General features: G+C 55.6%; 55 protein-coding genes (2 of these 55 running past the window's edge). 29 read left to right on the forward strand and 26 right to left on the reverse strand.

Translation table 11 applies throughout. The features are described 5' to 3' along the window. Both GGE09_RS17030 and GGE09_RS17035 read left to right on the forward strand, forming a co-directional pair. Positions 1–69, forward strand: the final stretch of a protein-coding gene (locus tag GGE09_RS17030; RefSeq protein ID WP_309747370.1) for an ABC transporter permease. The gene continues 897 nt to the left of window position 1, outside the view; 69 of the gene's 966 nt are visible here — the last part of the coding sequence; the start codon falls outside the window, past its left edge; it ends in the stop codon at positions 67–69. Positions 70–312: 243 nt separating this feature from the next. Then, on the forward strand, positions 313–507 hold the full coding sequence (locus GGE09_RS17035) for a hypothetical protein (protein ID WP_309747371.1): 195 nt from the start codon (positions 313–315) through the stop codon (positions 505–507). Between the two features lie 77 nt (positions 508–584). Here GGE09_RS17035 and GGE09_RS17040 read toward each other — a convergent pair whose 3' ends face one another. Beyond that, positions 585–1,520 carry a DMT family transporter gene (locus tag GGE09_RS17040; protein ID WP_309747372.1) on the reverse strand — a complete coding sequence of 312 codons (936 nt, stop codon included), beginning with the start codon at positions 1,518–1,520 and terminating at the stop codon, positions 585–587. A 175-nt stretch (positions 1,521–1,695) separates the two neighbouring features. On the opposite strand from GGE09_RS17040, the gene hemF reads away from it, so the two are divergent. The 8 genes from hemF (at position 1,696) to GGE09_RS17080 (ending at position 8,151) form a co-directional block, all read left to right on the forward strand. After that, positions 1,696–2,574 (forward strand): oxygen-dependent coproporphyrinogen oxidase, encoded by an 879-nt coding sequence (hemF, locus tag GGE09_RS17045; RefSeq protein ID WP_309747373.1) that lies wholly within the window; start codon positions 1,696–1,698, stop codon positions 2,572–2,574. 144 nt (positions 2,575–2,718) lie between these two features. Further along, positions 2,719–3,528, forward strand: coding sequence for a S49 family peptidase (locus GGE09_RS17050; RefSeq protein ID WP_309747374.1), 810 nt, complete (start codon positions 2,719–2,721; stop codon positions 3,526–3,528). Then, positions 3,528–3,716, forward strand: coding sequence for a hypothetical protein (locus tag GGE09_RS17055; protein ID WP_309747375.1), 189 nt, complete (start codon positions 3,528–3,530; stop codon positions 3,714–3,716). Before GGE09_RS17050 ends, GGE09_RS17055 begins: the two co-directional genes overlap by 1 nt. Then, on the forward strand, positions 3,713–4,495 hold the full coding sequence (locus GGE09_RS17060) for an SDR family oxidoreductase (protein ID WP_309747376.1): 783 nt from the start codon (positions 3,713–3,715) through the stop codon (positions 4,493–4,495). The genes GGE09_RS17055 and GGE09_RS17060 overlap by 4 nt, the downstream gene beginning before the upstream one ends. Positions 4,496–4,807: 312 nt before the next feature. Beyond that, complete coding sequence (gene uvrC, locus GGE09_RS17065; protein WP_309747377.1) at positions 4,808–6,721, forward strand: excinuclease ABC subunit UvrC; 1,914 nt, start codon at positions 4,808–4,810, stop codon at positions 6,719–6,721. Positions 6,722–6,775: 54 nt separating this feature from the next. Then, positions 6,776–7,459 carry a CDP-diacylglycerol--glycerol-3-phosphate 3-phosphatidyltransferase gene (gene pgsA, locus GGE09_RS17070; protein ID WP_309747378.1) on the forward strand — a complete coding sequence of 228 codons (684 nt, stop codon included), beginning with the start codon at positions 6,776–6,778 and terminating at the stop codon, positions 7,457–7,459. Further along, a complete protein-coding gene (moaD, locus tag GGE09_RS17075) occupies positions 7,456–7,707 on the forward strand; it encodes a molybdopterin converting factor subunit 1 (protein ID WP_309747379.1) in 252 nt (83 codons plus the stop codon). Before pgsA ends, moaD begins: the two co-directional genes overlap by 4 nt. A gap of 3 nt (positions 7,708–7,710) precedes the next feature. Further along, the gene (locus GGE09_RS17080; RefSeq protein ID WP_309747380.1) at positions 7,711–8,151 is read left to right on the forward strand and encodes a molybdenum cofactor biosynthesis protein MoaE; all 441 of its coding nucleotides are present in this window, start codon (positions 7,711–7,713) and stop codon (positions 8,149–8,151) included. Positions 8,152–8,210: 59 nt separating this feature from the next. Here GGE09_RS17080 and GGE09_RS17085 read toward each other — a convergent pair whose 3' ends face one another. From GGE09_RS17085 to ubiA, 3 genes are all read right to left on the reverse strand, one after another. Beyond that, complete coding sequence (locus GGE09_RS17085) at positions 8,211–8,549, reverse strand: hypothetical protein (protein WP_309747381.1); 339 nt, start codon at positions 8,547–8,549, stop codon at positions 8,211–8,213. Further along, a complete protein-coding gene (locus tag GGE09_RS17090) occupies positions 8,542–10,395 on the reverse strand; it encodes an OmpA family protein (RefSeq protein ID WP_309747382.1) in 1,854 nt (617 codons plus the stop codon). The genes GGE09_RS17085 and GGE09_RS17090 overlap by 8 nt, the downstream gene beginning before the upstream one ends. A gap of 65 nt (positions 10,396–10,460) precedes the next feature. Continuing rightward, positions 10,461–11,468 (reverse strand): 4-hydroxybenzoate octaprenyltransferase, encoded by a 1,008-nt coding sequence (gene ubiA, locus GGE09_RS17095; protein ID WP_309747383.1) that lies wholly within the window; start codon positions 11,466–11,468, stop codon positions 10,461–10,463. An 11-nt stretch (positions 11,469–11,479) separates the two neighbouring features. On the opposite strand from ubiA, the gene GGE09_RS17100 reads away from it, so the two are divergent. The 4 genes from GGE09_RS17100 to GGE09_RS17115 all read left to right on the forward strand — a co-directional run bounded on the left by GGE09_RS17100 (position 11,480) and on the right by GGE09_RS17115 (position 15,891). Beyond that, positions 11,480–12,211 (forward strand): 16S rRNA (uracil(1498)-N(3))-methyltransferase, encoded by a 732-nt coding sequence (locus GGE09_RS17100; RefSeq protein WP_309747384.1) that lies wholly within the window; start codon positions 11,480–11,482, stop codon positions 12,209–12,211. Further along, positions 12,208–12,741 carry a hypothetical protein gene (locus GGE09_RS17105; RefSeq protein ID WP_309747385.1) on the forward strand — a complete coding sequence of 178 codons (534 nt, stop codon included), beginning with the start codon at positions 12,208–12,210 and terminating at the stop codon, positions 12,739–12,741. The genes GGE09_RS17100 and GGE09_RS17105 overlap by 4 nt, the downstream gene beginning before the upstream one ends. Before the next feature lie 109 nt (positions 12,742–12,850). Next, entirely contained in the window at positions 12,851–14,221 is a 1,371-nt protein-coding gene (locus GGE09_RS17110; protein WP_309747386.1) for a glutamate--cysteine ligase, read from the forward strand. Positions 14,222–14,409: 188 nt separating this feature from the next. Next, positions 14,410–15,891, forward strand: coding sequence for a M12 family metallo-peptidase (locus GGE09_RS17115; protein WP_309747387.1), 1,482 nt, complete (start codon positions 14,410–14,412; stop codon positions 15,889–15,891). Positions 15,892–15,930: 39 nt separating this feature from the next. On the opposite strand, the gene GGE09_RS17120 is transcribed toward GGE09_RS17115, so the two are convergent. Next, positions 15,931–16,143 carry a hypothetical protein gene (locus GGE09_RS17120; RefSeq protein WP_309747388.1) on the reverse strand — a complete coding sequence of 71 codons (213 nt, stop codon included), beginning with the start codon at positions 16,141–16,143 and terminating at the stop codon, positions 15,931–15,933. A gap of 148 nt (positions 16,144–16,291) precedes the next feature. Between GGE09_RS17120 and GGE09_RS17125 the strand changes: the two genes are divergently transcribed. After that, on the forward strand, positions 16,292–17,758 hold the full coding sequence (locus tag GGE09_RS17125; RefSeq protein WP_309747389.1) for a M20 family peptidase: 1,467 nt from the start codon (positions 16,292–16,294) through the stop codon (positions 17,756–17,758). Between the two features lie 88 nt (positions 17,759–17,846). Beyond that, complete coding sequence (locus tag GGE09_RS17130) at positions 17,847–18,140, forward strand: DUF2312 domain-containing protein (RefSeq protein WP_309747390.1); 294 nt, start codon at positions 17,847–17,849, stop codon at positions 18,138–18,140. Between the two features lie 65 nt (positions 18,141–18,205). On the opposite strand, the gene GGE09_RS17135 is transcribed toward GGE09_RS17130, so the two are convergent. The 5 genes from GGE09_RS17135 to GGE09_RS17155 are packed head-to-tail and all read right to left on the reverse strand — an operon-like array spanning position 18,206 to position 24,141. After that, the gene (locus GGE09_RS17135; protein WP_309747391.1) at positions 18,206–19,711 is read right to left on the reverse strand and encodes an AMP-binding protein; all 1,506 of its coding nucleotides are present in this window, start codon (positions 19,709–19,711) and stop codon (positions 18,206–18,208) included. Then, positions 19,708–21,111: an acylating sulfoacetaldehyde dehydrogenase gene (sauS, locus tag GGE09_RS17140; protein ID WP_309747392.1), complete on the reverse strand. Its 1,404-nt coding sequence runs from the start codon at positions 21,109–21,111 to the stop codon at positions 19,708–19,710. Before sauS ends, GGE09_RS17135 begins: the two co-directional genes overlap by 4 nt. Positions 21,112–21,165: 54 nt before the next feature. Then, positions 21,166–22,125 (reverse strand): tripartite tricarboxylate transporter substrate binding protein, encoded by a 960-nt coding sequence (locus tag GGE09_RS17145; RefSeq protein ID WP_309747393.1) that lies wholly within the window; start codon positions 22,123–22,125, stop codon positions 21,166–21,168. A 40-nt stretch (positions 22,126–22,165) separates the two neighbouring features. After that, positions 22,166–22,633 carry a tripartite tricarboxylate transporter TctB family protein gene (locus GGE09_RS17150; protein ID WP_309747394.1) on the reverse strand — a complete coding sequence of 156 codons (468 nt, stop codon included), beginning with the start codon at positions 22,631–22,633 and terminating at the stop codon, positions 22,166–22,168. Then, positions 22,630–24,141: a tripartite tricarboxylate transporter permease gene (locus GGE09_RS17155; RefSeq protein WP_309747395.1), complete on the reverse strand. Its 1,512-nt coding sequence runs from the start codon at positions 24,139–24,141 to the stop codon at positions 22,630–22,632. The genes GGE09_RS17150 and GGE09_RS17155 overlap by 4 nt, the downstream gene beginning before the upstream one ends. A 98-nt stretch (positions 24,142–24,239) precedes the next feature. On the opposite strand from GGE09_RS17155, the gene GGE09_RS17160 reads away from it, so the two are divergent. Continuing rightward, positions 24,240–25,271, forward strand: a complete 1,032-nt coding sequence (locus GGE09_RS17160; RefSeq protein WP_309747396.1) for a LacI family DNA-binding transcriptional regulator — start codon at positions 24,240–24,242, stop codon at positions 25,269–25,271. 21 nt (positions 25,272–25,292) lie between these two features. Here the strand turns inward: GGE09_RS17160 and GGE09_RS17165 are convergent, their stop codons facing one another. The 6 genes from GGE09_RS17165 to GGE09_RS17190 form a co-directional block, all read right to left on the reverse strand. Beyond that, positions 25,293–26,297, reverse strand: a complete 1,005-nt coding sequence (locus tag GGE09_RS17165) for an ABC transporter ATP-binding protein (RefSeq protein WP_309747397.1) — start codon at positions 26,295–26,297, stop codon at positions 25,293–25,295. Between the two features lie 2 nt (positions 26,298–26,299). After that, positions 26,300–27,286, reverse strand: a complete 987-nt coding sequence (locus tag GGE09_RS17170) for an ABC transporter ATP-binding protein (protein ID WP_309747398.1) — start codon at positions 27,284–27,286, stop codon at positions 26,300–26,302. Then, positions 27,286–28,170 carry an ABC transporter permease gene (locus GGE09_RS17175; RefSeq protein ID WP_309747399.1) on the reverse strand — a complete coding sequence of 295 codons (885 nt, stop codon included), beginning with the start codon at positions 28,168–28,170 and terminating at the stop codon, positions 27,286–27,288. Before GGE09_RS17175 ends, GGE09_RS17170 begins: the two co-directional genes overlap by 1 nt. After that, positions 28,167–29,144, reverse strand: coding sequence for an ABC transporter permease (locus GGE09_RS17180; RefSeq protein WP_309747400.1), 978 nt, complete (start codon positions 29,142–29,144; stop codon positions 28,167–28,169). The genes GGE09_RS17175 and GGE09_RS17180 overlap by 4 nt, the downstream gene beginning before the upstream one ends. A gap of 64 nt (positions 29,145–29,208) precedes the next feature. After that, positions 29,209–30,759, reverse strand: coding sequence for an ABC transporter substrate-binding protein (locus GGE09_RS17185; protein WP_309747401.1), 1,551 nt, complete (start codon positions 30,757–30,759; stop codon positions 29,209–29,211). Positions 30,760–30,960: 201 nt separating this feature from the next. Next, entirely contained in the window at positions 30,961–31,884 is a 924-nt protein-coding gene (locus tag GGE09_RS17190) for a LysR substrate-binding domain-containing protein (RefSeq protein WP_309747402.1), read from the reverse strand. Positions 31,885–32,102: 218 nt separating this feature from the next. Here GGE09_RS17190 and GGE09_RS17195 point away from each other — a divergent pair, with 218 nt between their 5' ends. After that, on the forward strand, positions 32,103–32,798 hold the full coding sequence (locus tag GGE09_RS17195) for a type 1 glutamine amidotransferase (RefSeq protein ID WP_309747403.1): 696 nt from the start codon (positions 32,103–32,105) through the stop codon (positions 32,796–32,798). A 36-nt stretch (positions 32,799–32,834) separates the two neighbouring features. Here GGE09_RS17195 and GGE09_RS17200 read toward each other — a convergent pair whose 3' ends face one another. From GGE09_RS17200 to GGE09_RS17210, 3 genes are all read right to left on the reverse strand, one after another. Then, complete coding sequence (locus tag GGE09_RS17200; RefSeq protein ID WP_309747405.1) at positions 32,835–34,157, reverse strand: TRAP transporter large permease; 1,323 nt, start codon at positions 34,155–34,157, stop codon at positions 32,835–32,837. Further along, complete coding sequence (locus GGE09_RS17205; protein WP_309747406.1) at positions 34,154–34,660, reverse strand: TRAP transporter small permease; 507 nt, start codon at positions 34,658–34,660, stop codon at positions 34,154–34,156. The genes GGE09_RS17200 and GGE09_RS17205 overlap by 4 nt, the downstream gene beginning before the upstream one ends. 83 nt (positions 34,661–34,743) lie before the next feature. Further along, positions 34,744–35,793, reverse strand: a complete 1,050-nt coding sequence (locus GGE09_RS17210) for a TRAP transporter substrate-binding protein (RefSeq protein ID WP_309747407.1) — start codon at positions 35,791–35,793, stop codon at positions 34,744–34,746. Positions 35,794–36,058: 265 nt separating this feature from the next. Between GGE09_RS17210 and GGE09_RS17215 the strand changes: the two genes are divergently transcribed. Both GGE09_RS17215 and GGE09_RS17220 read left to right on the forward strand, forming a co-directional pair. Further along, positions 36,059–37,768, forward strand: coding sequence for an OmpA family protein (locus GGE09_RS17215; RefSeq protein ID WP_309747408.1), 1,710 nt, complete (start codon positions 36,059–36,061; stop codon positions 37,766–37,768). Between the two features lie 208 nt (positions 37,769–37,976). Then, positions 37,977–38,798 carry a bifunctional allantoicase/(S)-ureidoglycine aminohydrolase gene (locus tag GGE09_RS17220; protein ID WP_309747409.1) on the forward strand — a complete coding sequence of 274 codons (822 nt, stop codon included), beginning with the start codon at positions 37,977–37,979 and terminating at the stop codon, positions 38,796–38,798. Here the strand turns inward: GGE09_RS17220 and bhcR are convergent. Further along, entirely contained in the window at positions 38,795–39,640 is an 846-nt protein-coding gene (bhcR, locus tag GGE09_RS17225; RefSeq protein WP_309747410.1) for an HTH-type transcriptional regulator BhcR, read from the reverse strand. The genes GGE09_RS17220 and bhcR overlap by 4 nt on opposite strands. Before the next feature lie 170 nt (positions 39,641–39,810). On the opposite strand from bhcR, the gene bhcA reads away from it, so the two are divergent. The 6 genes from bhcA (at position 39,811) to GGE09_RS17255 (ending at position 47,622) form a co-directional block, all read left to right on the forward strand. Next, complete coding sequence (gene bhcA / locus GGE09_RS17230; protein ID WP_309747411.1) at positions 39,811–41,001, forward strand: L-aspartate--glyoxylate aminotransferase BhcA; 1,191 nt, start codon at positions 39,811–39,813, stop codon at positions 40,999–41,001. A 15-nt stretch (positions 41,002–41,016) separates the two neighbouring features. Then, complete coding sequence (gene bhcB, locus GGE09_RS17235; protein ID WP_309747412.1) at positions 41,017–41,976, forward strand: beta-hydroxyaspartate dehydratase BhcB; 960 nt, start codon at positions 41,017–41,019, stop codon at positions 41,974–41,976. A gap of 17 nt (positions 41,977–41,993) precedes the next feature. Then, positions 41,994–43,154 (forward strand): 3-hydroxy-D-aspartate aldolase BhcC, encoded by a 1,161-nt coding sequence (bhcC, locus tag GGE09_RS17240; RefSeq protein WP_309747413.1) that lies wholly within the window; start codon positions 41,994–41,996, stop codon positions 43,152–43,154. 73 nt (positions 43,155–43,227) lie between these two features. Continuing rightward, entirely contained in the window at positions 43,228–44,193 is a 966-nt protein-coding gene (gene bhcD, locus GGE09_RS17245) for an iminosuccinate reductase BhcD (RefSeq protein ID WP_309747414.1), read from the forward strand. A gap of 146 nt (positions 44,194–44,339) precedes the next feature. Continuing rightward, positions 44,340–45,353, forward strand: coding sequence for a glyceraldehyde 3-phosphate dehydrogenase NAD-binding domain-containing protein (locus GGE09_RS17250; protein WP_309747415.1), 1,014 nt, complete (start codon positions 44,340–44,342; stop codon positions 45,351–45,353). Continuing rightward, a complete protein-coding gene (locus GGE09_RS17255; protein WP_309747416.1) occupies positions 45,346–47,622 on the forward strand; it encodes an NADP-dependent malic enzyme in 2,277 nt (758 codons plus the stop codon). The genes GGE09_RS17250 and GGE09_RS17255 overlap by 8 nt, the downstream gene beginning before the upstream one ends. Positions 47,623–47,769: 147 nt before the next feature. Here GGE09_RS17255 and GGE09_RS17260 read toward each other — a convergent pair whose 3' ends face one another. From GGE09_RS17260 to GGE09_RS17275, 4 genes are all read right to left on the reverse strand, one after another. Further along, complete coding sequence (locus GGE09_RS17260) at positions 47,770–48,186, reverse strand: hypothetical protein (RefSeq protein WP_309747417.1); 417 nt, start codon at positions 48,184–48,186, stop codon at positions 47,770–47,772. Between the two features lie 246 nt (positions 48,187–48,432). Beyond that, positions 48,433–49,863 carry a nucleobase:cation symporter-2 family protein gene (locus GGE09_RS17265; RefSeq protein ID WP_309747418.1) on the reverse strand — a complete coding sequence of 477 codons (1,431 nt, stop codon included), beginning with the start codon at positions 49,861–49,863 and terminating at the stop codon, positions 48,433–48,435. A 57-nt stretch (positions 49,864–49,920) separates the two neighbouring features. Further along, positions 49,921–50,412 carry an ureidoglycolate lyase gene (locus GGE09_RS17270; protein WP_309747419.1) on the reverse strand — a complete coding sequence of 164 codons (492 nt, stop codon included), beginning with the start codon at positions 50,410–50,412 and terminating at the stop codon, positions 49,921–49,923. A 248-nt stretch (positions 50,413–50,660) separates the two neighbouring features. Next, entirely contained in the window at positions 50,661–51,578 is a 918-nt protein-coding gene (locus GGE09_RS17275; protein WP_309747420.1) for a LysR family transcriptional regulator, read from the reverse strand. A 97-nt stretch (positions 51,579–51,675) separates the two neighbouring features. Between GGE09_RS17275 and GGE09_RS17280 the strand changes: the two genes are divergently transcribed. After that, on the forward strand, positions 51,676–52,932 hold the full coding sequence (locus GGE09_RS17280; RefSeq protein WP_309747421.1) for a urate hydroxylase PuuD: 1,257 nt from the start codon (positions 51,676–51,678) through the stop codon (positions 52,930–52,932). A gap of 121 nt (positions 52,933–53,053) precedes the next feature. Here GGE09_RS17280 and GGE09_RS17285 read toward each other — a convergent pair whose 3' ends face one another. Both GGE09_RS17285 and GGE09_RS17290 read right to left on the reverse strand, forming a co-directional pair. Then, entirely contained in the window at positions 53,054–55,009 is a 1,956-nt protein-coding gene (locus GGE09_RS17285) for a TonB-dependent receptor domain-containing protein (RefSeq protein ID WP_309747422.1), read from the reverse strand. A 157-nt stretch (positions 55,010–55,166) separates the two neighbouring features. After that, positions 55,167–55,448 carry a DUF2218 domain-containing protein gene (locus tag GGE09_RS17290; protein ID WP_309747423.1) on the reverse strand — a complete coding sequence of 94 codons (282 nt, stop codon included), beginning with the start codon at positions 55,446–55,448 and terminating at the stop codon, positions 55,167–55,169. Positions 55,449–55,578: 130 nt separating this feature from the next. Here GGE09_RS17290 and GGE09_RS17295 point away from each other — a divergent pair, with 130 nt between their 5' ends. Beyond that, positions 55,579–56,469 (forward strand): siderophore ABC transporter substrate-binding protein, encoded by an 891-nt coding sequence (locus tag GGE09_RS17295; protein ID WP_309747424.1) that lies wholly within the window; start codon positions 55,579–55,581, stop codon positions 56,467–56,469. 3 nt (positions 56,470–56,472) lie between these two features. Continuing rightward, positions 56,473–56,802: the 5' end (the start) of an iron chelate uptake ABC transporter family permease subunit gene (locus GGE09_RS17300; RefSeq protein ID WP_309747425.1), read on the forward strand. Its footprint extends 633 nt past the window's final position; the window shows 330 of its 963 coding nt (coding positions 1–330); it begins with the start codon at positions 56,473–56,475; the stop codon falls past the right edge of the window.

Below are 56,802 nucleotides of genomic sequence, written 5' to 3' on the forward strand. Positions count from 1 at the left end.
GTTCTGTCTGTGAACTACATCGGCGACGGATTACGCGACGCTTTGGACCCGCGTATTCGCGGACGTTAGGGATTCCGAGTATTTAGAGAACATTGAAGGCTTGGCGGGGAGTGACCTTGCTGAGCCTTTTTGTTTTCTAAATATCCACTCTTTTTTGCAGCGCTGAGAGTTCCCCTGCGGTTTGAACACAATTTACCCACTATTGATCATAAAAACGTCTAAAATTCGTCCCGCATACGCCCGTTTCAAAACCGATACGGTGGGGGACAGAGTGAAGGCTTTGTCGTGTTAGTGTAAAGTCGAGGTGTTTTAATGAGTAATTCTCCCCTACGTCTGGAAGCAGACATGATGACGAACGTTGTTATCTCCGCGGTGGAAACAGCATCAGAGCGCGTATATTCTTTGATCGGCTACCCCACGCCCACAGTTGTGGCGCGGCTAAAGCAAACACCGTTACGGTTTTCGTTGAAAGAGCAGCCCCTGCGTAAAATTCGGGTTGCGGCTTAAACGAAAGAAGCGCGCGCAAGGCGCGGGTCTAGGGTCCGAGTGTGTGACCCGATCGGAAAGGGCAGAAAGCCCGCCGATTAGCTGCCGTTCTTCTTTGCCCGTTCCCGTTGGGCTATATAAAGTGTCGAAGACACAATAACCGCCGCACCGATCAAAGTGGGTGTGTCGATGGTTTCCGCAAAAAATAAATACCCCGCCGTTCCGATAAACACCAACCGCAGATATGTGACAGGGGTGAGCAGGGCGGCGTCAGCGTAGCGATAGGCCTCGATATCGGCAATGCCGCGAATGGATCCGGTGATAACCAGACCGAACAATGCAATCCAGGTCAGAGAAAACTCGGGCATGGTGAAGGCAGGGGCGGCGATCGGCAGCGATACGATTGCCATAATCACTACAGATGACAGATAGGTGGAAGTGGGACCATCCGCCTTGGCTAGGTTCCGAGACATAGTAAGGGCCGAGGCAAAGATCAGAGAACTGAGGATCGCTGTGATCAGCCCCAGTTCCAAGGCGTCAAAGCCGGGTCGCAGGATGATCAGAGTGCCTGCAAACCCTGCAAAAATAGCCCCGATCCGCCGTGGGCCAATGGATTCTCCGTGGATGAATACCGCCAGAATGGTGGCGAATATTGGTGCGGTGAAAAACAGAACAGTGGTGGTGGCCAGTGGTATGGTTGCAATTGTGTAAAACCCCAGATGGGTTGAAACTGTTATCAGGATGCCGCGAAACAGGTGAGACCAGGGTTTTGAAAACTGGATGCTGCCGCGCATTTTAGTCGAAGCGGCCAGCATCCCCAACAACAGCGCCAGAGTCAGCAAGCCGCGCATCAGAACCACAGCGCGGCTGTCTAATTCCAGTGTGGCATAGCGGGTAGCGATGGTCATGGCCGAGGACGACAGCACAGAAAGCATCATCCATTTCAGCCCGCGCCAGTTGTCTCGTTCATCGCTGGGGGCCACGGGCATTGGGGAGGGACCGGGCCCGATGATGAAGTTATTGCGATTGCCCATGTCTTGTGTCTTTCAATTCTATTGGCTTTGTCTGATCTGAATCAAAGAGATGCGGAAAGTCATCGCGATAAAGCCATTGTGAAAGCCGTTGTGTCAGACCTAGACTCTTGGCACGAGGGGTGCAATGACCTCTGGCCAAAGACTGCGGGTTGGATGATCGAAAAGGACAAAGACGATGACGATGGAAGACAATAAAGCCCGCGCGGCCACGTGGTTTGCGACCCTGCGCGACCAGATTGTTGCGGCTTTTGAGCAGTTGGAAGACACGCAGGTCGAAGGGCCTTTCGCCAATGCGCCTGCGGGGCGCTTTGAGGTGCGCAAGACTGAACGGGATGGCGGCAAAGGCGGTGGTGGCTTGATGTCCGTGATGCGTGGCGGGCGGGTGTTTGAAAAAGTCGGGGTGAATATTTCGACCGTGCATGGTCAATTGGGCGAGCGGGCGCAGGCGGCGATGGCGGCGAAAAAAGGGTTGGCGGGCATGGCGGATGATCCGTCTTTCTGGGCGGCGGGCATTTCGTTGGTGGCCCATATGCAAAACCCGCAAAGCCCTGCGGTTCATATGAACACCCGCATGTTCTGGACCCCGCACGGTTGGTGGTTCGGCGGCGGCGCGGATTTAAACCCCTGTCTGGAATACCCCGAGGATACGGCGGCGTTTCATGCCGCCCTAAAGGCCCGCTGCGATCTCCATGACCCTGCCTATTATCCGAAATTTAAGGATTGGGCGGATGAGTATTTTTATATTCCGCACCGCAAAAGGGCGCGGGGCGTCGGGGGAATTTTCTATGACGACCTGAACACCGGCGACTGGGAGGCGGATTTTGCCTTTACGCAAGATGTGGGCCGCGCGTTTCTTGAGGCGTTTTTGCCAGTGACCGAAAAACGGCGCAGTGATCCTTGGACGGATGCAGATAAAGAGGCGCAACTGGTGCACCGCGGTCTTTATGCGGAATATAACCTTGTGTATGATCGGGGTACCAAGTTCGGTTTGGAAACCGGGCATGATCCTGATGCAGTGTTGATGAGCCTGCCACCTTTGGCGAAGTGGGTTTGATCCGCTGAAGGCAAGCAGCGAATGGCCGGCGTTGTGACAGGTTGTAACAGTAGTATTTGGATATTTGCCCCAAAAAGAGCCGAGGGCCGTCTTTGTGGGGGCGGGGGTCTTTAACCTGTGTTGGTTTCACCCTATGTCTTTGGCATGCGTAAATATATCCCCGGGCTGAAAAGCCATCCTGTTGTTTCTGTAGTGCGCCTGTCGGGCGTGATTGGTGGCGGTTCTCGGATGGGGGGCGGCGGGCTGAGTGACGCTTCGTTGGCACCCGTTTTGGAAAAGGCGTTTCGCAAGGGCAAACCTGCGGCGGTGGCTTTACTGGTGAATTCGCCGGGGGGATCGCCTGTGCAATCGTCTTTGATCGGCGCGCGGATTAGGCGGCTGGCCGAAGAGACCGGCACAAAAGTCTATGCCTTTTGCGAAGATGTTGCGGCCTCGGGCGGGTATTGGTTGGCCTGTGCTGCGGATGAAATCTATGTGGATGCGTCATCTGTCGTGGGGTCCATCGGGGTGATTTCGGCGTCATTCGGGTTTACGGGGCTGCTTGAAAAGCACGGCATTGAACGGCGTGTGCATACGGCGGGCGAGGATAAGTCCATGCTTGATCCATTTCGCCCTGAACGGGCCGAGGACATCGAACGGCTGAAAGACTTGCAGCGGGTGATCCACGGCAATTTCATTGATCACGTCAAAACGCGACGCGGGGCGCGGTTGGTGGATAAAGACCTGTTTACAGGCGAAATATGGGTTGGTGGAAAGGCGATTGAGGTCGGTTTGGTCGATGGCATCGCCCACCTGGTGCCGTTTATGAAAGACCGCTTTGGGGATAAGGTGAAATTCAACGTTCAGGGCCAGCGTAAATCCTTGATGCAGCGCTTTGGTCTGACTGCGGCGGCCAGTGATGTGTTGAGCAGTGTCGAGGATCAAGCCCTTTGGTCCCAGTTCGGGGTGCGCTGATGGTTAAAGTTGTTACGCTGTTTCTGGTGTTCATTCTGGTGCTGGCCATGTTCGGGCGACTGCGGATGCCAAAGATCAACAACCCGATGAAACGCAAAGGCGTAAAGGCGGGGGTGAAGTGCAAATCCTGCGGGCGCTACAGCCTTGCGGGTGAAAAATGCCCTTGTAGCACAAAGGATAAGTCATGACCTATCAGGCGGCTTTGGTGACGGGTGGTGCGCGGCGTTTGGGGCGGGCGATGGTTCTGGCGCTGGCCAAGCGTGGTGTGAATGTTGCGGTGCATTACGCAGGTGCTGTGGAAGAGGCGGCTTTGACCGCGGCCGAGGCAGCAAGTTTCGGTGTAAAGGCTGTGGCTTTGCAGGCGGATTTACTGGATGCGGAGGCAACACAGGGCTTGGTGGCGCGCGCATCTGAAGCATTGGGGCGGCCATTGGATATTCTGATCAACAATGCCTCGGTGTTTGAATATGACCGTTTGGAAACCGCCACGCTGGACAGTTGGGATCGCCATATCAATTCCAACCTGCGGGCGCCGTTATTTCTGACTCAGGCTTTTGCAGCGCAGGTGCCGGACGTGCAGGTGGATGAACGGGGTGAGCAACAGGCGAGCAGCGCTGTGATCAATATGGTGGATCAGCGGGTGCGCAAGCTGACGCCGGAATTCATGACCTATACAATTGCAAAAATGGGGCTTTGGGCCTTTACCCAGACTGCGGCCCGTGGGCTGGCGCCGAAAACGCGGGTCAATGCCATCGGGCCGGGGCCGACCCTGATCGGGGACCGCCAGAGCGATGCGCATTTTGCAAACCAGCGCAAAGCGACCATTCTGGAGCGTGGATCAAATCCCGAAGAAATCGTCGCCGCGATGAATTATCTGCTGGATAGCCCAGCCACAACCGGCCAGTTGCTGTGTGTGGACGGGGGGCAGCACCTTGGCTGGCGCACGCCGGATATTCAGGGGTTTTAGGGGTAAACAGGCGATTAATCTGTTGACAGGTAGGAAAACTGTCCACTGGTTTAATGAATATTAAGAACGCGTAACATTTTTGTTAATGTTTTCAGGAATTTGCCCCGATACAATGTTTTTTTCGTTTAGAATCAAGGGTAAGTTAAGCTGCCTAAAAAAGTGGCAAACCGTCGAAGCCTGCTAAAACAAAGGGGAAAACCCGAATGAGAGAGAGTTATCCGCAGAGTTATCCACAGGTATGGTGGACAGAAAAATCCTTGTGCGGCACGGGCTTTCGGTGCAGCGATCACGGGAATCAGGCATAAAGACACTATGACAGACACGCCGACAGACACGCCGCCAGAACAATTGCCCGAGGAAGAGGGGCAGGCTGGTGAGAATACGCCAACTGGACCTTTGGTAATTCAAAATTACCTCAAGTCGCTGGACAACAGTCCGGGGGTGTACCGCATGCTCGATCAGCGTGGCGAGGTTCTGTATGTGGGCAAGGCGCGGAACCTGAAGAAGCGTGTGTCGAACTACGCCAAGGGCCATGGGCATTCCGCAAGGATCGGGCGGATGATCGCGGCCACGGCGGCGATGATGTTTCTGACAACCCGTACCGAAACCGAGGCGCTGTTGCTGGAGCAGAACCTGATCAAGCAGCTAAAGCCGCGTTACAACGTGTTGCTGCGGGATGATAAAAGTTTTCCGAATATTCTGGTCACCAAGACCCACGAGTATCCGCAGATCACCAAACATCGCGGCGCGAAGACGGAAAAGGGGGATTACTATGGTCCGTTCGCCAGTGCGGGATCGGTCAATCGCACGCTGAACCATCTGCAAAAGATATTCCTGCTGCGCAATTGTACGGATTCCATGTTTGCCAGCCGCACGCGCCCCTGTTTACAATACCAGATTGCGCGGTGTTCTGCGCCTTGCGTCGGGCATATCAGCGCAAAGGATTATGGCGATCTGGTACAGGATGCCAGCCGGTTTTTGCAGGGCAGTTCGACCAAAGTACAAGAAACCCTCGCGGCCCAGATGGCCGAAGCCAGCGCAGCCATGGAGTTTGAACGGGCGGCTGCCCTGCGGGACCGGATCAGGGCACTGACGCAAGTGCAACAGACCCAAGGCATCAACCCCCAAGGCGTGGCAGAGGCAGATATTGTTGCCCTGCACATGGAAGGCGGGCAGGCCTGTGTGCAGGTGTTCTTTATCCGCGCCAATCAGAACTGGGGCAACCGTGCCTATTTTCCGCGCACAGGGTCAGGCGCGGAAACAGCCGAGGTGCTTGAGGGCTTTCTTGGGCAATTCTACAGCAATAAAACCCCACCCCGTCTGGTTCTGTTATCAGATGACATCGAAAATCGCGATTTGATGGAACAATTGCTAAGCGATAAGCTGGAACGGCGGGTCGAAGTGTCTGTGCCCCAGCGCGGCGAAAAGGCCGATCTGGTGGCAGGCGCATTGCGCAATGCGCGGGAATCGCTGGCGCGTAAGATGGCGGAAACCGCGACGCAGGTGAAACTGCTCGAAGGGTTGGCCACGGCCTTTGATCTGGAAGGCCCGCTGAAACGGGTCGAGGTTTACGACAACTCGCATATTCAGGGCAGCAATGCGGTAGGGGGCATGGTTGTGGCCGGCCCCGAAGGCTTTATCAAATCCGCCTATCGCAAGTTCAATATCAAAGACACAACCATCACGCCCGGCGATGACTTTGGCATGATGAAAGAGGTTCTGACCCGCCGTTTTCAACGGCTGCTGAAAGAAGACCCTGATCGCAAGACCGAAAACTGGCCCGATCTGGTGTTGATTGATGGCGGCGCGGGGCAGGTTTCTGCGGTGGCGGAAATCATGGCAGAGCTGGGGATCGACGATGTGCCTTTTATCGGTGTGGCCAAAGGCACCGACAGGGATGCGGGCAAAGAGGAATTCTACCGCCCCAAACAGCGCCCTTTTGCGCTGCGCTTCAACGATCCGGTTCTGTATTTCGTACAGCGTTTGCGCGACGAGGTGCACCGGTTTGCCATCGGCACCCACCGCGCCAAACGCAGCAAAGCCACATTCGCCAATCCGCTGGACGAGGTTCCCGGCGTCGGGGCGTCGCGCAAGCGGGCCTTGCTGACCCATTTTGGCAGTGCCAAGGCGGTTGCTCGCGCAGATTTGACCGATCTAAAGGCTGTAGATGGTATTTCGGGGGCCTTGGCGCAGGCAATTTATGACTTCTTCCATGACAAAGGCTAGCGCATTGGCTACATCTTCTCGTGGAACCGGCGAACTGATTAGGAAGTGCTTTTGATGCAGTGGAACATCCCGAATATCTTGACTGTTATGCGCCTTGCGGCTGCTCCGGGTGTGGCCATTCTGTTTCTGTTCTTCCCGCGCCCTTGGGCTGACTGGTTTGCGTTGGTGTTGTTTGTTTCGGCGGCGATCACGGATTTCTTTGACGGCTATCTGGCCCGTCTGTGGAAGCAGGAAAGCAAGTTCGGCGCGATGCTGGACCCGATTGCCGACAAAGCCATGGTGGTGATTGCGCTGGTGGTGATTGTCGCGCTGTCCACGGCGGATAAGCTGGTGATGGACCCGTGGATTTTGCTGCCCTCAACCGTGATCCTGTTCCGTGAAGTGTTTGTGTCGGGCCTGCGAGAGTTCGTCGGGTCATCTATGGGCGCGTTGAAGGTGACCAATCTGGCGAAATACAAAACCACCGTGCAGATGATCGCCATTGCAGTGCTTTTCGCCAAAGGGGTGTTTGAACATTATTATCTGAACTTGATCCAAGGTATGGACGAAACCATTTACAACGGCGTGATGGATGGCTCGATCGAGGATGTGAACGGCGTGCTGACCTATTGGACGGTGATGAATTCTACTTGGACTGTGGGCGTTGTTCTGTTGTGGATCGCCGCCGTGCTGACGGCTGTGACGGGGTGGGATTACTTTGTCAAAGCGCGGCCCCATTTGCAGGAGCCAGAGGCATGAAGCTGGATGTGGTCTATTTTGCATGGGTGCGTGAACGGATCGGTGTGCCTCGCGAAACCGTCGAAACAGAGGCTGTGACTGTGGCTGAGCTGGTGGCGGAATTGCGCGGGCGTGAAGACCGGTATGATCTGGCGTTTTCTGACGTGTCTGCCGTGCGTGTGGCGCTGGATCAGACGCTAACCCACTTTGATGCACCATTGTCCAATGTGCGTGAAGTCGCGTTTTTCCCCCCGATGACAGGCGGTTAGGCCATGGCAGTACGGGTGCAACAACAGGATTTCAATCTGGGCGCGGAACTGGATGCCTTGCGGGAAGGGCGCACGGATATTGGCGCGCTGGTTAGCTTCAGCGGGCTGGTACGCGATGACAGCGGTGATCTGGAAGCGTTGGAGTTGGAGCACTACCCCGGTATGACCGAAAAGGCGCTGGCGGGGATCGAGGCCGAGGCCCGCGCGCGCTGGGACTTGAACGACAGTTTGATCATTCACCGCTATGGTCCGTTAAAACCAGGTGAGCAGATCATGATGGTGGCTACAGCCGCCCCCCACCGTAAGGCTGCATTTGAGGCGGCGGATTTTCTGATGGATTTCCTAAAGTCCCGTGCGCCCTTCTGGAAGAAGGAACATGGCGTAGCAGGGGCGGCATGGGTGGATGCCAAGGAAGACGACGAGGCGGCCTTAAAGCGCTGGTAAGTCGCTTGTGTAACTTCTGTCTTTAGGTTTTTGAGTATTTTTGGAACATTGAAGCGGGTTTAAGGTTTTGCGGCTGTGGATTGCAGGGCTTCTAGATGGGCTTGCAATTCGCCTGCTTCGCGGCGTGCGGCGCCAAGGCCTTCCATTGCAGCGGCAAGTTCGGCTTCGGATTGGGTCAATTGGTTGGTCAGTTCCCATTCGCGCTGCTGGATGTAGGTCATCGCCTGATCGCGGGCTTCTTCGGCTTCGTGCAGGCGGTTGGCCAGATCGTCGATTTCGGTGACATTGACGGAATTGACGCTGTTCAGCCGGCCATAGGCCCATCGGAATGCCCAACCCGCAATGAAGGTTAAAAGCAGGACAACCGTGATCGTAACGATAAGTTCGGTTCTATTCATCGGTGTCTTCCTCGGGGCTTTGGGGGTCTTCTGTGATCAGGCGGAAGGCGATGCGGCGATTGGCAGCGCGGCCTTCTTCGGTGTCATTTCCAGCGATGGGTTGATCCTCGCCGTAGCCTTTGGCGGTGAAGCCAGAAATCAGGATGCGCCGTGCCAGCAGACCGTTCAGCACCGCTTCGGCCCGTTGTTGGCTGAGCGAGCGGTTCATTTCTGCGCCGCCCTGACTGTCGGTGTGGCCTTCGATTTCAAAGCGGGTGTCGGGGCAGTCTTTGATGATGTCGGCGATGGCGTCCAAGACGCCCTGACTTCCTGCTTCGATTGTGGTTGAGGATGGTGCAAAGACGATCTGCTGTTGCAACAGGACTGCGCGGATCTGGGCTTCGCACTGGCGGGAATCAAGCGCGTTCACTTTCGGGATCAGCTTGGGATCGTGTTTCACGTCAATGGTATAGCCGTCCCCGTCGCCAATGCGCTGGGCAAACAGGCCGGTCAGTTCCGACGTGATTTCCGGGTTGGCGCTGATGCCGCGGATTGTGACCTGTTCGGGTTGCACAACAACCGCGCCGTGATGCATTTTGGACAGGCCTTCCAGCCCGGCCAAAACACGGGTGGGCCAGCCATCGGGCAGTTCAGGGTCGATGCGGGTGGCATTGTCTACGTTGCTTGATCCAAACAGGGAGCGGGCAAAGGCACCAATGCTTTGTTTCGCCAATGCGTTCTGGATGCGGCCACGTAACTGAACCTGACCTTCGGGGCTGCGGGTGGCGGTGAATTCGGGCAATTCGGCCGATTTCTGTGCGCCGTCTTGCAGGATCTTCGGGGGCAGTGTGGCGTGCAGCGAGAAAAGTTCTGGCAGGCTGTTTTCCAAGCCGCCGACCACATTGTCAAAACGGCTTTGGCTGATTTTATCGTTTGCCACCAGTGAGATATCGCTGTCTGCCACGCTAAGTGTGCCGCCACCCAGGCTTTTGAGCGCCTGAACGCTTTGGATGATCGCCTGATCCCATTCTGTGGTAGGGACGCCAAGACCCACATCACAGGATAGGGTTTGCTCTGCGCCCGCAGCCCGTACGGCACGCAGGATACGATCGCGCGCATCATTGGTATCAGCGGAACAGCTTTGCAGTTCAAAGCCGGTGTCATCCATCAGAATGCGAAAGTGGAAGGGGGTGATGACAGGGCGGGGGGCGGTGATGTCCATCAACAGGACAACGCCTTCGGGTTTGGCTTCGCGCACCGATTTTTCGACGCGTTTTTGTTCTTCGGGGGATTCAGTGACCGCAGTGATCCGCACCGCATCCGGTGTGACGGAGATTTTAGAGCGGGGCAGTTGTTCAAGGCTCGACAGGCCGAAATCCAGATTGCGTGCCCAGCCAGACGGGACGCGGTGTTCGGTGCTTTCCAGCATGTCGGTAACGGTTCCGCCATTGGCGATCTTTGCGGCACGATCCAGAATAAAGCCGCGCCCGACCTTTTCAGGGATCAGCCCGATCAGCGAAATCCGGTCCACGTTGCGCAGCATTTCCAGTGAAAACCGCGGCTCTACAATTTCAGAAGATTGCAGCACTGTGGTGCGGTCTGAAATCCGGTTGGCGTCAATCACCTGACCCATGATTTCAAGGGCTTGAAGGCGCGCGGCTTCATCCGGAGCAAGCCCTGTCAGATGTACCACCAGCCCGTCAGGGCGGATCGTCGCCCAGTTCTGACCCGAGGCCCGCAGCGCTGTGTCTACCTGTTGCTGGGTGGCGTTTTGGATGTAATCGACCGCGCGGGTGCCTAAGAACAGAGACCCTGCCGCAACCAGTATGAAGCTGATTGCAGAAAACAAAAGTGCGGTACGATGCATACAAAACCCCGGTGCCGGTTTGGCGTTACAAAGTTGATGTAATTGAACAAAGCCGCGGGTTCAAGCTAGGTCAGTAAAACCGCCAGTGACCAGAAGACCACAGGGATCAATCCAGCCTCTCGGTTCGAGCGGAACAAGTGCAGGCAGACCTGCGTGTTGTTGATGTCCAGCTTGCGCAGTTGCATGGTCTGATGTGCGCCAAAGCCCCAGATTCCCGCGAAAACCAGCAAGAAAACAATAGGATTGGGCAGCAGTTGGGACACCGCCGCAGGGGTGATAACGGCCAGCAACATCAGGGTCATGGCGACCACCTGAAAGATGAACAGCCAGCGCGGGGTGTTGTCGGCGAAAAGCCGCGCAGTGGATTTCACGCCGATCAGGGCGTCGTCCTCTTTGTCTTGATGGGCGTAGATTGTGTCATAGAACAGGGTCCAACTGATGCCCGCCAGATAGATCAACACAGGCGCGAGCGATAGGGAGCCGCTATGGGCGCCCCAAGCCAGCAAGGCCCCCCAGTTAAAGGCGATGCCCAGAAATATTTGGGGCCACCATGTGAACCGCTTGGCAAAGGGATAGATTGCTACAGGGGCCAGTGCGAGGATGCCCAAGAAAATGGCGAACCCGTTGTAGGTGAGCAGAATTCCAAAAGCCAGCAGCGCCTGTATTACCATCCAGACCAAAGCCTGTTTTGTGGTGACTAGCCCCGATGGCAACGGGCGCGAACGGGTGCGTTCTACCTGTCCGTCAATTTTGCGATCCGCGATGTCATTCCAGGTGCAGCCAGCCCCGCGCATCAAAAACGCCCCCATGGCGCAACTTATGGCAATCCAGCCATCCATTGGTTGTAATCCCGCCGGATCAAACAGGATCGCCAGCAACAGCCCCCACCAACACGGGATCAGCAGCAGCCATGTGCCCGCAGGGCGGTCCGCGCGGGACAGGCGCAGATAGGGGCGCGACCAGCGGGGGCAAAACCGATCCACCCAATTCAGATCAGTGGCATCGGCCACGCGCCCCCCGTCATTTGGCAAATCTGTGTTCGGCAGGTCTGGTGTCTGCTTCGGATCGGTCATAAACTGGCCCCATGGATAAGACAGCGAAAATCAGGCTCTATGTAGACGCGGACTTGGGCACGGGGCAAGCCGTTGCTATGTCGCGGGAGCAGGCGCATTATTTGTTTGGCGTCATGCGTCTGGAAAAAGGCGCGTTGGTGGCGCTGTTCAACGGGCGCGACGGTGAATGGCAGGCCGAAGTGATCGTCGCCAACAAGCGCAATGCGGTGTTGGAGTGCCATAGGCAAAGCAAGCCGTTGCAGATGCCGCCCGATTTGTGGTTTTTGTTTGCGCCGATCAAAAAGGCGCGCACAGATTTTATCGTGGAAAAAGCTGCCGAAATGGGCGCGGCACGGATCATGCCGGTCCAGACTGCTTTCACCCAATCCGAGCGTATGCGTCAAGATCGCCTGCAAGCCCACGCGCTGGAAGCCGCCGAACAATGCGGTGGAACCTATGTGCCCGAGGTGACGGATTTGGCCAAGCTGGACAAGGTTCTGGCAGATTGGCCCGCAGATCGTCAGCTGTTGTTTTGTGACGAAACACGGGTGGGACAGGCGGCGAGCGACCTTAGCCAGCTTTCGCGCGGACCATGGGCGATTCTGATCGGACCAGAGGGCGGGTTTTCTGCCGCAGAGGTGGAAAGGTTGCGCGCTATGGCGGGGGTTCATTCCATCAGCCTTGGCCCGCGGATATTGCGGGCAGATACGGCGGCGGTTGCGGCGCTCGCCCTGTGGCAACGGGCGCTTGGGGATTGGGTGTGAGTTTCATCCGCCCTGAAATTCGTGCGATCCTGTGGCGCTGGCGCGAGGTGCTGATTACCGGCGTTTTGGTGCTTTACGGTGTCTACCTGCTGGGACGTGGGATCGACCTTGAAAGCTATACGATGACCGCTTTGGGCGTTGTGGTGACCGGACTGTTCGCGGTTTTGCTGTTCTGGGCCATATTACGGGCCAAGCTGTATAAACCCGTCAAGGCCGTCGGCATGGTCGAAGTGAAGGAACGGGAAGTCGGGTATTTATCGCCTGAAGGCGGGGCGTTTGTGTCGCTGGATGATCTGACGCGGTTGGAAATTGTCACCACGGACAAAGGCCCTTTGCAGGACGATGTGTTCTGGGTCTTGACCCATCTTGGCGGCGCGCCGTTGTCAATTCCGGCATCAGCGCAGGGCAGTGATCTGTTGTTTGACGCATTTGCCCCCTTGAAAGGCATAGATTTTGAAACCGCTGTTCGGGCGATGGGCAGCACCCAAAACGCCCGTTTCCTGATCTGGGAACGGCGGGTGTTGCATTAACGAAACCCGATCTATTCCGGTGAGTGATCCGGTGGATCACAACTTCCTGCCTTGACACCCCCCGCCATCCGTTTCAGGTCTGGATCAACCAAAGTTTCGGAGATCATCCATGTCTATCCCACAGTCCGGTGGCGGCCCCATCGAACATCATGACCAATTGGCGGAGTACCTGTCTGACGGCTGCAAGCCCGTCCAAGACTGGCGTATTGGCACAGAGCACGAGAAATTCGGCTATGACACCACCAACCTGCTGCCTTTGCCCTATGAAGGTAAAAGCAGCATCAAAGCTATGCTGGAAGGCCTGCGCGATGCCTTTGGCTGGGCGCCCGTCGAAGAAGGCGGCAAAATTATCGGATTGGTGAAAGACGGCGCGAATATTTCGTTGGAACCGGGCGGCCAGTTGGAACTGTCTGGCGCGCCACTGGAAACCATCCACGAAACCTGTGACGAGGTGAATGAACACCTGAAAGAGGTACAGCAAATCGCCGATAAAATGGGCGCAGGATTCATTGGTCTGGGGGCTGCCCCGATCTGGAGCCATGACCAAATGCCCCTGATGCCCAAAGGCCGCTACAAGCTGATGGACGCCTATATGGGCACGGTTGGCACACACGGAACGCAGATGATGCGGCGTACTTGCACGGTGCAGGTGAACCTTGATTTCGCATCCGAAGCCGACATGGTGCAAAAGTTCCGTGTAGGTCTGGCCTTGCAACCCGTGGCGACAGCGCTGTTTGCCAATTCCCCTTTCTTTGATGGCAAGGAAAATGGCCATAAATCATGGCGTTCGCGGGTTTGGCGGGGTCTGGACAACGCGCGCACCGGCATGCTGCCGTTTGTGTTTGAACAGGGCATGGGGTTTGAACGCTACGTTCAATATGCGCTGGATGTACCGATGTATTTTGTTTACCGCGACGGTAAATATGTGGATGCGCTGGGCATGTCGTTTCGTGACTTTATGAAGGGCGAATTGCCTGCCTTGCCGGGTGAAAAACCGACCCTTAGCGATTGGGCCGATCACCTGACCACCTGCTTCCCCGAAGTGCGGATCAAGAAGTTCATGGAAATGCGCGGCGCGGACGGTGGCCCTTGGCGGCGGATTTGTGCGCTTCCGGCCTATTGGGTGGGGCTGATGTACGATCAAGGCGCGCTCGATGCTGCGTGGGATTTGTGCAAGAACTGGGATGCCGAAACCCGCGAAGCTTTGCGCGTTGCAGCCAGTGTCGAAGGGGTGGGCGCCGAGGTGAACGGGATCAAGATGATTGATTTGGCCCGTGAAACCGTTGCGATTTCCAAGGCTGGTCTAACCGCGCGCGCCCGTGCGGGAGCGGGCGGGCTTGTGCCCGATGAAACCCATTTCTTGAACGCTTTGGAAGAGGTGGTTGAAACCGGCCAGTCCCCCGCCTGCGAACTGTTGAACAAGTATCGTGGCGACTGGAACGGCGATCTGACGCGGATTTATTCCGAGTTTAGCTACTGATCGATACCGAATCTTTACTCTTTTGCGGTGAAGTGGTTTTGAAACAGGGGGAATTGGACTAATTCCAACCCCAATCAAATTTGAAGGCGCTTTTAATAGGGCGCCTTTGATAAGAACGATTTGTGCTGTGAAATGGTCACATTGAAGGGCAATACAGGGTGCGAATTTAGACTGTGAAGGAGCAGGGCATGACCGTTGTGTCTGATTATACGGCAATTTTGCAGATCAACGATACAACTGCTGCAAGGTGGAACGCTACTACAGATCTGGGCGTTCCGGTTATTGTGACTTACAGCTTCGCAGATGGTGGCAATGTGCCGACCGTTAGCGAAAGCTCCTATTTTGTCAGCAGCACATCGGCTTTCACCGAACTACAGCGTGCCAATTTCCGCGATGTGGCTGATATTTATCAGTCCACTGCGGGCATCGTCTTTGTCGAAGTCGAAGAAGGCGGCATGATTGACATATCCAATGCCAACGGATCGTCCTATGGCGGCTGGGCCAGCTATCCTTGGGTGTCTGAATATTCCACCAGTTCCGGTATCTTTGTGGTCGACAGCTTTGGCGATTACCAAGAAGGCAGCTATGGCTTTCAGATCATGTTGCATGAATTGGGCCACGCTATGGGGCTGCAACACACCCATGACGGTTCGCTGACGCTTTCTTCGGGGATGGACAACCAATACCAGACGGTGATGACCTATAACAACACAAGCCCCTACACCTCGGTTTTGGGGCTGCTGGATGTGCAAGCCTTGCAACATCTTTATGGTGCGGCGGTGGATACCTCGGCTTGGGATATTCATTACGACAGCTACAACGATACGATGGTTATCGCAGGCAGCAGTAAGGCTGATAGCTTGCTGGGCGTGGCGGGGTCGAACCGTATCATCGGCGGCAGTGGTGGTGATACGGTGATCGGCCGGGATGAGGTTGATAGGCTTTATGGTGGCCGTGGCAATGACGGGTTGTTTGGCGGCTATGATGCAGATGACCTTTTTGGCGGCGGCGGGCGCGACGACCTTTTTGGCGGTTCCTCCAATGATCGGCTGAAAGGCGGCGGCGGGGCTGACCATCTATATGGCGGGCTTGGGTCGGACGAATTGTTCGGGGCCGCTGGCAACGATCGCATCTACGGCGAAGACTATAGTGACGATATTTTCGGCGGCCTTGGTGATGACAGCCTGTTTGGCGGGACAGGAAATGACGAATTGTCGGGGCAAAACGGCAAAGATATGATCTTTGGCGGGTTGGGCTGGGACAGTCTTTTCGGCGGCGGCGGCAAAGACAAACTGTATGGTACAGAGGAGGATGGCTCTTCTGACAGCGCAACGCGCTATTTCTATGGCGGCGGCGGCAACGATCGGTTGTTTGGTGGCGCAGGCAATGACCAGTTTTATGGCGGCGCAGGTAAAGACACCATAACCGGTGGCAGTGGACGCGATGTGTTTTACTTTTCCGAAGATGGCGGCGCAGATCGGTTCAAAGATTTTGAAGACGGCTATGATCACATCAGCTTGGCGGACGTGGACTTTACCTTTGATGATCTTAAATTCGTCAGTAAGGTGCAGGGCGACTCGACGTTAATCAAAGTGGCTGGCTATGATGTTTCACTGTTCTTGAAGGATATTTCGGTCGATCAATTATCCTATTACGACTTTTATTCATAACGGGCATGGCCTTGGTGCGCTGGTCTGTAACTGTTCGGGTTACAGCAACTTACCAACGACAACGATGGCAAGACCAATCCCTGCCACACTGACCGAGGCCAGATTGATCGGGATTAAGCGCTGTAGATGAGCAGTCATGTCCTCACCTTCAAGGCTGGAATTTCGCAACCCGTTGGCTTTCCAGATACAATATAAAAGACCACACAGGCCCAAAAGCGTTACAAAAACGCCAATATAAATAAGCCAGCCCATGATCGTCTCCGTTAAGGTTTTGGGGGCGGTAGCATACTGTTTCAGGATTGTCCAAAACGGATTTAACCCAAAACCGCTATTAACGCGTGGTTAGGGGTTACTCTGACCGTAGTTTTGCTAAGCTGCGTACCAGACAGAGGGGGTAATCATGCTGAAAACACTATTTAAAATGTTGGGAGCTTTGCTGGTTCTATTGATCGGTGTGATGGCTTTTAACACGTGGCGTTATCAACCGAAAAATGCCAGTTGGGAACAAGTTGACCTTCCAAAAATTGACACCCCCACGCTTTCAGCCCACCTTAGTCGGGCGATCCAGTTCAAAACTATATCCATGCGGGAATTCCCAGGGGGCCGACCCGCGGATTTTTTGGGGTTTACGGAGTGGTTAACCACGGCTTTTCCCGCCGCCACAGGCGTGATGGATCGCCAAATGATCAACGGTCTAACCCCACTTTACCGTTGGCAGGGCAGTGATACATCCCAAAAACCGATCCTGCTGACCGCCCATTATGATGTGGTTCCTGTCGAAAACGAAGGAGGTGCCCGTTGGCAATACCCCCCGTTTGAAGGACGTATTGCCGACGGATTTGTTTGGGGACGCGGCGCTATGGACGACAAAGGCGCTTTAGTCGCCATGATGGGGGCCGCCGAACAACTGGCACGCGAAGGCTTCCAGCCCGCACGCACGCTATATTTCAGTTTCGGCCATGATGAAGAAATCGGCGGCGCAGAAGGGGCTTCGGCTGTTGCGGATTACCTGCAAGGGCAGGGCGTGCAACTGGATTGGTCGTTGGACGAAGGCTCGGCTGTGTTACGCGACATTGTGCCAGGGCTTTCAACAGATATTGCCTCGATCAATGTGGCTGAGAAGGGCTACATTACGGTTGATATTACCGCCCACGGCGAAGGTGGCCACTCGTCTTTGCCCCCACGCCGCACCGCTGTCGGGGAACTGGCCGAGGCATTGGTAAACTTGCAAGCCGCGCCGGTAGACGGCGGATTAACCGGTGCCTCGAAAGAGTTCTTTGACGCGCTAGGCCCGAATTTTAGTCTGGCACAGCGGGTGCTTTTTGCAAACCAGTGGCTGTTCCGTCCTGTGCTGGAACTGGTTCTGTCTGGCTCTGCTTCAACCGATGCTATGCTACGCACCACAATGGCGCCGACCATGTTGTCAGGTTCATCCAAAGAAAACGTATTGCCGCAACAGGCCGTGGCCACAGTGAATTACCGCCTGCACCCCCGTGATTCCATTGCGGATATTTTGGCCCACACCCATGACAAGATTGATAACCCAGCCGTAGATGTCACCCTGCGGGACGGTTTTCAAAGTGCTGCTAGCGAGGTGTCGAGCGCGCAAAATGAGGCTTTTGCACTGCTGTCCCAGACCTTTGGGCAGGTATTTGGCGATGTGATCATCGTTCCCGGCCTGACGATTGCGGGCACGGATTCCCGACACTATGCGCGGGTCGCCGATAACAGCTACCGCATTAACCCTTTTGTCATGACCAGCGAGGATATTCCCCGTCTGCACGGCGTGAATGAGCGGCTTTCGCTGGTGGATTTGGAACGTGCTACTCAATTTTACATGCTGCTGTTGCGCAACGGAACACAATAATCAGGCCGCGCGTTTCTTTGGCTTGTCGGGGGCGGGTCAGGGCGTTAGGCAAAGGGCTTGAGATTCGATTTAGCGACAGGAGCACCCTATGGAAGACGTTTTGGATGATGCACAAGGTTTCGGACAGAATTCTGCCCCGGGCGAAGGGTCCTACCGTGTTGCTGCCAGCGAATTACGCGCCTTTATTGAGCGGTTCGAGCGGCTGGAAGCCGAAAAAAAAGACATTGCAGAGCAGCAAAAAGAAGTGATGGCCGAGGCGAAATCCCGTGGCTATGACACCAAAGTCCTGCGCAAGATTGTTGCCATCCGCAAGAAAGACCCAGCCGAGATTTCCGAAGAGGAAGCGGTTCTGGAAATCTACAAAGAAGCGCTGGGTATGTAATACCGCGGGCGCAGGCCTGATGGTAACGGATTGAAAAGGGCGGCATTGGCCGCCTTTTTTGTGCCTTATGGGGCTGGCGCATTAAGCTGTTGGGTCAACTCCGCCAGCTTTAAGCGTTGGATTTTACCCGATGGCCCTTTGGGTAATTCCTCCATGAAGTGGACGGTGTCCGGGCTTTTGAACGCTCCCAACCGCGCGGCACAAAGGGCTAATAAATCGTGAACCGTCGCGTCCGAATTGGCGCGGAGCTTAACCGCGGCCTCGACCCGCTCGCCGTATTGCGGGCAGGGGCGGGCAAAAGCGGCGGCCTCGATCACATCGGGATGGGTGTAAAGCGCATCATCTATTTCACGCGGTGCGATATTTTCGCCGCCTTTGATAATCAGCTCTTTCAATCGCCCCGTCACAAACACATAGCCGTCATCGTCTTGTCGGCCCAGATCACCAGTGCGCAGCCAGCCGTCAGCGGTGAATGTGTCAGCGGTGGCTGTCGGGTTTTTCAGATATTCCAGCATCACATTCGGCCCGCGCACAGCGATTTCGCCTTCGCGCCCGTCTGTGATCACCGAAAAATCCCGATCCAAAATGGCTGCTTCATTGCCAATGGCCACCCCGGGAGAGCCGATTTTGCGCAAGCCCGGGGGCAACGGGTTAGACAACATCTGCGCTGCGGTTTCGGTTAACCCCATGGTTTCCACAATCGCGACGCCAAAGCGGGTTTCAAATTGGGTCTGGGTTTCAGGGGCCAGCGCTGAAGAAGCAGATCGCCCAAAGCGCAGCTTGCCGCGTGATTTCGGGCCGATATCCTGCGCGCCGTGCAACAGATGGGATACAATTGTCGGCACGATAGAAAACCAAGTGACGCCGAATTCCTCAATCTGGTGCCAGAATTTTGAGGCAGAGAATTTTGGCACCATCACAAGTGAGCCGCCTGAAACAAGCGTTCCCATGACGGATACGCAAAGCCCGTTGATGTGATAAATCGGCAAGACGCAATAGCCGCGATCCTGCGGGGTTAAACCATGGGCCAGTGTCGGGGTCCAGCCGCCCGCCAACAGGCTAGACTGGGTGTGTACCACCCCTTTGGGGCGCCCCGTGGTGCCTGAAGTGTACATAAGCAGCGCGTGATCGGCAGGGGTAACAGAATGTAATTTTGCGGGGTCAGAACCATCCAGCTGCAGAGGTTCGATACCCTTTGCTGCGGATGCAAACAGGGGTTCGGCTTGGTCGTGGACAAAGGCAAACCTTGCCTCACAATGGTCCAGCGCATAGGCAATGGCATCTTGGCCTGCCACAAGGTTGATCATTGTGGCGCGAAACCCGCCGTATAACAGGCCGAACAGGGCCAAAACCGCGCCGCGTCCGTTGGGGTGTAGCACCGCGACGCTTTGGCCTTTCGGGATGCCTTGTGCTGTGACATGTGCGGCGATCCGTGCGGCGTGATCGCGTAGATCGCGCCAAGTCAGGCTTGCTTCACCCTCGGGGAATAGAAAGGCGGTGGCGTCCTGTTCTGCGCGTTTGTCCAGCCAGTCGCGCAGAGTTCCTTGGGGGGCGGCGGCGGGGTGCATCATGCGCCCGTGGCGGCCCAATATTCCGCAAATATGTCTTCTACTGCGGGTTCTACAGCTGGAATTTCCCGAACGATTTTAGTGGTTTGAATGAAATGTCGCCAGTTCAGATTATCGTCGATGGAATTGCCACCCCAACTGCCACAGCCCATGGATAGGGAAAACGGCATGCCGTTGTTAAACGCACCGCCCGTGGCAAAGCAATGGGCCTGATTGACGATCACGCGGCAGGTGGGGATCGTCTGACCCAGCGCTAGGGCGCGGCTGTCGTCACTGGAATGGAGCCCGATGGAATGGCCCGCCCCTTGGTAAGACAGGATGTCGCCGGCGATCCGCGTGGCGTCATCGAAATCTTTTGCGCGGTACAGGGCCAGAACGCGGCTGAGCTTTTCACCAGACAGCGGGTGGTCCGGGCCGATGCCTGCGGTTTCTACGGCCAGATAGGTGGTGTCTGCGGGGACTTTGCCGACCATGTCGAGGGCGACCAGCATTTTGTCAGCATCTTGTGCAATCACGTCGCGGTTCAGGTGTCCGTTTGGCCATAATTTCGCGATGATTGCTGCTTCATCCTGAACCAATGCGCCGCCGGTTTTGGCCATTTCTGCAACAAAGGCGTCATAGACAGCATCAACCACAATCACCTCATTTTCGGACGAACAGGAGGTGGCGTTGTCAAAGGTCTTAGAGGCTGCAATTTTACTGGCCGCTGCCGCCAGATCAGCTGTTTCGTCAATGATTACAGTGACATTGCCAGCCCCCACCCCAATGGAAGGCTTGCCACAGCTATAGGCGCGGCGCACGTTATCTTGGGATCCTGTAACCACCACAATGTCTGATCCTTCCAGCATCCGCTGGGTTTTTTCCTTGGACCCCGGGGCGGGAACCATTTGCACCAAATCCCGATCCGCGCCGATTTTATCAAATTCCGCGTAGATATAATCCAGCAAAAGCGCGCAGGCAGGAACCCCTTTGGGTGAGGGGGATAAGACGATGGCATTGCCCCCTTTCAGCGCGTTGATAATGTTGTTGGCAGGGGTCGCCGCCGGATTGGTTGACGGCACAACCGCGCCCACAACCCCTACGGGGCGGGCGATTTCGGTGATGCCAGTGGCGGGGTCATCTGCCACAACGCCCCATGTTTTTGCCGCCGCAATATCGCGCATCAGCCCCAGCGTTTTACGGTGGTTTTTGGTGATTTTATCGGCCACATTGCCCAGCCCCGTGGTTTGCACAGACAGTTCGGCAAGCGCGCGGTTGTGTTCAGGCTGCATAATCGCCCATCCTGCCGCCTGCGCCGCGCGGTCATAGCGGAGCTGCGTGGCATCGGTTTCGTATCTGGTTTGGGCCGCGCGGGCGCGGGCCATTACCAAATCTACGGCAATCAGATCATCCTGAACGGTCATGTGTTTTTTCCTGTTGTTGGCAGCGGGGCCACGGATGCGGCCCCGCCAGAAGGGTTAGAGACCTGCAAGCAGCTCTTTGAGGGTTTTTTCGCGGGCGGCCCACATGGCTTTCACCTCGTCACGGTTCATAATGTGCATGGGGGAACCGCCTGCTTCCATTTTTGAGGCCACTTGCTTGCTGGCAAAGGCGGCGGGGATTTTTTCGGCGAGAATATCAATCACGTCTTGGGGCGTGCCTTTGGGCACCATGATACCGCGAAAGTTGACCGAGGAATTATCCACATCCAGCCCTTGTTCCAGCAGAGTTGGTACGTCTGGCAGGAATGCGTTGCGTTCAAGGTCTGCCACGCCGAGGATTTTCACATTCCCCGCCGCCGCCGCGCGGTAGGCATCGGACAGGTTGTTCACCCCGCCCAGAACATCCCCCGCAATCACCGCTTTCATCGCCGCTGCGCCGCCTCCTTTGGTGGGGATATACGCCATTTTCACGCCAGCGGCCTTTTCGATCTGCAAGGCCGCGATGTGGTGGCCTACAAACAGCCCCGCACCCGAAAACGTCAGTTTTCCGGGGTTTTCTTTTGCAAAGGCAATGACATCCGCCATGGAATTAAACGCGCTGTCTTTGCCGACGATAAACACCGCAGGGTCTGCCCCCCAGTTTGCGATCGGTTCAAAACTGTCTGCGGAATATTGCACGCCGCCTTTGATGGATTGGGCGATGAAATGGGGAATATTATACGCCCCAAGGGTATAGCCGTCAGTGTCGGCCTGTGTGGCCAGCCAGTTCCAGCCAACGCGCCCGCCTGCACCCGGTTTGTTCAGGATGGCGATGGGCATGCCAAGCGAATCCTCGTTTCCGGCGGTCATTGTGACAATGCGGGCCTGAAAATCAGTGGCCCCGCCCGCGCCGTAGCTGACCATCATCATGATAGGGCGTTCCGGGTAATTCTGAGCCTGTGCTGTCTGTGCTAATGCGGCCAAGGCTATGGCCGCGCTTGCTAGTAGTTTTTTCATGTTTCGTCCTCCCAAAGTGTGACCTGCCGTTAACCAACGGTCAGAAAAAAATCTCTCGCGGTGTGTAAACTTTCAGCAATTTTGCAAAGAGACCGTAAATCACGGCCATAAAGCAGGCCGTGATAATGGCGCGTTTGACCCAAGATTTGATCTCGCGGTGGGATGCGGGATCATAAAGGGACAAAAGTATGAAAAAGGCGATGGATGTAGCAGTGTAAAAGCCAAGCCCCTTGGCCGCCCAGAACACATATACCAGCGAGACAATCAGGCCAGGGGCGAGATTTTTAACCATACTGGCAGACAGGCCGCTGCCGGTTTTAGACAAGCCCATCACAGCCTTTGCAAAGGTCCAAAGGGCCAGCACCACAAAAACGCTGGAAATCAGGCGCGGGAATAAGAACGCCTCGGCGGGTTGTTGGGTGAAGCTGAGATAGCAAATCCACAGGCCGACAGCGGCGATGATCCCTGTGGGTGCGATGTGCTGGATGCGGCTGAAGGTGCTGTTCATGGGGTAACTTTCGCAGGAGTATTTACAGGACGCATGCGCAATTCCATCCAAGCGGAATAGGCGATTGAGGCGACGACGATGGCGATCAGAAACAGGTTCAACCCGCCGGTAAAGAAATAGGGCAGGGTGCCGTTTGTGGCGGCGGCGATCATATTGCCTTGAATAAAGTTCGCTTCGGCGATCGGGCCAAGGATCAGACCCAGCACCAAAGGCGCGGCGGAAAATCCGTAGCGTTCCAGAAAATACATCATCACCCCAAGGGCTGCCATCACATAGACATCGCCCATAGAAGACTGCACCGAATAAGACCCAAAGACCGCAAGCCCCAGCACCACGGCTGCCATAACGGCCTGCGGAACCTTGGCGACTTTGGCGGCGAAGCTGGCAACATATAGCCCGAAGACACACATAAGAATCTGCCCGATCAGCATGGAGTTTATAAAGGTCCAAGCCACATCGGGGTGATTGTCAAACAAATCGGCGCCCGGAAAAATCCCGTGGATTAGCAAGCCGCCCAGCAGCACTGCGGCGGTCGGTGATCCGGGGATTGACAGGGTTAACAGTGGCACCAAGGACGGGCCGACCATGGCGTTGTTGGCTGCCTCGGCGGCGATAATGCCTTCGGAATGTCCTGTGCCGAATTTTTCGCTTTCGGGCGAGAATTTCTTGGATTGATCATAAGCCACCAGCCCCGCAATCTGCCCGCCTACACCGGGGATCAGCCCGACAATGGACCCTGTGATGGTGCCGATGGTCAGGGCGCGACTGCGGTTGATTACCTCACGTATAGCATCAAGAATGGAGTGTTTTTCGATCTCGATTACATCCATTTCCTGGCTTTGACGGCCTTTGGCGAACATGGTGATGACTTGTGGAATGGCAAACAGACCGATTAGGGCTGCGATAATATTGATGCCGCCACCAAGGGCTGGATGAAAGATGAACCGCTGCGCCCCCATAATATCGTCAAACCCGATGGTGGCCAGCCACAGCCCGATACAGCCCGAAAGCAGCCCCTTAACCACAGATTTACTGTCAAGCGAGCCGATCACCGTCACCCCCAAAATCGCCAGCCAGAACAGGTGGGACGGACCGAACGCCAGGGCCCATTGTGACAGGACTGGCGTCAGGAAAATCAGCAGTAAAACTCCGAAAACACCGCCCACCGCAGAGGCGAGAAAGGACAGTTGCAGCGCCTTTGCCCCCTGACCCTTTTGCGCCATGGTATGCCCGTCCAGCGTGGTGGCGATATTGGCCGGGGCACCTGGAATTTTCAGCAGGATGGCACTGACAGCCCCACCCGCCACGGTTGATGTATAAGCCGCGCCCAGCAGGATCAGCCCCTGTGCGGCTTCTAGTTGAAAGGTAAACGGGATCAGCAAGGCCACTGCCATCGTGGGGGATAATCCCGGTGTTGCCCCCAAAATGAGCCCGCCAATTGTACCAATCAGCAGCAGGCCGAAATTGATAGGCGTGAACACATCACCAAAATAATAGATGAACTCCATTGCCGCCTTGCCCTCCCAAGCAATTCTTGACTTCTCAGGGTAGGGGATGAAAATAGTATTGCAAATGTTTTCATAAAATGGCTGGAGTTGGCTGGATAATGGTTTTGAAACAAGGAGGTAAGGCGGATATTGTGGCGGTGGCACGGGCGGCAAAGGTCTCGGCCTCGACGGTGTCGCGCAGCTTTAACCACCCTGAACTGGTCAATCCTGCGACTCGGAAAAAGATTGATCGGGCAGTGCGGCGACTGGGCTATATTCGCAATCGGGCGGCCCAATCCATGCACGGGCGGCGCAGTGGCACGGTGGGGTTGGTGGTGCCCACAATTGACCACGCGATCTTTGCCGAACTGGTGCAGTCGTTTTCGGAAGAGTTGGAGTCCGAGGGGTTCACAATTCTTATGACCAGTCACGGCTATGATCTGGAACGGGAGTATGCGGTGGTGCGCAAACTGCTGGAACATCGGGTGGACGGGGTTGCGCTTATCGGCTTGGATCACTCCGAGGAAACCTATCTGTTGATGGAACAACAGGAACTGCCTGTGATCGCTATCTGGAACTATGACGCAGCCGCGCGGGTGTCTTGCGTCGGGGCGCAGAACTTTCGCGCAGGGCAGATGGCGGCAGGGCATTTGTTGGGCCTTGGGCACCGTAAAATCGGTCTGGTTTTTCCGGATATGGCCGGCAACGACAGATCCCGTGATCGAATGGAAGGTGCAAAATTTACGCTTCAAAATGAAGGTGTTACCGTGCCGCTGGAATGGCAGCGGGTGTCTCCTTATAGTGTGGCGCAGGCCAAGGCGGTTTGTGCGGATTTGCTGACGCAGGATCAGGTGCCAACGGCCTTGCTTTGCGGTAATGATGTTATCGCACAGGGCTGTATCTTTGCTGCGCAAAAGGCAGGTGTCGCGGTGCCAGACGGGCTGTCGGTGGTAGGCATCGGGGATTTCAAAGGCTCCAAAGAAATGGAACCTGCGCTTAGTACAGTGCGGATTCCGGCCCGAACCATAGGTGTACAAGCCGCAGCGTTGATCGTGCGGCTGATTTCGGGAGATCAGCCCGAAACCATCCGTCAGGATGTGCCGTTGCAACTGATGCAGCGGGCCAGCACGGCGCGTTTCATGAAACGTTAAGGAAGTGTGGCTATGATTCCGTCACACAGGCAGCGGCGAAACCGCGTCTGACCCGACCAGATGACAGGCCACTTTGTGTCCGCCTTTCACGTCCCGAAGCGCGGGTTCTTGGCTGCGGCAAATGTCCGTGGCCACGGGGCAGCGGTTGGCAAAGCGGCAGCCTGCGGGCAGGTTCACGGGATCCGGCGGATCGCCGGGGATCAGGATGCGTTTAGTCGCCTCGCGGCGTGCTTTGTCCACCGACGGCACAGCAGACAGCAGCGCAGACGTGTAGGGGTGCAGCGGGTTGTTAAACAGGTCCAGCCGTGTGCCGTGTTCAACGATCTTGCCCATATACATTACGGCGATGCTGTCACACATATGTTGGACCACACCTAAGTCGTGGGAAATGAACAGATAAGTCAGGTTTAGATCGGCCTGCAATTTGCGCAGCAAGTTGAGGATTTGCGCCTGAACAGCCACGTCCAGCGCGGAAACAGGTTCGTCACAGATGATCAAATCGGGTTGCGTGGCCAATGCGCGGGCAATGCCGATACGCTGGCGCTGCCCGCCTGAAAATTGGTGCGGGAACAAGCGTTGCTGTTCGGGGCGAAGGCCCACTTCGCCAAACAGTCGATCCACAATCACTTTCTTTTCCGCCTCATCCATTGTGCCAAGACTGTCCAGCGGTTCGCGCACGATCTGTTCGGCGCGCAAGCGGGGGTTCAGGCTGGAATAGGGGTCCTGAAAGATGAACTGCATCTTGGCGCGGGCCAGCCGCAATTCCTCGTCGTCAAGGGACAGGAAATCGGTGCCGTCCAGATCGACCTTGCCTTGATAGGCATCAACCAGTCGCGCCACGGCAAGGGCTGTTGTGGTCTTGCCCGACCCGCTTTCCCCAACAATAGCAAGGGTTTCGCCGCGGTTGATTTCAAAACTGACATCATCCACCGCATAAAGATACGAGGCTTTGCCCCATCCGCCGCCCCGTTTTACCGCAAAGCGCACGCCGAGGTTTTCCACATCGAGAAGGATTTCTTTGGTCATGTTCATACCTCCTGAGCGTACCAGCAGGCCGACTGCTGGCCTGCGTCAAAAGCCATTTCTGGCGGGCGTTCATCGGCGCATTTCTGGGTGACTTTGTTGCACCGCGATGCGAACAGGCAGCGGTTTTTCCCAAAGTCCATCAGGCCGGGCACGATGCCGGGTACCTCGGTCAGAGGGTGCCGCTCGGTTGAAATCGTTGACATAATATGGGGTACACAGGAAATTAACCCTTTGGTGTAAGGATGGCGGGGATGCTCGATTATTTGCTGAACGGGGCCTTCCTCGGCCTTGCGCCCTGCATACATCACAATCATCCGTTCGGCCATTTCCGCAACGGCGCCCATGTCGTGGGTGATCATAATAATCGATGCCCCCGTCTGGCGTTTCATTTCGTTCAGTAGGTCAAAAATTTGCGCCTGTACCGTCACATCAAGGGCGGTTGTGGGTTCATCCGCGATCAGGATTTTTGGCTCGCAGGCAAGGGCGATGGCGATCATCACCCGTTGACGCTGCCCGCCTGACATTTGAAAGGGATAGTCGCTGACACGGCCCTTTGCGTTAGGAATGCGCACTGCGTCCAACAGTTCAATCGCCTGCGCCCAAGCCGCTTTGCGCGACAGGCCTTGGTGGGCGCGGATCACCTCGGCAATCTGCTCCCCCACAGTGTAGACAGGGTTGAGCGAGGTCATAGGCTCTTGAAAAATCATCGAAATATCGTTGCCGCGTATGCTGCGCAGGCGTTTTTCCGATGCGGTGGTTAATTCCTCTCCGTTAAAGGTGATGGAACCTGAAGCGATACGGCCCACTTTTTCGGGCAGTAATCCCATGATGCCAAGGGCGGTCATGGATTTTCCACAGCCGCTTTCCCCGACAAAACTGATGCTTTCACCAACGCCAAGTTCAAAGGACAGATTGTCGATCACAGGCGCAATGCCCGCGCGGGTGGTCAGTTCAATGCGAAGGTTTTCAACTTTGAGTAGCGGTTCCATTAACGCTGCCTTAATTTTGGGTTCAGCGCATCGTTCAATCCGTCACCCACCAGCGAAATGCACAGGACGGTGATGAAAATAGCGAGGCCGGGAATGGTGACGGTGTATGAAGCATCCAGAATATACTGCCGGTTTGAACCGATAACCTGTCCCCAGGACACCACATTCGGGTCGGTGAGGCCAAGAAAGGACAGGCCTGCCTCGAACAGGATGGCGGAGCCGACCATAAGGGCGGCTTGCACGATGATCGGGGGCAGGGCGTTGGGCAAGATCACGCGGAACATCAGTTTGCCGTTTTTGGCCCCCGATGCGCGCGATGCGGTAACATATTCCAACTCGCGGATGCGCAGGAATTCAGAACGTGTGATGCGGGCCACGGCTGTCCAACTGACCACGCCGATGGCGAAGGTGATCATCGGTAATGAAGCCCCGAAAAGTGCTACAATAACCATGGAAAACAATAGGGTAGGCAGAACTTGGAAAAATTCTGTGATCCGCATTAACAATTCTTCAACCCATCCGCGGTAAAACCCTGCCAATGCGCCGACGGTGACGCCAATCACCACGGATACAACCGCCGCGGCCAGACCGATAACGATAGATACCCGCGCCCCGTTGATAAGGGCAGATAACAGATCACGGCCCAGATAATCGGTGCCCAGCAGAAAGCCGTCTACACCGGGCGGGGAAAACGGTGCCCAGACCATATCAAACGGATCAACAGGATACAGCCATGGACCAAAGATAGCGCCAAGAACGATCAAAGTCAGCACCACCAGCGCCACCATAGCTGCATGGTTGCGGCGGAACATTTCCCAAGCCTCGGCAAAGGGATGGCGGGCCTGTGGGATTTCTTCGGTGGGAATAATCGGTGCGTCGGTCATCGTTTGCCTCCTACACGGGGATCAACAAAGCGCAGGGCCAGATCGGTCAGCAAATTGCCAACGATCACCACAAGCGCTGAAAAAAACAGGATGCCAAGGATGGTTGGCGTGTCCCGTGCGATGATGGATTGAAAGGCGAGTGTTCCTAGACCCGGCCAGGAAAACACTGCCTCAACCAGAACCGCGCCGGAAATAACGGCCGAAAATTGCAGGCCAGCCAAAGTAATGACTGGAGAGAGGGAGTTTTTCAAAGCGTGTTTGTAAACAACTTCCCGCTCGCTAAGTCCTTTGGCCTTGGCGGTGCGGACATAATCAGATCCCAAGACTTCCATCATGGTGGCGCGGGACAGGCGGGAATACAGCGCCAGAAAAATTGACCCAAGGGTGATCACAGGCAGGACAAGGTGTTTGGCAATATCAAGCGCATGAACAAAAAAGCCGCCCTCAATTGTGACATCTTGCATGCCTGCCACGGGGAACCATTGAATTTTCAGGGAAAAGGCGATCAGCAGCAGGATGCCAGTCCAGAACACAGGCGCTGAATAACCAAACAGTGCCAGCATGGTGACGAAATGGCTGGCAATTCCGTTCGGTTTGCGCGCCGAAATCACCCCAAGGATCACGCCGATCCCCAGAGCAAGGATTTGTGCAACGAAAACCAGCAACAGGGTCGCAGGCAGGCGTTGCAAAATCAGTTCGGTCACGGGCGCGTTGTAAAAGAAGGAATATCCCAGATTAAACTGCGCGACATTCCCCATATAGCGGCCAAGCTGTACCAGAAACGGCTGATCCAGCCCGTAATCCGCGCGGATTTGATCCAGCACGGCTTGATCCGCGCCGCCCATTGACTGGCTGATCGTGTCAGCCACATCACCGGGGGCAAGGTGCATCATTGAAAAGTTAAGGACCAGCACAGCAGCCAGCAAGATCACGGCATAAATTGTACGGATAAGGAAGGATTGGAGGAAAGCCACAAGCGTTCTTCTTCTAAAGAGGGTCGGGGAAGCGGCAAGCCCGAAGGCCTGCCGCGCAGGATGACTAGTCTTTGAGGTAAGTCATGTCGATCGGGGTAGAAGTGCCCCAAATTCCCAAAGGTGGGTTGCCCACTTTGTCGTTATAAACCGTGTGATACGGCAGCGCATTGATGTGATAAACGGGCAGTTCATCGGCAATGATGGTCTGGAATTCCGCATAGAGCGCTTTGCGTTTCTCAGCATCGGTTTCGACTGCCGCCAGTTCCAGCAGTTCATCAACGCGGGCATTGGAATAGCCTTGCGTGTTGGACCAAACGCCTTTGCCGATGTTGGTTGAAATGTAGGTACGCTGAACGCCGATCACAGGATCGCCCCAGTTGAACACAGAGTCCCAAGACATGTCGAAGTCCATGTCGCCCATACGTTTCGCCCAGGTGGGGAAATCCGCACTGGCGCGCACTTGAACATCAATGCCCACTTTTTTAAGCGCGGCTTTGACATATTCAACCTGCGGTTTGACATCGGCCCAGCCAAAATCAATGGTCAGGCTGAAACGGCTGTCCCCGTTCATCGGGAAACCAGCCTCATCCAACAGGGCGTTCGCCTTGTCCAGATCAACCGCGTAGTTTTCAACGTCGTCCTTATAAAACGGGCTGTCCGGATGGATGCCGGTTTTGGATTCAACTGCCGTGCCCTGCATCAAAGCCTTGAGGATGAAGTTTTTATCCACCGCATAGGCAATCGCCTTGCGCACACGCACATCTTTCAGCGGGCCGCGCTGGGTGTTCATCGCCAACCAGTCAAGCGGGCCGACACCGCCGTAACCTTCAGGTGTAACTGTCAGATTATCCACTTTTTTCAAGCGGTTGATAATGCGTGGCAGCAATTCAAAAGCACCCATTTGCACTTCGCCATTTTCATAGGCGATGGCACGCGCTGCGGGATCAGGGATGATCCGCATGACGATTTTATCAAGATAGGGGCGACCTTCGATAAAGAAATCGTCAAAACGTTCCAGAATAACATGCTGACCGCTGACAAATTCGGCCAATTTGAACGGGCCGGAGCCGACAACATCTTTGTTGTTACGGGGATGGGTCTTTACCTCTTCGATGGGCACATCGCCGTAGATATGTTGGGGGATGATCGACATCAACTGCCCCGACATGGCCAACATCAAGGCCGGGTGCGGTTGGCTAAGGTTCAGGATCGCGGTGTAGTCATCGGGGGTGTCAACAGATTCAACTGGCGCAAACATGGCTTTGAAGGGGTGGTTCGCCTTGATCACATCAACCGAAAACGCCACGTCTTTGGACGTGATTGGCACGCCGTCATGGAATTTAGCGTTGTGAACAAGGTGCAGCGTCACTTTTAATCCGTCGTCGGACACCTCCCAGCTTTCGGCCAGATAGGGTTGTGGGGTCCAGTCTTCGTCATAGCGCAGGGGGGATGCAAACAATTGCGCGCCGGGAAAGCCGGTCACGATGCCCGATTGCACGGCAGAGTTCAGATTGCGGACGTTGGTGCCTAGGACAGTGACCAATGTACCGCCGCGTTTCAGCTCTTCGGATTGCGCGCCAGTGGCGAGCATCGAGGCCAAAACGGTAGCCGTCATCAGGCCCTTAAATAGAATTCTCACAGGGTAGTACCTCCGGTTGGTTGATTCTTTTTTTATTATTAACCAAGCCTAGCCTAGCAACTTTGAGCCAGAAAACATTTTGTTAGAGGGTCTAAACACTATTTTGTTGAGGAATGGAGTTTGTACCCAGGATGGGCCGATAAGAGGAGCCGCCTAAAGTGCCATTGCTTTGGCGGGTTATGTTACAGCCAGATCGTCGAAAACCCGCGCTTCGCGCAGGGCAACGCAGTGGTCGATAAATTCGCTGACAATGCGGGGGCGGCGGTTCACATCACTGGTGATGATGCCAAAAACCGGGATGTCAACTTTGTCTTTGATCGGCAGAATTGTGAACGGCAGATTGGCGCCCACATATTCAGGCGGGCGTATGTTCAAAATGGAAAATCCAAAGCCACCGGACACCAGCGCACGCACAATTTCAGAAGAGCGGGTGGAGTGGACAATATTTGGCGTCAGTCCCAGTTTTGTGAACATATTCCCGAAATAGGCACGGGTGCGCGGCAGGTCGAGCATGACCATCGGAAGGGTGCATAATTGTTCAAATGTGACGTGGGTTTGGGTCGTCAGCGGGTGATCCGAAGGCAGCAGCGCATAAGGCGGTGCTGGAAAAAGGGGTACAAACCCTTGGCCGCTTTCCACGGTTTCATCATAAGAAAACACCAGATCCACATCGCCTTCGTTCAGGAATTTTACGGCGGCGTCCATGTTTCCTTCGAGCAGGATAATGGAAATTCCGGGGTGCTGTTCCGAAAAACTTTTCAGGATTAAAGGTAAAAAAGACGGCGCGGCGGTTGCGTAGCAGCCGATGCGCACGGCCCCTGTGGTCTGCCCGTCGATGGATTGGATTTCAGATTCGAAATGGCGGCCCTGCTCTAAAAACCGCCTAATCGCTTTGAGCACATCATAGCCGAGTGCGGTTGGTTTCACGCCTTTTGCAGGGGTGCGCACGAAGATGTCATAGCCCACTTCCCGTTCGCAGGCGTCAATCGCGGCCGAGATTGAGGATTGCGAGATGGCCAGATCTTCGGCTGCCATTGCGATGGACCCAAGCCGGCCCGCGGCATCCACATAGCGGAGTTGTTTGAGCGTGTAATTGTGCATTACCGGACCTGTTTATCGAAGCTGGGCTTGGGTGCATACAATCCCCTTCGCCGAAAAAGAACAACCCCATCATGATGTTATCCTGAAAGAAGCATTTTTCACGCGGGGCGGATTCGGCTGTACCATAGTTCTGAAAGGTGGGGTTTTCAGGGATTGTCTTTCAAACCCGGCGGCATTACCGCTGGTGAAATCGCTAGAATTGATCCTGTGGGTGCGTTGTGAAAATAGCTGTTCTTGATCTGACGTCCCATCCTGAACCGGACATGTCCGGCCAACCGCGTGTGGGACAGTTGATCCATGACTGGCTTGCCCCCGCCTTGCCCGAGGCCGAAATTTTTGCCGTGGATGTGGCACAGGGCGGCGCAATGTTGCCAGCGCTTAGTGGTTTTGACGGCGTGGTGATTAGCGGGTCTGAAGCTGGTGTTTACGATGATACGCCGTGGATGACCCCGTTGCGCCAGTTTTTACTGGCGTGCAAATCTGCCCGAAAACCGATCTTTGGTATTTGCTTTGGGCATCAGATCATGGCTGACACTTTTGGTGGCAAGGCGGAAAAGGCAAAGGCTGGAAATATTGTCGGTGCGCGGCAGTTCACCTTGAAAGGCGCGATGATTGACGCCCATGTTTGGCATCAGGATCAGGTGGTGATCGCGCCGCCGCAGGCTGCCGTTACAGCTACCGCGCCCTATTGTCCGATTGCCGCGCTGGAGTATGATTTTCCTGCCGCTTCGGTGCAGTTCCATCCCGAATATTCAGCCGCCCATCTGCGTGATCTATGGGATATTTTCCGTGGTAAATTCCTGACCGAGCAAGAGCGGGCTGATGCCATTACATCTGTCGCGGGGGTATCTGTGCCTGTTGATCTGCAAGCTAAAGAAACGGCTGCATTTTTCCGCGCCCATTGTGTGGGGTAACGGGCTAAAGCGGCCTTAAAACAGGCCGCTTTAGTGTTAGTAAATTGCCCAGACCAGACCCAGCGTCAGGGCGGGAAGCAGGGTCAGGATCACCACACGCACCAGATCAGCGATGACGAAGGGCAGGGTGCCGCGAAAGGTCTCGCTTATGGGGGTGTCTTTGGCCAGCGCGTTGATAATGAACAGATTCATCCCGACAGGGGGCGTGATCAATCCGACCTCGACCACAATCAGAACCAGAATGCCGAACCAAAGGCCGAAATCGTCGGGCGCCATGCCGAAATCCAGCCCCGCCATAATCGGATAGAAGATTGGCACGGTCAAAAGGATCATCGACAGGCTATCCATGATGCAGCCGAACACCAGATACAGCACCAGCACCACGGCCAGTACAAACCATGGGCTGAAGCCTTGTGCGCCGACCCATTGTGCGGTGTTTTGGGGCAGTTGGGTCAGGGCCAGAAAGTTGTTGAACAGGCTTGCCCCCAGAATGATCATAAAGATCATACCCGTGGATTTTGCGGTGCCCAAGATCGCCTCGGCGGTGTTGGTCCAGCCCAGTTGCCCCGATACCAAGGCCACAATAGCAGTGCCTGCGGCGCCGATGGCTGCGGCCTCGGTCGGGGTGAAAACCCCAAGGTAGATACCGCCGACCACCACCAGAAAGATGGTTAACACGGGCCAGACCGCGATCAACGCCTTGAACCGTGCAAGGATCGGTTGGCGGTCCAAGACCTGTCCACCGCCGTCTTGGATGCGCACCATAATTGCAATCGTAACCATATAGCCAAAGGCCGCAAGCAGGCCCGGAATCATAGCGGCGACAAACAGTTTGGCGATGTTTTGTTCGGTCAGGATGGCATAAATCACCAGCACCACAGAAGGCGGGATCAGGATGCCAAGGGTGCCACCCGCCGCCAAAGCGCCTGTGGCCAGCCGACCGGAATATCCATAACGGCGCAGTTCTGGCAGGGCCACTTGGCCCATGGTTGCCGCCGTAGCCAGTGATGATCCGCAGATGGAACCGAACCCCGCGCAGGCCCCCACAGCGGCCATTGCGATGCCGCCTTTCAGGTGACCCAGCCACGCCTCGGCTGCTTTGAACAGGCCGCGGGACATGCCGCTGATGGTTGCAAACTGGCCCATCAGCAGGAACAGCGGGATAATCGACAGGGAATAATTGGCGAATGTGCCAAAGGTCAGGTTTTTAAGTTGGGATAGGGTCATCATCGGTGTGCCTATCACCAGCCACGTGCCGCCAAATCCGATCAGCGCCATGGCGGGGCCGATGGGCACGCGCAGAAACAACAGAACCAACAGAACGGGGAAGGACCAAAGGCCAATTTCGATATTGCTCACGGGGTGCCCCCAAGTAGGGACCGCGTGCTGCGCAGGGTACAGAACAGGGCCACGATGACAAAAACTGACATGCCCAGCAGGCCTGAAAGATAGGCCTCCCAAACCGGCCATTGCAGGATGAATGTGGTCTCGCCGTAGGATTTCTTATCAAGCATCCCAAGCCAGAGCCGCCAGCCAACGATCACTGCGATTGCCAGAAGCAACAGGTCCGAAGCCACGTCAGCCAGACGGTTCATCCACAAGGGCATCACCGTGGCAAACAGATCCACACGGGCATGGCCGCCACTGTATTGCGCCCAAGGTAGAAAGCTGAAGATGACAAAGCCGACCCCCAGTTCCATCAGTTCAAAATCGCCTTTGATCTGGTTTAACCCGATGAAAGACAGGGACCGCCCGGTGATACTAAGACAGGTCATCGCCACTAGTAAAAGCAACACGATGCCGCCGATCAAAGCCGTGGTGCGGGCCAAAAAACCAGCGGTTTTATCAAGAAATGCATACATATAGGGAATGGGACTCCGCGCTGGAAGGTGTGTCGGGGGGCCGCAAGCAGGGCTTGCGCAGGACCAGTGGCCCCCCGTTTGGATTACTTACCTTCGTTAGCGGCGATCAGTTCTTTGGCGCGGGCGATCAACGCCTCGCCATCAATACCACGGCCTTTCATGTCTTCGATCCAAGCGGCGATGACAGGCTCTGAGGCTTCTTTCCAGCGGGCAACCTCGGCAGCATCCAGAACGGTGATTGTATTGCCTTTGTCCTCGGCAATTTTACGGCCCGGTGCATCGGCAGCTTCCATTTCAAAGGCGGCCATTTTGCTGAGCGCTGGGCCGCTTTCAGCATCAAGGGCGGCACGTAGATCGTCTGGCAGGCTCTCGTATTTCGCTTTGTTCATCACCATGATGATCGCGGCTGTGTACAGGGCCTCATCGCCTGAAAACTCGGTGTGATTGGTCACCAGCTCGGTCAAACGAATAGAAGGCGTCACCTCCCACGGGATCACGGTGGCGTCGATCACCTTTTTGGACAGGGCTTCGGGGATGGCAGGCAGGGGCATGCCCACGGCAGTTGCGCCCAGTTCGGTTAACAGGTTGTTGATGATACGGGTCGGACCGCGCACTTTCAAGCCTTCCATGTCTTCGAGTTTGTTCACCCCGTTGACCGAATGGATCAAGCCCGGGCCGTGGACCCATGCGCCCAGAACCTTGACGTTGGAATATTCGCTGGCTTGGAAATCTTCGTCTACCATCTGCTGAAACGCCAGTGAGGTGGCGATCGGGTCAGTCATCATAAACGGCAATTCGAACACTTCGGTGCGGGGGAAGCGTCCCGGTGTGTAGCCCACCACCGTCATGATAATATCTGCTACGCCGTCTTGGGCTTGGTCCATCAATTCAGGGGGACGCCCGCCCAAGGACATGGCGTCGAAATGTTCGATTTTCAGACGGCCATCTGTTGCGGCCTCAATCTTGGCACCCCAGGGTTTCATTACGGCCTTTGGCAGCGTTGCAACGGGTGGCAAGAACTGGTGCAGCCGCAGTGTTACCTCTTGTGCAAAGCCGGGCAGGGCGGTGGTGCCCGTCAGCACAGCAGCCGCAAGCACAGCTTTCGCGGTGCCTTTAAAGTTAAAAGTGTTCATTATTTTCCTCCGTTGGTATCCCATTGCGCAGCACCGTAGCAGCCCGTTTGGTTTCGTCCAACTTTTTTGACATCGCGCAGGGAAGTATCGTGCATTGGTATGCAAGAGTGGCATTTTTACAGGGAGGGTGGGGCCCGCCTAGCAGGCAACCGCAGGGCAGCGGCGGGTTTGCACTGGCAACAATCCGCTTGGGTTTGAATTTAAAATGAACCATTCGCGAGAGTTGTGCGTTTAAATCCTATATCCACTCGTTAGGGAGATGAACATGAACACTCAGAAATTGAAAAGCACAACGGCGGTTATTCTCAGTTTTGCACTGGCCTCACCGCATATTGTCTATGCCCAGACTGTAAATTCTGCAGCAAAACCAGCAATTACGGCTGATATAAAACTGGCGCAAGCGACTGACGCTGATGCAGAAGACTTGGCCAAGAAGTTGAAAAAGAAGAACAAAGCTAAAGAAGACGCTGAAAATCTAACCAAAAAGCAGAAAAAAGCCGCAAAAAAGGCAGAGGCGAAAGCGGAAGCCAAAGCAGAGGCGAAAGCCGAAGTGAAGGCTAACGACGGGCGCGGCACCTCTGCGCAAGTGGAAGCGGATACAGCTGCAAAACTGAAGGCAGACTCCGAAGCAAAAACCAAGAAACAGAAAAAGAAAGAGGCCAAAGCCGCTGAAAATTCCGGTTCAACGGCGAATGCCAATAAAGTGACGGAAGAACAGGTAAAGGCCGAAGCTGACAAGCAGAAGAAGAAAAAGAAGGACGATGATGCCGTTGCGACCAGTGACGGCACGAAAGGGCGGAAATCCGATGATCAGGTCAATATGACCAAAGATCAGGATGCAACCCAAGCCAACAGCGACGACAACGGTAGAAAGAAAAAGCGCAACAAAGGTGAAATGGAAGCGGTTCAAACGGACACTGATGCCAGCACCGAAGACGCCAATACCGTGCGCAAAGTGACGGCGACAAAAGACGGTAAAGGGGCCAAAGGCAAAAAGCGCAAAGAGACGATTACCAAAAAGAACCGTCGTGCCAGCAATCAAGAGCGGGCCGAAGAGGCTGCCGTGTCTAGTGATGATGGCGGTTTGAACAACCTCGAGAAATTCCTGATCGGCGCGGCTGGTATCGGCATTCTTGCGGCGGTCTTGAACAATCGGGACAAGGTTGTGGAAACCGATGACGACCGTGTTGTCGTGCAGCGCGGCGATGGCGATTATTACGTTCTGAAGGATGACAATGCGTTGCTGCGTCAGCCAGGTTCTACCGTGGAAACTGAAACGTTTGCCGACGGGTCGTCCCGTCAGACCATTGTGGCCGCTGATGGTACACAGATCGTCACCGTTCGTGCGCCCAATGGCCAAGTGCTGAACCGGACGCAATATCTGACCAATGGCCAGACCGTGCAACTGTTCGACGACACCGTGAACGAGGTGCCTGTGCGGGTTGCGGATCTGCCCCGCGTTGAGGAATATTCCTACGCCTCTGATGCGCTAAGCGATGCGGATTTGCGCACGGCTTTGATGTCAACGCGCAACGGGGATGTGGATCGCACCTTTTCCCTGCAACAAATCCGCCAGATACGGGCGGTGCGTGAATTGATGCCGGTGATTGAACTCAGCGCGATTACATTCGCAACGGGTTCCGCCATCATCGAGGCAGATCAGGCGCAAAGTCTGGCCACTGTGGGGACAGCCATAGCTGATTTGATTGAAGAAAATCCGGCTGAGGTGTTTCTGATTGAGGGCCACACTGACGCTGTTGGTTCGGCCACATCGAACCTTGCGCTGTCGGACCGTCGTGCGGAATCCGTGGCCTTGGCTTTGACCGAATACTTTAATGTGCCAGCGCAAAATCTGGTGATCCAGGGCTATGGCGAAAGCAATCTACGGGTGCCAACCGATAGCGCAGAACAGGCCAACCGCCGCGCTGCGGTGCGCCGGATCACGCCACTGCTGACACCGTCAACCGAAGGCTGATCGAACGCCCGTAATCGCTGAAAATTGGAATGCCGGTTTGGAAACAAGCCGGCATTTTTCGTAACCAGGTAAAAAGCCGCCGCGCACTATCAAAAAATCCCGAATGATCTTTCAGGTATTCATGCGCTTCCCTAAAGCTGTGAAACGCGCGACTTTGGGGTAAAACGGCACCAGCGACCTTAGGCGCATTTCTGTATCGGAGAGTTTGATGAATAAATCGACGTATTTTGCCCCCAGTGGCGGCCACCCTGACCAGACCCAGCTTTTGTCGGATCGGGCGGTATTTACAGATGCTTACGCGGTTATTCCCAAAGGCACGATGCGCGATATTGTGACCAGTTTCCTGCCCTTTTGGGATGAAACACGGCTTTGGGTGATTGCCCGTCCGCTCAGCGGATTTGCCGAAACCTTTTCGCAATATATCATGGAAGTCCAACCGGGCGGTGGATCCGAGCGGCCGGAGCTGGACCCACAGGCGCAGGGCGTTTTGTTCGTGGTTGAGGGATCGTTTGATCTCTCCTTCAACGGTGAAACTTACAGGCTGGAAGAAGGCGGTTATGCCTATTTGCCTGCGGGTCTGAAGTGGACGTTGAAAAACAACGGGGACGCAGTAACGCGGTTCCATTGGGTGCGCAAATCCTATGAGGCAGTGGACGGTCTGGATCATCCCGACCCGATTATTGCCAACGAAAAAGACGTGGCCGCCAACGTGATGCCAGATACGGATGGCGTTTGGGCGACGACGCGGTTTGTGGACCCCACCGACCTGCGCCACGACATGCATGTGACGATTGTGACCCTGCAACCGGGCGGCGTGATCCCGTTTTGCGAGACACATGTAATGGAACACGGGCTGTATGTGCTGGAAGGCAAGGCGGTTTATCGTCTGAACCAGGATTGGGTCGAGGTAGAAGCTGGCGATTACATGTGGTTACGCGCATTCTGCCCGCAGGCCTGTTATGCAGGCGGGCCGGGGCCGTTCCGTTATCTGTTGTACAAAGACGTGAACCGTCACATGAAATTGGGTTAATCGGGGGCATTCTGGGGGCTGGCCCCCAATGCTTCTGAAACGCGGGCGGCGGCTGAAATCACGGCTGTCGCCAGTTTTGCCACCTCATCAGGCGCAATGCGGCTGGTAGGGCCTGACACGGAAATCCCTGCGATCACTTCGCCAAGTGCATTGCGGATCGGGGCCGCGATACAGCGCATACCGATGTTGCGTTCCTGATCATCCACCGAATAGCCGCGGGTTCTGATCTGTGCCAGATCCGCCTGTAAATCCGCCATGTCGGCCAAAGTGTGTGGGGTAAAACGCGCCAGTCCAGCCGTCCCGAACCGGTGCAATCTGGGGGCGTCAAAATAGGCCAGCAACACCTTTCCGATCCCCGAAGCATGTAGCGGTGACAGCGTGCCCGGTGGGAAAAACGCGCGGATCGGGGCATGGGTTTCCACCTGACCCAGAAACAGCACATGACCGTCTTTTTCCACCCCCAGATTGGCGGTTTCCCCCGTTGTTTCCATCAGGTCGCGCAGGATCGGACGGCTGGTTTCCACAAGGCTGGTGCGCCGTAAAAACGCCGAGCCGATCAGGAAGGCCCCCGCCCCGATATGCCAAGTCTGCGCGCTGTCATTGCTTTCAACAATCTGGTGCAACGCAAGGGTCGTCAAAACGCGGTAGATCGTGGCAGGAGATTCCCCCAAGCGCTGGGCCAGCGCGCTGAGCGTAATACCTTCGGCGCGGGCGACTTCGGCCAGAACCACAAGAGCGCGGTCCAGCGATTTGATGGTGTTCTGTTCGGTCTTTTCATGAAAGGCACGGGGCCGCCCCCGCTGTTTTCGATCCGCTTTATCGTCATTGTCTTGGAAAGCCATCAAATCTTCCTTATTCAAACTGAAATATGATTTCATAATATGAAAAATGTAACCATTTGACAATAAATAATAAATTTGAGATCGGTGTTTTTGAAAAATGATTTCAAAAAAATTGTGGAATGGGGGCGGGAGGCATAAGGTGGCTGGGAAACATTTTGATGGAGGAAACGATGAGTTTTCAAAACCCTGTCTTTATTCCCGGCCCGACCAATATGCCCGAATCCATTCGTCTGGCCTGCTACATGCCCACCATTGACCACCGCTCGCCTGTGTTTGGGGATATTTTGCACCCCTGTCTGGACGGTGTGCGGCGGGTTTTGAAATCTGAAACCGCCAAGGTTTTTATCTTTCCGTCGACGGGAACGGGGGGCTGGGAAACCGCGCTGACCAATACGTTGTCAGCGGGGGATAAGGTGCTGGCAGCCCGCAACGGTATGTTCAGCCACCGCTGGATTGATATGTGCCAACGCCATGGGCTGGACGTGCAAGTGGTGGAAACCCCTTGGGGGCAAGGCTTGCCTGCTGACAAGTACGAAGAAATCCTGCGGGCCGATAAATCCCATGAAATTAAGGTCGTACTGGCCACGCATAATGAAACTGCCACGGGTGTGAAATCCGATATTGCCGCCGTACGCCGTGCGCTTGATGCCGCGGGGCATCCGGCCATGCTGTTCGTGGACGGGGTCAGTTCCATCGGGTCAATGGATTTCCGTATGGACGATTGGGGCGTGGATATTGCGGTTACCGGATCGCAAAAAGGATTCATGCTTCCCGCAGGGCTGGCCATAGTCGGTGTCAGCGCCAACGCGATGGCCGCTTGCGCCAAAGCTAGCTTGCCGCGCACGTTTTTTGATCTGGGGGATATGGCCAAAGGCTATGCCAATAACGCCTTTCCCTATACGCCGCCTGTGGGTCTGATGAACGGGTTGAAGCTGTCCCTACAAATGCTTGAAGACGAAGGTCTGGACAACGTTTTTGCCCGCCACGCACGGATCGCAACAGGCGTGCGCAAAGCGGTCGATGCTTGGGGTTTGCAGCTTTGTGCGGCATCGCCTGATCTGTATTCCAATTCAGTGTCGGCGATTTGCACGCCCGAAGGGTTCAACGCGACGGATATCGTTAATGTGGCTGCGCGGGATTATGGCATGGCCTTTGGCGTTGGCTTGGGCGAGGTTGCGGGAAAACTGTTCCGCATCGGTCATTTGGGCATGTTAACGGACGCGATGATGTTGTCAGGGTTAAGTGTTGCCGAAATGGTGATGGTCGATCTGGGCTTGGATGTGAAACTGGGCTCTGGCGTTGCTGCGGCGCAGGAATTCTATCGTCTTGGGGCGCGAACCGCCGACCAAGCGGCTGCCTGATCAGGGATCGTAACGATGTATATTCCAAATTATGATGACATGCTGGCCGCCCATGAACGGGTCAAGCCCCACATCCACTGCACGCCTGTTCTGACCTCGGCCTATATAAATGCACTGGCGGGGTGTGAGATTTTCTTTAAGTGCGAAAATTTCCAAAAAGCCGGTGCATTCAAGGTACGCGGCGCGTCCAACGCGGTGTTCGGTCTGTCGGATGCAGAGGCGCAAAACGGCGTTTGCACCCATAGTTCGGGCAATCACGCGCTGTCCCTGTCTTATGCGGCAGGGCGGCGGGGGATTCCGTGCAATGTGGTGATGCCCCGCACCGCGCCCGAGGCGAAAAAGGCCGCGGTGCGCGGTTACGGCGGGACAATCACCGAATGTGAGCCGTCTACATCGTCCCGCGAAGAGGTTTTCGCGCAGGTTCAGGCCCGCACGGGTGGCAATTTTGTGCACCCCTATAATGACCCGCGGGTGATTGCGGGGCAGGGCACCTGTTCGCGCGAATTGTTGGAACAGATGCAGGATTTTGGCGGGCCGCTCGATATGGTGGTCGCGCCTATTGGCGGGGGCGGGATGATTTCGGGCACCTGTTTGACCCTGTCCCATCTGGCGCCAGAGGTGCGGGTGATTGCGGCGGAACCCGAACAGGCCGATGATGCCTATCGCAGTTTCAAAGCGGGCCATATCATCGCCGATGATGCACCAGACACGGTGGCGGATGGTTTGAAGGTGCCGTTAAAAGACCTGACATGGCATTTTGTAAAAAATCATGTCAGCGATATTCTGACCGCCAGCGATCCTGAAATTGTCGAGTCCATGAAACTGATCTGGCAGCGCATGAAAATTGTGGTGGAACCCAGCAGCGCCGTGCCGCTGGCCACCATACTGAAAAACCCCGATGTCTTCGCCAAAAAGCGCGTGGGCGTCATTCTTACTGGCGGCAACGTCGATCTGGCAAAACTGCCTTGGCTGTAAACAAAGGGACGAAACTCATGAAAGATATTAATTACGACGAACTGGAAGTCGGCTATGATGTTCCTGCCCTACCTGGCATGGCAGAGGCGGATATACAGACCCCTTGTCTGATCCTCGATCTGGATGCGCTGGAACGCAACATCAAGAAGATGGGCGAATACGCCAAAGCCCACGGTATGCGGCACCGCGCCCATGGCAAAATGCACAAATCGGTGGATGTGCTGAAGCTGCAACAAGACCTTGGCGCGGCCTGTGGTGTGTGCTGCCAGAAGGTTTCTGAAGCCGAGGTTTTCGCCCGTGGTGGCATCAAGGATGTGATGGTGTCCAATCAGGTGACAGATCCGGCCAAGATCGACCGTCTGGCGCGGATGCCGAAATACGGTTGTCGTGTGCTGGTCTGTGTGGATGATCCAGAAAACGTCAAAGCCCTGTCTGCGGCGGCGGTGAAACATGGCACAGAGATCGAGGCTTTGGTCGAAATAGACTGTGGCGCCGGGCGGTGCGGCGTTAACACCACGCAGGAGGTGGTGAATATCGCCAAGCTGATCGACGGGGCCGAGGGGCTGAAATTTGCAGGCATCCAAGCCTATCAAGGCGCGATGCAGCACATGGAACTTTACGCGGATCGCAAGGAAAAACTGGACGCAGCAATCGCGCAAGTGGCTGATGCGGTGCAGGGGTTGAAAAGCAACGGTCTGGAATGTGACATCGTTGGCGGCGGCGGTACAGGATCGTATTACTTTGAAAGTGCATCCAACGTGTATAACGAGTTGCAATGCGGTTCTTACGCCTTCATGGACGCGGATTATGGCCGGATTCTGGATGAAAACGGCAAGCGGATTGATGACGGCGAATGGGAAAACGCGCTGTTTATTCTGACTTCGGTGATGAGCCATTCCAAATCCGACAAAGCCATCGTGGATGCAGGGCTTAAGGCGCAGTCAGTAGATTCCGGCCTGCCGGTTGTCTATGGCCGCGATGATGTGGACTATCTGAAATGTTCGGATGAACACGGGGTGGTTTCTGACCCGAATGGCGTGCTGGCAGTGAATGACAAGTTGCGTCTTGTGCCGGGCCACTGTGATCCGACCTGCAATGTGCATGACTGGTATGTTGGTGTGCGCGGGGGCAAGGTGGAAACTCTTTGGCCTGTGTCGGCGCGGGGCAAAGCCTATTAATCTTTGCGAAATCACTCTTTGATCGGGACTGGCTTTCTGGCCCCGATCCAACTTTGTTCAAAGGCCCAAAATCATGTTGATCGTTCCCGAAAAAGAAATCGCCGCCCTGATGACCCGCGCCGCAGCCTTTGACGCTGTCGAGGGTGTGTTTGCATCAATGGCCGCGAAAACCGCCTGTAATTTCCCTGTGATCCGTGAAGCAATCGGCCACGCGGATGCGCTGTACGGGTTTAAATCGGGGTTTGACAAAGCGGCGTTGAATTTGGGGCTGAAATCGGGGGGCTATTGGCCGGGGAATGCGGAAAAAGGTATCACAAACCACCAATCCACGATTTTTCTGTTTGATGCGGACACTGGCAAATGCCGCGCGATTGTGGGGGGCAACCTGCTGACGGCCTTGCGCACGGCGGCAGCGGCGGCGGTTTCGGTGGCCCATCTGGCGCGTCAGGATTCGAAGGTTCTGGGCATTGTCGGCGCTGGGCATCAGGCGGCGTTTCAACTGCGCGCTGTGGCCGAACAGCGGGATTTTAATCGGGTGGTGGCGTGGAACCGTTCGCCCGAAAAACTGAACGGTTTGCGCGCTGTGGCAGAAGAGTTGGGCCTGCCGTTTCAGGCGGTCAGCCTTGATGATCTGGGTGCGCAAAGCGATGTGATTGTGACCATCACATCCAGTTTTGACGCCATTGTGCAAGACGGCCAAATCCGCGCGGGCACCCATCTGGCCTGTATGGGCACAGACACCAAGGGCAAACGGGAAATCGCCGCCAATCTGGCAGGCAAGGCGCGATTGTTCACTGATGAAATCGCCCAATCCATCAGCATCGGGGAATTCCAGCATCCTGTGGCTGATGGGCTGATCCAACAGGGTGACATTACCGAGTTGGGAGCCGTTATCAACGGCACAGCTACAGGGCGTAGCGGGGACGAGGAAATCACGATTTTTGACGGCACAGGCGTGGGTTTGCAGGATCTGGCGGTGGCTTCAACCGTGGTGGATCTGGCTGTTGCAAAGGGTATCGCCTTAGACGTTGATTTTTGATGCAGGCCACTGGCAAGCTTGATAGGCTTGGCGGCAGAAAAGACCCTGTCTTTCGGGACGGGATACGTCAGATCGCCCCCCGCCCAAAGCAGCCAGTGCCACCTAAGACGCGCCTTATCGCGCGTTGAACCGCAAGAAAAGTGAAGATGAAAAAGGTCCGCGTCGCAATTCATGGTTTTGGCAGGATCGGCCGTTCGATCTTGCGCGCCCTTATGACAACCCGTCAGGAAACAGGGATCGAGGTGGTGATGGTCACCGATCTCGCCCCGCTGGAAACCTGCGCCTATCTGTTTGAATTCGATAGCGTTTTCGGCCCGTTTCCGGGTCAGGTCGAAACGTCGAACGTGGCGTTGATGGTGAACGGGACCAAGGTTCCGTTTTATCAGATTGATCCCACTGCAGACTCGCTTGATCTGACGGGGGTGGATGTTTTTCTGGAATGTAGCGGGCGGGCAACCCGCCGTGATATTGCCGAACGGGGTTTGCTGGCGGGCGCAAAATCAGTGTTGATTTCCGGCCCGTCAGATGCGGCTGATGTGACGTTGGTTCTGGGGGCCAATGATGCCGCATTCACAGGCCAGCGTATCGTGTCTAACGCGTCTTGCACCACCAACGCCTTGGCCCCTTTGCTGCGGCTGCTTGATGATCGGTATGGCGTTTCAAGCGGGCATATGAACACCATTCACTGCTACACCAGCAGCCAGCCCACCATTGACACCGCCGGTAAGGATCTGGCCCGCAGCCGCGCGGCGGCCCTGTCTATGGTGCCCACCACATCCAGTGCGACCAAGCTGATTGACCGCGTTGTTCCACAACTGGCAGGGCGCATCACGGGCAGTGCGGTGCGGGTGCCCGTGGCCAGTGTTTCGGCGGTGGATCTGGTGGTGAAACTGGATCGCACAGGTGCGGATTTCAAAGCGGATTTAAAGGCGGCTGTGGCGCAGTCCGCCGTGCTTGGCTGGACGGACAAGCCGCTGGTGTCAACCGATCTGCGGCGTCGGGCGGAATCGCTGGTTCTGGCGGGGCCGGAATTGATACTTGGTCCCGAATTTACACGGCTCTTTGGTTGGTATGACAACGAATGGGGCTTTTCTAACAGAATGATCGACGTGGCGCTGAAAATGGGCGCTGCGCAAACGGAGGAGAACACACATGGCTGACGAAACCAAAAAGGCGGTCGAGCGCCAGGCGGCACTGGATTATCACGAGTTTCCAAAACCGGGCAAACTGGAAATCCGCGCAACCAAACCGATGGCCACAGGGCGCGATCTAAGCCGCGCCTATTCGCCGGGTGTGGCGGATGCCTGTCTGGAAATTGAAAAGAACCCTGCCGATGCCGTGCGCTATACGGCCAAGGGCAATCTTGTGGCGGTTATTTCCAACGGTACTGCGGTTCTGGGCTTGGGTGACATTGGCGCACAGGCGTCAAAGCCCGTGATGGAGGGCAAAGCGGTTCTGTTCAAGAAATTCGCTGGCGTGGATTGTTTTGACATCGAAGTGAACGAAACCGACCCTGAAAAGCTGGCCGATCTGGTGTGCAAGCTGGAACCCACCTTTGGTGCGATTAACCTTGAAGACATCAAGGCCCCAGATTGTTTTATTGTCGAACGTATTTGCCGTGAACGCATGGGCATTCCTGTGTTTCACGACGACCAGCACGGCACCGCGATTGTGGCCGCAGCGGCAGCATCGAATGCCCTGCGCGTGGCGAACAAACGGATCGAGGATATCAAGATCGTTGCCCTTGGCGCGGGGGCTGCTGGCATTGCCTGTCTGAAAATGATGATGGTGATGGGCGCGAAAAAAGAAAACATCACTATGCTGGACAGTAAGGGGGTTGTGCATACATCACGCAACAATCTGACTGCTGAAAAAGAAGAATTCGCCCGCGATACTGAAATGCGCACCACAATGGATGCGATGGACGGGGCGGATTTGTTCCTTGGCGTATCGGGCCCCGGTCTGTTGACACAGGATATGGTCAAACGCATGGCGGATCACCCGATCATCTTTGCACTGGCCAACCCGACCCCTGAAATCATGCCCGAACTGGCGCGCGAGGCATCCCCTGATGCACTGATCGCCACGGGTCGGTCAGATTACCCGAACCAAGTGAACAACGTTTTGTGCTTTCCGTTTATCTTTCGCGGGGCTTTGGATGTGGGCGCGACCCAGATCAATGACGCCATGAAGCTGGCCTGTGTTGAGGCAATTGCGGGGCTGGCGCGGGAAACCGCCAGTGCGGAACTGGGGGCGGCCTATCAGGGGGAGCGGCTGTCCTTTGGTCCTGAATACCTGATCCCGAAACCCTTTGACCCCCGTTTGCTCCCCACAATCGCGGTTGCGGTGGCAAAAGCTGCTATGGAATCTGGTGTGGCCACGCGGGATGTGGATTTGAAAGACTACCGCGCCAGTTTGCAGTCGCAGGTTTACCGTTCCTCCATGATCATGCGCCCTGTATTTGAGGCCGCCCGCCTTGAAAAACGCCGCATTGTTTTCGCCGAGGGTGAAGAACCCCGCGTGTTGCGGGCAGTTCAAGCCATGTCCGAAGAAATGCGGGTCAGTGCGGTTGTTGTAGGTCGCCCCGAAGTGGTGGAACGCCGGATCGAACGGGAAGGTCTTTCGATCAAAGCGGGTCGGGATTTTGAGGTGGTGAACCCCGAAAATGATGCCCGCTATCGGGATTATTGGGGCAGCTATCACAAATTGATGGCCCGCAAAGGCGCGACCCCTGATCTGGCCAAGGCGATCATGCGCACCAACAGCACGGCAATTGCCGCGACCATGGTGCACCGCGGCGAAGCAGACAGCATGATCTGTGGTGTCTTCGGGCAATATCACTGGCATTTGAACTATATCCGCCAGATTTTGGAAACGCCGGACCTGCATCCAGCGGGGGCATTGTCGCTGGTTATTCTGGAAAAAGGCCCGCTGTTCGTGGCCGACACCCATGTGCATATTGACCCCACGGCACAGCAGATTGCAGGCACAATGATCGCCGCCGCCCGCCACGTGCGCCGCTTTGGTGTCACACCGAAGGTGGCACTGTGTTCCAGCTCGCAGTTCGGCAATCTGGACAGTTCATCGGGTCGTTTGTCCCGCGAGGCACTGGCGATACTGGACGCAATCGAAACGGATTTTGAGTATGAGGGCGAGATGCACACCGATGCGGCCCTTGACCCGGATCTGCGCGAACGTCTGATGCCAGACAATCGCCTGACAGGTAAGGCCAATGTGCTGGTATATACCAACACTGACGCATCTGGCGCGGCGCGGAACCTGCTGAAATCCGTGGCTGATGGTCTGGAGGTCGGCCCGATCCTGATGGGGATGGGCAACCAAGCCCATATCGTCACATCTGGCGTGACCGTGCGCGGCTTGCTGAACATCGCGGCTTTGGCAGGGACACCGGTTTCCAGCTACGGCTAATCGGATCAGGCACCGCGCAGATGTGCGGTGCCTTTTTTCGGGGCTGATTTCGCTGAAGGGTATAAATGCAAAGGGCGCCGGATGTGGCGCCCTTTGCATTAAATGGTGTAAGCACGGCAAACGGCGGCTTCGAGCCCAAAAAGAAGCCTAATTGCCGGCCACCATACCCAATCCTGCGACAGTCGAATCTACAAAATGAGAGACGAAAAAGAAAGCCGCATACCAAGATGCAATCCCAGAAACCCCAATAGCGATCTGCTTGAACGAGAATTTCTCGATGGTGCTCATACGTTCGTAGAGGTCATTCGGAATTACACTAAGCAACAAGGAAATGAGCCAAATCGAAAGCGCCGCCGTGGTGAACGTTTCTAATCCATAAAGGACAATGTCGTCATTATGAGATTGAAGAACCTTAAGAACACCGATCACAGTAAGAGCCGAGAAACCCAAAACTATGTCGCTGAGAACCTTACGCCCCAGTGAAACGCCCAAGCTTCGTGTAGCTACCTCTGGTCCTACTTCAGTATCGGTTTTGATCTTAGGATTTGTTTCTTTTCTGTCCATCAAACTGAATTAGTCGATTCTCGGTAGTGAGAAAAGAAATTAAGCTCAACGGCAGCAAAGTCCCGCATACCAGACATAGACAAGCTCCGAGAAACGGATCCTACTTAAGCTCCCTAAAATTCTTCGGCAGCTTCATGTCGTCTGTGACCCTTTGTAGTATGACCGCACCACGCCCTTTGCATCATTTACTGCAAAGCAAAAGGGCGCCGGATGTGGCGCCCTTTTCTTTGGTTCTTGTGCTGTGGACTAGCCTTTTAAACTGCCCGCGCCATGGCCCGACATGCCGCCTGAAACTTCCTCGGTGGATTCGTTGGACAGTTCTTCAGGCAACAACAGGTTCAGCACAATCGCGATGACGGCGGCGGGCAACAGGCCCGATGTCATCAGAATGCGCAACGTGTCTGGCAGATATTGCACCGCTTTGGGATCAAGCTGCAGGCCAAGTCCGACAGACAGGGCGATAGCAAAGATCACCATGTTACGACGGTTCCAGTTCACGTCTGACAACATGGAAATACCTGCGGCCACAACCATACCGAACATGACAATTACGCCGCCGCCCAGTACTTCGATCGGGATGGTGCGGATCAATGCGCCAACTTTGGGAACAAAACCGCAAAGGATCAGGACGAATGCGCCGATGGTGACCACGTGGCGGCTCATCACGCCGGTCATGGCGATCAACCCGACGTTCTGGCTGAACGAGGTGTTGGGGAAGCCGCCAAAGATGCCAGCGACAGCCGATCCCAGACCGTCTGCGTAAGTGGCACCTGTGATTTCTGCGTCAGTTGCTTCACGTCCTGCGCCCCCTTTGGTGATGCCTGAAACATCGCCCACGGTTTCAACCGCAGACACAAAGGCCATCAGGCAAAAGCCGATGATCGCGGCAAAGCTGAACTCGATCCCGTATTTGAACGGAATTGGCATGGCGATGGTGGCTGCGCGGGACCAGCTGGTGGCGATCCCGTCCAGCGTGACCATGCCCAAAGCCATGGAATAGAAATAGCCGACAATAATGCCGATCACCACGGCAGACACGGACATCATGCCTTTGCCAAAGAATTTCAGCGCCAATGTCACAAGGATGACGACCAAAGCCACGGACCAGTTCATCAGGCTGCCGTATTCGGGTTTGTCGATGGCTGGCACGCCGCCCGCCGCATATTGGATGCCGACTTTGACCAGTGCCAGACCGATCATGGTGACGATCAGACCTGTGACCAGTGGCGGCAGGGCAAAGCGGACCTTGCCAATGATTGTGCCGATGATCGTGTGAAAAATCCCACCGATCAACACGCCGCCGAACAGGGCGGGCAGGGCCTCTACGCCTTTGCCAGCCACAAGCGGGATCATGATCGGGATAAAGGCAAAGCTGGTACCTTGCACGATAGGCAGACGTGCGCCAACAGGCCCCATGCCGATGGTCTGGAACAATGTGGCGATGCCTGCAAACAGCATGGACATCTGGATCAGATAGGTCATATCCGGAAAGCCCTGCGCCCCCGCATCAGACCCGAACCCAAAGCCAGCAGCCCCTGCAATGATGATCGCAGGTGTCACGTTGGACACAAACATCGCCAGAACGTGTTGCACGCCCAGCGGTATCGCTTTGTATAATGGTGGGGTAAAATTTGGGTCGCGGAGCTGGTCCGGTGTCCCGATTGAGTTGTCAGCCATGTGTCTATGTCTCCCTTAAAGACGGTTTCCCTTTGCCCACTCTTGATGGCGGTTCGCTTAATTGCTGCGCTCGATCCGCCAAGGTAGATCAAACCAGTGTTCTTGCAGATTTGCCCCGTCGCCGATGCGATCAATCGCGGCGAACAGGCCGGGTTCATGCAGGGGTGTTAGCACGCCGTGCCAGACATTGCGGTGAAAGTTGATCCCCTGTCCGCGCGCTGTGACAAAAGCCAGCGGTGCGCCGGGCGCGCCTGCGTCATCAGGCGCAACCACCACCAGAAACGGGTTCTGGTGCATGGGAATAAACGCCTGACTGCCGTCGGGATGCCGTTCCATCATTTCCAGCGCCAAAGGCAGGCTGCGGACTTGAGCGTTGAACAGGCTGATACCCGCCACTCCATCGTTAAAATCCATCTGCGCGCGGTCGTGATAGCGGCCACACAGGCCTTGGTTGATCATCTTATCTGGCGTGCCGGCCACGTCCAGCACATCACCAAAAGGCGCAAATGCCGCGCGTGAAAGAGGCTGGATCAGGATTGTGCGGCTCATGGCGATAGTTCCTTTGTAGCGGTCTTTAAGCGGTTGAACCCCTTGGGGGCGGCGTGATGTCTATACTGTCCCAGCAGGTATTAGACCCCCGAATTTCAACGTTAAGATGTTATAGGGCACGATACCCAGATCGTTTTTCAAGAAAAAACGAAAGCACTCTAAAAATTACCTGCGTTTTGCAATGTAAAAGCCTAAAACTTTGGCAGGTAAAGGAAAAACACAGGCATTTCTGCTATCGGTACGTAACTTTAGGGGTGATCCGTGGCGCTGACCGCACTCTCGATCCGTTCGATCATGAATTCCATGAACAATCGGGCCTTGGGGTCTTGATGGCGGCGATGGGTGTAAAGGCAGGCCATTTGAACGGGCAGGGGCGGTGTGTCCTCGACCACTTGAACCAAGGCACCGCTGCGCAAATGAGCGGCGATTTCAAACACCGGTTTCAGGGCAATTCCAGCCCCCGCCAACGCCCAATCGGTCAGAACATCCCCGTCGTCGCTTTCGATCCGGCCCCGCACATCGAATTTGCGCGGGCCATCTGGGGTTTCCAATTCCCACTGAAATTCAGTTGCACCAGGGTACCGCAGGTTCAGACAATTATGTGCGCCCCGTTCGATTTCCGTACCGGTCTTGGGGTGGCCATGAGTGCGGATGTATTCAGGGCTGGCACAGAGCACCCGTTTACAATCCGCAATCTTGCGGATCCGCAGGTTTGAATCCGCAGGCCGCCCCAGAAAGAAGGAAATATCCAGCCCCTCGGCGGTCAGATCAATGTTGCGGTCGCTGAGCCGAAGGCGGACATCTACCAGCGGATATTGCGCGGTGAATGCAGGGGTGTAGGGCGCAATCAAACGCCGCCCAACCCCAAGCGGGGCGGCGATATGCAAAGTGCCACGGGGGTTTTCAGTCACGTCACCGATGCTGGCTTCAGCAGATTCCACCGCTTCTAGTACAGTACAGGCCCCTTCATAGAACAGTTGTCCCTGCTCGGTCGGGGTCAGGCTGCGGGTGGTGCGTTGAAACAGACGCACATCCAGATGAGCCTCTAGCTGGGAAATGCGGGCCGAGGCCACGGCAGGCGAAATCCGTTGATCCCGTGCGGCAGCGGACATGCTGCCCAGTTCATAGACACGGATAAAAGTGCGGATGTTATCGAAGTAGGACATTGTTTGGTTTTTTTTGACACTCTTTGCTGAATGACAAGCGTAGCGCGAAAATCACCCATTGGATAGTCTGAAGGCGACACTTCAAGAGGACGAAAAAATGTATGATATCGCGATCATTTGGGACTGGTTTGCTTTTGCGGTGCGGTGGCTGCATGTCATCACCGCAATCGCGTGGATCGGGTCGTCCTTTTATTTCGTTGCGCTGGATTTGGGTCTGAAAAAAGTGCCCCATTTGCCTGTCGGTGCCCATGGCGAGGAATGGCAGGTGCATGGCGGCGGGTTTTACCACATCCAGAAATATCTGGTGGCCCCTGAAAACATGCCCGACCATCTGGTCTGGTTCAAATGGGAAAGCTACGCCACGTGGCTGTCAGGTGCGGCGTTGTTAATGATCGTGTATTGGGTCGGGGCAGAGCTGTTTCTGATTGATCCCGCCAAGGCTGATCTGGCGGTCTGGCAGGCGATTGTCATTTCGGGCGGATCACTGACGTTAGGTTGGATTTGCTACGACTTCCTGTGCAAATCCAAACTGGGTGAAACACCGACTGTACTGATGTTGCTGCTGTTTGGCATTCTTGTGGCCATGTCCTGGGGTTATAACCAAATCTTCACAGGCCGTGCCGCGTTGCTGCATCTGGGGGCATTTACCGCCACAATCATGACGGCCAATGTGTTCCTGATCATCATGCCAAACCAACGCATCGTGGTGAAAGACCTGCAAGAGGGCCGCACCCCTGACCCGAAATACGGTAAAATCGCCAAGCTGCGCAGCACCCATAACAACTACCTGACGCTGCCCGTGCTGTTTTTAATGCTGTCCAACCACTATCCGCTGGCCTTTGGCACGCAATACAGCTGGATCATCGCCTCGTTGATTTTTCTGACAGGGGTGACAATCCGTCATTATTTCAACACCATGCACGCCACAGGCCGTGGGCCAAGCTGGACATGGGCGGTCACTGTGATCCTGTTTATTGTCATCGCATGGCTGTCCACCGCATCGGGCTGGAACGGTGAATATGACACCGTGGAAAACCAGCCGTTGACCAAATATGAACAGAAATACGCCTCGGCAGACGGGTTTGACACCGTGCATGACATCGTGATGGGCCGCTGTTCCATGTGCCATGCCCGCGAACCCGCATGGGAGGGCATGCACTGGGCCCCAAAAGGCGTCTACCTCGAAACCCCGAACGACATCGCCCGCGCGGCCCGCCAGATTTATCTGCAAGCGGGCGTGACCCACGCCATGCCCCCCGCGAATATCACCTATCTGCCGGATGCGGATCGGGTGAAAATCGTCAAATGGTTTCGCGCGGCCAATGACGCATCACTGGCACATTTATTGAACTAACTTATGCGGAAAAAAAACCGTCCAAAGTTTTTTTGTTTTTCCAATATCCCCGCCGGAGGCTAAAACCGACAGCCCCGCAAAAGCAGGGCTGTCAATTCATTCAAAGCCTTGAAAACAGCAACTAGAACTTCATCATCGCACTGATTTTCAAAGACCGCCCCGGTTCCTTCAGGGGTTGCACCGATGCGAATTCCTGTCCGTTTGTGGCGCGACTGGCGTAGGTTTGGTCAAACAGATTGGTGATCTCGCCACGCAGGGTCAGGTTGGAATAGCGCTTGGGTTGCCATTCCACAAAAGCGTTTACCACTTCGTAAGATGGCAGGGGCAGACCCGCTGTGCCAGAGCTGGTCAGATAGGTATTGGTTTCTTTCAAAACGATCTGCGCATCCGCGCCAAGGGTCAAACCGTGCTGCGCGAAAGTGTGGCCCAGTTCCAATGTAACCACCTCGCCGATGGGGGTTGTCAGGTAGTTGCCTGTGTAGGAATCTGCGGGGTTGCCGTTCACTGTTGTGTCAATGTTGGCATAGCCGATGCGGGCAAACCCGCTGCCCCAGTTGTACCCCAACCCCAGTTCGAACCCTTTGGATTCCATATCTGCGCTCAACGCAGGCCCGCCCCCCCAACTGGCAGCACGTGCATTGTTGATTTTGGTGTGGAACAGTTTGCCTGACAGATCCCAATTGCCAAATTGCGCGCGTGCACCAAGAAAGAGGTTCTCGGACGTCACCGCTTCAATACCGGAAGCGGGATAAACCCACGCGGCGTTCTGGATAAAGTTTTCAGCCAGCGACGTGCCGCCCCAAACCTCTGAATATCCAGCACTAAGGGTCAAGGCGTCAGTCACATCCAATTCACCCGAAATATTACCCGAGAAGCCTGAATCGCTGAATTTCGAGCCGTCAACACCCGTGAAATTCTGGTGATCCGAACGCAAGCCAAAGGAGAGGCGGGTCCGATCCGTGGGGGTCAGCCGGGCCTGTACGAACAGGCCGATATTGCGCAGCTTTTCCTTGGTATAGTCGGTGCTGACTGGCGGCCCAAAGGTCGAATAGGTCAATTCGGCACTGTCCGAATAGAAATCCAACCCAGCCGTGATCTCGCCGTTTGCCAGTGCGAAACGGTTCTGCAAAGTGCCGTTGAAACTGTCGGTGGTGCCATAAGATGACGTGGTGGATTCGTCGATCTTCAGGTCGGTCACACTATAAGCAAATGAGATTTTAGGGTCCCACCATCCCTCGGGAGAGGCGTCGGTATATGTGAAGACAAGGTTCTGTCGCGCCAGATTATAGGGGCGGGTCAACGGAACAGGGCGCCCCCCGACGATCAGCCCGATATTGGCGCGATAGGGGCGGGACTCGTCATCTTTGACGTTCTCGTAAGACAACTCGAACCGATCGCCAGACTCGGTTTGATAGGCGATCTTGGCCAATCCGCTAAGCAGGTTGGTGCCCGATCCGGTGATATCAGTGCCCGATCCGTCCTTGTGCAAATCACCATCGGCGAATTTCAGATAGCCAAGGTATTCAAATCCGCCGACCCGCCCGTAGGCCGATCCGCTGGTGCTGTAGGTGTTGCCGTTGGAGTCGTATTCGCCTTTGACCATGCCACCAAACGATTTCCCCTCTGCCAGCAAATCCCCCACATCGCGGGTTTCATAGGCGACGGCACCTGCCAATGCGCCGGGGCCTGAATCCGCGGCTGCAACACCGGGTTCGATGCGCACGGCTTTTAGCAGGGCAGGGTCGATCAATGTGGTCGCATTATGGTGGAAAATCTTGTTGTTCTGCCGCCCGCCATCAATTGTGACGGCCAGGTTGGTTTCCTCTACCCCGTTCACATACAGCTTTTGGGACGCGGGGATCGAACTGCCCACCGCAATTGTGGGCTGACTTTTGTACAGATCCTTAATGTCTGTGGGGTTCTGTCGCGCGATGTCTTCTTCTGACACTTCAACCGAGTTTTCCGATGCGGTTTCAAGGATGATTGTGTTCAGTTGAAACGGTTCATCGGATTGCCCATAGGCGGCTGTCGCCCCCATGCTTGCGGTCAAAGCCGCACTGATAACGGAATGCCTCATTGCCATACACCTTGTCTTAACTATCTGTGTTTGGTGGCTAGGAAATATTTTCAGGCTGCCTGTCAGCGGTCCGTTAATCATATATTATTAATTTACTCAAGTATTCCAGCGCGACAGTTCAAAAGGTTTCCAGTAATCCGTCGTATTTATGGCACAACTACTGCCAAGTCATGGTTTCAAAGTTCTCGCGAAAGGCAAAGCTGACCAGATGACTGTCAATTGCGCCTTGGGCGCGGGCTGTCAGATCGGGATCAGTTAAGGTTATGGTAACGCGCAGCGTTGTGTCGCTGGCGTGTAACTCTGCAATGCCAAAGGGGAAATCCACGCGCCCTTTTTCAGCGTCATAGCTGACGGCTACTTTATGGCCGAAGTGCTTGCACAGCTGCTGCAAATACTTTGATGCGTTTGGTGTTTTAAACAGGCCTGTTGTCACTGCCATCGGTGATTCCTTTTCCGACTAAAATAGTTAGTTTACGCTAGACTCTGTGTTTTTGACGGCTTACTCAACAAGAAAATCACAGATGCAAAGCCAGCTTCGGTCAGCCATGCAGCAGAACAGGAAACGTTCCATGCTCAAGGCTTTGACATTTATTTTGGCCGTCGCGGCAGCGCCGGTTCCGGCGCAGACCGTCACAATTGAAACCTTTCGTGGCCCGGTTGACGTGGCTGAAAAACCCCAAACCATTGCCGTTCTGGACTTGGCGGCGCTTGATACGCTAACCGCCCTTGGGGTGCAGGCGAACGGGGCTGTGCGTCCGTTTTTTATTCCGTTTCTGGAAGCTGCCGCGGCAGACAGCCAGCCGATTGGCAGCCTGTTTGAACCGGATTTTGAAGCTTTGAACGCCCTGCAACCGGATCTGATCATCGCGGGCGGTCGCTCGACCACGCAGGTGCCTGCACTGGCCAAACTGGCGCCGACGCTGGACATGACCATCGACACAGACATTGTGGCCGAGGGTCTGGTCCGTTTGAAGTCTTACGGCCAAATCTTTGATCGTGCGGATAAAGCCGCCGCGCTGGCCACTGCATTTGAAGCCAAACTGCAACAGGCGCGCGCTGCGGCCAAAAATAAAGGCACCGCGTTGATTGTGATGACCAACGGGCCGAAAGTTTCGGCTTATGGCGCGGCGGGGCGGTTTGGTTGGCTTTATAATGCGGTCGGCCTGAAACCCGCGATCACTGAAATGGAAACCACCACCCACGGTGAAGCGATCAGCTTTGAATTCATCCGCGATGCCAATCCGGATATGTTGATTGTGATCGACCGTCTGGCAGCGATCGGGCGGGATGGGGCTTCGGCGCAGGCGACGCTTGATAACGCTTTGGTGCATGAAACCAAGGCTTGGTCCACGGGTGCTGTAATCTATCTTAGCCCTGCGCCAATCTACATTGCGGGCGGCGGAATCCAATCCATGACCCAAACTCTGGACGAGCTGATCGCGGCCCTTTCGGACAGTTAAGTTATGCTTGTGGGTCGTCATGTCCTTGCGGGCAGCGTCGTTCTGGCGATGCTGGCCGCGGGCTCGCTTTTTGTCGGGGTGATCGACCTGAAGCCAAGCGATTTGTGGCAGCAAACCGGGGCTTTGAACCTGTTGCTGGTCAGTCGCGCGCCGCGCACAATTGCGGTGATCATCACGGGGGCTGCTTTGGCCATCTGCGGCGCGATTTTGCAGATGTTGGTGCGGAACCGCTTTGTGGAGCCGATGACCGCAGGCACTGGGCAGGGCGCGGCGCTGGGGATTTTGCTGGTAACTTTGTTTCTGCCCGAGGCCTCCTTGCTGGTCAAAATGGCG

The sequence above is a fragment of the Roseobacter sp. N2S genome (assembly GCF_031454055.1).
Classification (GTDB): domain Bacteria; phylum Pseudomonadota; class Alphaproteobacteria; order Rhodobacterales; family Rhodobacteraceae; genus Amylibacter.

Coding starts and splice junctions, on each gene's coding strand:
- GGE09_RS17035 (WP_309747371.1), top strand. CDS start 313: ATGAGTAATTCTCCCCTACGTCTGGAAGCAGACATGATGACGAACGTT.
- GGE09_RS17040 (WP_309747372.1), bottom strand. CDS start 1,520: ATGGGCAATCGCAATAACTTCATCATCGGGCCCGGTCCCTCCCCAATG.
- hemF (WP_309747373.1), top strand. CDS start 1,696: ATGACGATGGAAGACAATAAAGCCCGCGCGGCCACGTGGTTTGCGACC.
- GGE09_RS17050 (WP_309747374.1), top strand. CDS start 2,719: ATGCGTAAATATATCCCCGGGCTGAAAAGCCATCCTGTTGTTTCTGTA.
- GGE09_RS17055 (WP_309747375.1), top strand. CDS start 3,528: ATGGTTAAAGTTGTTACGCTGTTTCTGGTGTTCATTCTGGTGCTGGCC.
- GGE09_RS17060 (WP_309747376.1), top strand. CDS start 3,713: ATGACCTATCAGGCGGCTTTGGTGACGGGTGGTGCGCGGCGTTTGGGG.
- uvrC (WP_309747377.1), top strand. CDS start 4,808: ATGACAGACACGCCGACAGACACGCCGCCAGAACAATTGCCCGAGGAA.
- pgsA (WP_309747378.1), top strand. CDS start 6,776: ATGCAGTGGAACATCCCGAATATCTTGACTGTTATGCGCCTTGCGGCT.
- moaD (WP_309747379.1), top strand. CDS start 7,456: ATGAAGCTGGATGTGGTCTATTTTGCATGGGTGCGTGAACGGATCGGT.
- GGE09_RS17080 (WP_309747380.1), top strand. CDS start 7,711: ATGGCAGTACGGGTGCAACAACAGGATTTCAATCTGGGCGCGGAACTG.
- GGE09_RS17085 (WP_309747381.1), bottom strand. CDS start 8,549: ATGAATAGAACCGAACTTATCGTTACGATCACGGTTGTCCTGCTTTTA.
- GGE09_RS17090 (WP_309747382.1), bottom strand. CDS start 10,395: ATGCATCGTACCGCACTTTTGTTTTCTGCAATCAGCTTCATACTGGTT.
- ubiA (WP_309747383.1), bottom strand. CDS start 11,468: ATGACCGATCCGAAGCAGACACCAGACCTGCCGAACACAGATTTGCCA.
- GGE09_RS17100 (WP_309747384.1), top strand. CDS start 11,480: ATGGATAAGACAGCGAAAATCAGGCTCTATGTAGACGCGGACTTGGGC.
- GGE09_RS17110 (WP_309747386.1), top strand. CDS start 12,851: ATGTCTATCCCACAGTCCGGTGGCGGCCCCATCGAACATCATGACCAA.
- GGE09_RS17115 (WP_309747387.1), top strand. CDS start 14,410: ATGACCGTTGTGTCTGATTATACGGCAATTTTGCAGATCAACGATACA.
- GGE09_RS17120 (WP_309747388.1), bottom strand. CDS start 16,143: ATGGGCTGGCTTATTTATATTGGCGTTTTTGTAACGCTTTTGGGCCTG.
- GGE09_RS17125 (WP_309747389.1), top strand. CDS start 16,292: ATGCTGAAAACACTATTTAAAATGTTGGGAGCTTTGCTGGTTCTATTG.
- GGE09_RS17130 (WP_309747390.1), top strand. CDS start 17,847: ATGGAAGACGTTTTGGATGATGCACAAGGTTTCGGACAGAATTCTGCC.
- GGE09_RS17135 (WP_309747391.1), bottom strand. CDS start 19,711: ATGATGCACCCCGCCGCCGCCCCCCAAGGAACTCTGCGCGACTGGCTG.
- sauS (WP_309747392.1), bottom strand. CDS start 21,111: ATGACCGTTCAGGATGATCTGATTGCCGTAGATTTGGTAATGGCCCGC.
- GGE09_RS17145 (WP_309747393.1), bottom strand. CDS start 22,125: ATGAAAAAACTACTAGCAAGCGCGGCCATAGCCTTGGCCGCATTAGCA.
- GGE09_RS17150 (WP_309747394.1), bottom strand. CDS start 22,633: ATGAACAGCACCTTCAGCCGCATCCAGCACATCGCACCCACAGGGATC.
- GGE09_RS17155 (WP_309747395.1), bottom strand. CDS start 24,141: ATGGAGTTCATCTATTATTTTGGTGATGTGTTCACGCCTATCAATTTC.
- GGE09_RS17160 (WP_309747396.1), top strand. CDS start 24,240: ATGGTTTTGAAACAAGGAGGTAAGGCGGATATTGTGGCGGTGGCACGG.
- GGE09_RS17165 (WP_309747397.1), bottom strand. CDS start 26,297: ATGACCAAAGAAATCCTTCTCGATGTGGAAAACCTCGGCGTGCGCTTT.
- GGE09_RS17170 (WP_309747398.1), bottom strand. CDS start 27,286: ATGGAACCGCTACTCAAAGTTGAAAACCTTCGCATTGAACTGACCACC.
- GGE09_RS17175 (WP_309747399.1), bottom strand. CDS start 28,170: ATGACCGACGCACCGATTATTCCCACCGAAGAAATCCCACAGGCCCGC.
- GGE09_RS17185 (WP_309747401.1), bottom strand. CDS start 30,759: ATGACGGCTACCGTTTTGGCCTCGATGCTCGCCACTGGCGCGCAATCC.
- GGE09_RS17190 (WP_309747402.1), bottom strand. CDS start 31,884: ATGCACAATTACACGCTCAAACAACTCCGCTATGTGGATGCCGCGGGC.
- GGE09_RS17205 (WP_309747406.1), bottom strand. CDS start 34,660: ATGTATGCATTTCTTGATAAAACCGCTGGTTTTTTGGCCCGCACCACG.
- GGE09_RS17210 (WP_309747407.1), bottom strand. CDS start 35,793: ATGAACACTTTTAACTTTAAAGGCACCGCGAAAGCTGTGCTTGCGGCT.
- GGE09_RS17215 (WP_309747408.1), top strand. CDS start 36,059: ATGAACACTCAGAAATTGAAAAGCACAACGGCGGTTATTCTCAGTTTT.
- GGE09_RS17220 (WP_309747409.1), top strand. CDS start 37,977: ATGAATAAATCGACGTATTTTGCCCCCAGTGGCGGCCACCCTGACCAG.
- bhcR (WP_309747410.1), bottom strand. CDS start 39,640: ATGGCTTTCCAAGACAATGACGATAAAGCGGATCGAAAACAGCGGGGG.
- bhcA (WP_309747411.1), top strand. CDS start 39,811: ATGAGTTTTCAAAACCCTGTCTTTATTCCCGGCCCGACCAATATGCCC.
- bhcB (WP_309747412.1), top strand. CDS start 41,017: ATGTATATTCCAAATTATGATGACATGCTGGCCGCCCATGAACGGGTC.
- bhcC (WP_309747413.1), top strand. CDS start 41,994: ATGAAAGATATTAATTACGACGAACTGGAAGTCGGCTATGATGTTCCT.
- bhcD (WP_309747414.1), top strand. CDS start 43,228: ATGTTGATCGTTCCCGAAAAAGAAATCGCCGCCCTGATGACCCGCGCC.
- GGE09_RS17250 (WP_309747415.1), top strand. CDS start 44,340: ATGAAAAAGGTCCGCGTCGCAATTCATGGTTTTGGCAGGATCGGCCGT.
- GGE09_RS17255 (WP_309747416.1), top strand. CDS start 45,346: ATGGCTGACGAAACCAAAAAGGCGGTCGAGCGCCAGGCGGCACTGGAT.
- GGE09_RS17260 (WP_309747417.1), bottom strand. CDS start 48,186: ATGGACAGAAAAGAAACAAATCCTAAGATCAAAACCGATACTGAAGTA.
- GGE09_RS17265 (WP_309747418.1), bottom strand. CDS start 49,863: ATGGCTGACAACTCAATCGGGACACCGGACCAGCTCCGCGACCCAAAT.
- GGE09_RS17270 (WP_309747419.1), bottom strand. CDS start 50,412: ATGAGCCGCACAATCCTGATCCAGCCTCTTTCACGCGCGGCATTTGCG.
- GGE09_RS17275 (WP_309747420.1), bottom strand. CDS start 51,578: ATGTCCTACTTCGATAACATCCGCACTTTTATCCGTGTCTATGAACTG.
- GGE09_RS17280 (WP_309747421.1), top strand. CDS start 51,676: ATGTATGATATCGCGATCATTTGGGACTGGTTTGCTTTTGCGGTGCGG.
- GGE09_RS17285 (WP_309747422.1), bottom strand. CDS start 55,009: ATGAGGCATTCCGTTATCAGTGCGGCTTTGACCGCAAGCATGGGGGCG.
- GGE09_RS17290 (WP_309747423.1), bottom strand. CDS start 55,448: ATGGCAGTGACAACAGGCCTGTTTAAAACACCAAACGCATCAAAGTAT.
- GGE09_RS17295 (WP_309747424.1), top strand. CDS start 55,579: ATGCTCAAGGCTTTGACATTTATTTTGGCCGTCGCGGCAGCGCCGGTT.